Raw genomic sequence first — 57,671 nt, forward strand, 5'->3', positions numbered from 1 at the left:
CAGCGGCCGCGGCAGCAGCAGCTGCCGCTTCCGCCTGCCGCCGCTGCTCGGCTTCCCAGGCCTCACGAAGTTTCCGGTCGCGTTCCTCAATCTCGGCTGCAACGGCGTTCTGGCTCGCCTGGACGTTGGCGAGCTGCGACTGGATCCCGGGCTTGGCTGCCTGCAATTCCGCATCAAGCCGGGTGGTGTCGGCGATCAGCTGATCGACCTGTTCCTTTTTGGCGGCTGCTTCGTCACGGGCGGCCTTCTCCCGCTCCAAGGCGGCGTCAGCTTTGGCCTTCAGGTCCTTGATCTCAGCTTCCACTGCCTGCAGCCGGGCCTCGGAATTGACGTTGGTGGCGTTCTGCTGGGAGAGCTTGTCCATCGCCGCGTTCTGGCTCCGCATGGCCTGGTCCGCGAGGTCCATGGTCTCGGTCAGGCTTCCGCCGTTATTGGAGCCAAAGAACAGGGACAGGTTTGAGGGTACTCCCCCGGACTTGTACGCCTGGGTGGCGATCTGGCCGATCAGCTTCTTTGTATCGGCGATCTTCTGCTTGTCCGTCTCGAGCTGCTGCGTGATTTTTGCCTTGTTCTGCTGGGCCATGTCCACACGGGCGGAAAGCGCTTCAACTTCCTTGACAGCACCCGCTACACGGCCCTGAGCCTCCAGGAGGGCTTGCTGGGCGCCGGGCAGCTGGCCCTGGTAGATGACCAGGTCGCTGGCCGCCTTGGCGATACGGGAGTCTACGAATTCCAAGGACTGCTGGACCCTGGCTGCCTCTGCTTCAAGAGCTTTCTGCTTGTCTTCAAGCTCGCCGGCGTAAGCCACAGGAGCGGAGGAAGCCAGCCCGGCGGCGAGGACCACTGCGAGCACGGCGCTGATAACGCCGGTGCGCTGGGGCGACCTGCCCCGGCTGTTCTGCCGGTGCCGCGGGGAGTTTTGGTCCGAAAAATTCATGAGCATTCCTTGTTCGGTTTGCATACCTAGACGCGAAGGTATCTGCGCAAGGTCAAGAGAGACGAAATTCCCGCCAAGGATCCGCCAAGGATTATCAGTACGGGTACGAGGATCAGCGTCTGGCCGGACGAGATGAAGGCGGTATCCGGATACTGCTGGGACATGAACTCCCCGAGGAAGAAATGCGCAACCGCCCACAGTGTGGCGGAGGCCAGCGCGGCGCCGATGACTGCAGCTATGACGCCTTCGAGGATGAAGGGCAGCTGGATCACTGTCTTTGAAGCCCCCACCAGGCGCATGATGCCGGTTTCGCGGCGGCGGCTGAAGGCGGAAAGCCTGATGGTGGTTGCGATCAGCAGGATGGCGCATACGGTCATGACACCGGCGATGCTGACCGCCACCAGGGAGGCGCCGTTCATCACCGAGAAGAGGCGCTCAAGCAGCTGGCGCTGGTCGATGACCGTTTCCACTCCTGGCTGGGAGGAGAACGTCTCGCTGATGATCTGGTACTTTTCGGGATCCTTCATGTTGATCCGGAAGGAGGCCGGCAGTTGGTCCGGAGTCACCGAGTCCACGATGGGCGAATTCGAGAACTGGTCCTTGAAGTGGTTGTACGCTTCTTCCCTGGACTCAAACTGGAAGTCGTTGATGTACTGTGCCACGGCGGGAGATTCCAACAGTCCGGTGAGGCTCTCCTGCTGCTCGGGGGTGACCGGCCCGCCGGCGCAACCAGCCGCCGTCGACCCTTCACTGCACAGGAAGATGGCCACCTGGACTTTGTCGTACCAGTAGCCCTTCATCTGGTTAATCTGCATCTGCAGCATTCCTGCTGCGCCCACGAAGGTGAGCGAGACAAACGTGACCAGGATTACCGAGACCACCATGGACAGGTTGCGGCGAAGGCCGCTGCCGATCTCGCTGAGGATGAAGGCGAGCCTCATCGCTGTCCCTCCTCTTCCCGCGGCTGTCCGGTCTCCGGGTTTTCCCTGCCGCTGGCGTCTTTCAGCCTGCGCGACTGCCCCACGACCGGAATCATGGACGTGTACAGTGCCTTTGCCTCGTCGCGGATAACGACGCCGTTCTTAAGCTCCACTACGCGTTTGCGCATCTCATTGACGATGTCGTCGTCGTGGGTGGCCATCACCACGGTGGTTCCGTTTTGGTTGATTTTGTCCAGGATGCCCATGATGCCCATCGAGGTGGTGGGATCCAGGTTTCCAGTGGGCTCGTCCGCGAGGAGGATGCCAGGCCGGTTGACGACAGCCCGGGCAATGGCGACGCGCTGCTGCTCACCGCCGGAGAGCTCATGGGGCATGCGGTGTTCCTTGCCCTCCAGGCCGACGGTCTTAAGGACCTCGGGAACGGTGTCACGGATAACGCTGCGGCTCTTGCCGATGACCTGCATGGCGAACGCTACGTTCGCGAAGACGTTTTTTTGGGGCAGGAGCCGGAAGTCCTGAAAGACGACGCCGATGCCGCGGCGGAGCCGTGGGACGCGCCAGCTGGAAATCTTGGCGACGTTCTGGCCGGCTACGTAGACAGCGCCGGACGTTGCCCGGTCCTCCTTGAGGACCAGCCGGAGGAAGGTTGATTTGCCGGAGCCGGACGCGCCGACAAGGAAGGCGAATTCGCCGCGGTCAATCTCAAGGTTGACGGAGTCCAGCGCAGGCCGGGCCTTCTGGTCGTAGACCTTGGTGACATTTTCGAATCGGATCATGGCCCTAAGTACCCTGCAGGGCATGGCTGATTCTGATGCAGCCCAGTTCTGCAGCCGGCGCACGGGTTTCGTTTGGGGGAAGTAGGGCCCCGGCCCCTCGACTATACGCAGGAACTCCGGCGTATCAGGCGGGTTTCAAGGGGCGTGTCGCCGGATCCTGCTTTGCCCTGTAACCCGGGTGCCGCTCCTGCGCCCTATTTTTCGGCGTTGCGGTTGTCCGTGCGCCACCGGATACCGGCGTCGATGAAGTCGTCGATTTCGCCGTCGAACACTGCCGACGTGTTCCCGACTTCGTGCTCAGTCCGCAGGTCTTTGACCATTTGGTAAGGGTTCAGGACGTAGGAGCGCATCTGGTCACCCCAGGACGCCTTCACATCACCGGCGAACGCCTTCTTCTCCGCGTCCTCCTGCTCCTTTTTCAGGAGCAGGAGCCTGGATTGCAGGACGCGCATGGCCGCCGCCCGGTTTTGCAGCTGCGACTTTTCGTTCTGCATGGAAACCACGGTTCCGGTGGGGATGTGGGTCAGGCGGACCGCGGAGTCAGTGGTGTTAACTGACTGCCCGCCCGGGCCCGATGAGCGGAAGACATCGACGCGGATCTCGTTGTCCGGGATCTCGATGGAGTCCGTTTGCTCGATCAGCGGGATGACCTCGACGGCGGCGAAGGAAGTCTGGCGCCGCCCCTGGTTGTCGAAGGGGCTGATCCTCACGAGTCGATGGGTGCCGGCTTCGACACTGAGAGTCCCGAAGGCATAAGGGGCCTTCACCTCAAAGGTCGCGGACTTCAGGCCTGCTTCCTCAGCATAGGAGGTGTCCATGACAGTGGTGGGGTAACCGTGCCGCTCGGCCCAGCGGAGGTACATGCGCATCAGCATCTCGGCGAAGTCGGCAGCATCCACCCCGCCGGCTCCTGCGCGAATGGAGACAACCGCTTCACGCTCGTCGTACTCGCCTGACAGCAGTGTGACGACTTCGAGTTCCTTCAGGGCCTTCTTGATGGACTCCAGTTCAGCGGCAGCCTCGCCCATGGAGGCGGCGTCGTCCTCGTCCTGCCCGAGCTCCACCAGGACTTCGAGGTCATCGATCCTGGAGGCCAGGTTGTTGAGGCGCTCCAACTCCGACTGGCGGTGGGAAAGCCGCGAAGTGATTTTCTGCGCCGCTGCGGGGTCATCCCACAGGTCCGGTTCACCGGCACGCTCGCTGAGTTCGGCGATGTCTTCCTTCAGCGCTTCTACGTCGGAGACTCGCTCAATTGACTCGTAGGTGGCGCGAAGGGCGCGGATTTCAGCGGAAAAATCAATATTGGCCATGGTTGTTTAAGCCTACGCTATCCCGCTGAAGGCCCGGACCCTGCGGCCCTATGGGGCAGTTGCGGCGCCGGTAGGGCCGGGGGCAGTTGCGGCGCCGGTAGGGCCGGGGGCAGCTGCGGCGCGCTGAGCGGCATCAGCGGGTAAGCCGCGAGCGAGCGGTGGAAGCAGCCTCGATCTTTATGCCATCGGGCATCAGGAAGTTCACCACCGGCGGGTGTACAGCAGCAGTCAAAACTACGACGGCGGTTGAACCGTCAGGGCTGCCCGTTGCGTCCGTGACGGCGAGCTCATTAAAACGCTGTGACGCGGGGCTCCTGGAGACAAAGTCTGCCGCCACATTTCTCACCCTCGCAGGGCTCAAGACCGCAGAGGGGTTGCCACCTTGGGTTTCCACCTCCCCGAGGGTGTAGCTGTCGGCGGCGGCAAGAGACGCGCCGTCGGCCAAGGAAAGCAGCCGTTTGTGTTCGAGGTACACGGACGAAATGCCGATGACCACAGTTGTGACCAACAGAGCTAAAACGACGTAGCCAAGGATCATCACCATGATCTGACCGCTTTCATCGCGCGGCACTTCTCTCACCGAAACCTGCCTACCAGTTGCGTGGACGACGCCTCGACTTCGCTGGCGCTGAGGCGAAAATCATCGTTGAACGGCAGGAACGGGAGTGGCACTATCAGGCTCACGGTTACCGTGACTGTGCTGCCGGCCGCCTGGCAATCTGCGGGACTGCAGGACGTTGCTACCTGCGCCCCCTCAGGTTTGTGTCCGAAGTCGGCGAGCGCGATCGCCACCGCCTGTTCGGCTGCTGCCTGCGCAGTGGCTGGGTCTGGCTGCGCTATGTAGACCTTGGCGGCCTGGTCAGCCGCCCCGACGACAGCAAAGGAGCCGCCCTGGATCTGGCTCATGGTGATGATGAAGTATACGAGCGGCACCATCAGCAGGAGCGCCAGGAAGGTGAACTCAACCACCGCGCTCCCCCGTTCATGGTGGCCGTCGCGCGACGGCCGCTGGATGGATTTCTGCATGTGAACGTCTTCCCGTCGGCGCCTTCCTCCTTCGTGGCGCGCTAACCGGAGCAGGGCCAAGGGCTCCTGCTCTTCAGTGCCCGGTGCGAGGCAGAGGGCTACCATCAGCCGGATGCGGAGAGACTCGAGGCTTGGGTCACGGCTGAACAGCGGCATGCCCTTTCACCTCCAAAAGGTCCCGGGGTCCGATGAGACCTATTACGGGCATCGGAGCCCGTACGGTCACTTCCAGGGTCCGCAGGCCCTGGTACGTCACTTCGCGGGTGCTGACTTGTTGGGCAAAGCCCGCGTTCAAGGCGGAATGGATGAGGCTGCGTGTCCTTTCCTCCGCGTCCTCAGCACTCCGGTCCGCGAGAGTTCCGTACCGTGCACCCGATGCCGCTGCGTCAATCAGAGTGTTCCTCACGTGCAGGACCAGTGTCAGCTGAATGATCGCAAGGAAAAACAGTGTGAGGAGGCTGCCGACCAGGACGAAATCGACGACAGCAGACCCCTGCTCCCGGGAATCGGTTGCCCGATGCGAGATCGGCTTACCCGGGCGCGGGGCTTGGCGTCGCGTGTCCAGAGCGCGGTTTGTGTTTCTACCGCGGGTGGACGCTGCCATCTGTTAGCTTCCGACCTTGTCCATCGCCTGGTTGAACATGGCTTCGAGTGCCGGGCCGGCGAGCGCAAGCAGCGCTGCCACGAGGACGGCGGACATGAGCGTGATCATGACCCAGCCAGGGACATCACCCCGCTCAGGGTGGTCCTTCACTGGGTCCCTCCCTGACTGTGCCTTTCGGCCGACCGCCCCTGCCAGCAGTGTTGCCGCAATCGACAGGAACAGCATCATCGAGCGGATCCCCAATTTTTTCATTTTCCGTCCTATTCCTTTTTCCTGCTTCGAATTGGTCAGTGCGTACGTCCCGTTTGGCGTTCAAAATCCGAGATTTATTGCGGCAATGCCCGGGAAGACGGCAAAAACAACAGTCAAGGGCAGCACCCCAAATACGAGCGGCACCATCATGGCAATTTCCTTCTTGCCTGCGGTTTCCATCAGGTCACGCTTTGCCGTATCACGTACGTCCTGCGCTTGGGCACGGAGCACATCGGCTAAGGGAGTGCCCCTTTCTACTGCAACGACAATTCCGTCGACGAAACGGACGAGGGGTGCCAGGTCAGTCCGCGCGGAGAACTCCTGCAGTGCCTGGATCAAGGGCTTTCCTGCTCTCGTCTCAGTCAGGACCTTTGCGAACTCCTTCGTGAGCTCACCTTTGGCGCTACGGCAGACCCTGTCCAAGGCGCCAGTAGCGCTCTCCCCCGCGCTGACTGCCAACGCCATCAGTTCTGCGAGGCCGGGGAATTCCGCCATCATCTTCGACTCCCTTCGGCGGATCTGCGCACCGAGCCAGTAATCGCGGAAGATAAACCCTCCTATGCCACTCCCCAAGACAGCAACGGCAGCCAATACCGGGTTGAACCTTCCCCAGGCCGCACCGAGAACGATGAAGATGATGGATGCCGCGAACCCGGCGGCCGCCCACAGTAGTTGTTCCGCCCGAAAATCAACCGGTGACTTATCGATTCCGGCCTGGGCCAGTCGTCGGGCCGTAGCTTTCGACGCCGGGTTAAGCCGTGCGAGGGCTGCCAGGCTGTCCTGAAGTACGGGTCGAAGAATCCTTCCCAGCGGCCCGAAGGGTGTCGGGTTGTGTTCCCCGGCGCGCAGCAGCCTGGACTCAAGGTTCTGTGATTTCAGCTGCGGCTCGATGCGCTGGGACAGGGTGACGGCACGCATGAAAGGAGACCGGAAAATAACGAGCCACAGGCCGATGCCCATCAGCATTCCGCAGACAACAGCAGGAACTGAAATGTCCATTACCTGAGCACCCGCTCGTCCTGGGGAAGTGCACCAATCCGAAGCATTATGGAGTAGCAGACCAAGGAGACCACCAGACCGCCAAGCAAGACCGCGGCGCCCATTGGTGTGTTGTAGGCCTGTACCGCCTCCGGCCTTGTCGCAAGGAGCATCATGACGATCCAGGGTGCGGCAACGGCGAGCCGTGCTGCGTTGACCGTCCAGGACTGCCGCGCCTCCAACTCACTGCGTGTCCGGGCGTTTTCCCGCAAAAACTCAGCCAGCGTTCCGAGCAGTTTGCCCAGGTCGGAGCCCCCCACTTCCCTCGTCAGGCGCAACGCTTCGACAATCCGATCTGCAACAGGATCGGCAAGCCGGTGCTTGAGCCGGTTGAGTGAGGCTTCAAAGTTGCCGCCCGCGCGGTAGTCCGCTCCGAAGTCCCGGAAGACGTGCCGAAGTTCTTCGGGGCCTTTGTCGCCGAGTTGGATGAGTGCCTCCGGCAGAGGGAGCCCCGCCCGGATGGCAGAACGTAGATGGTCAACGACGTCGGGCCAGAGGGTGCGCAGCAAGGCACTCCGCTTCTTTGCCTTCCAGCGAAGGACCGTTATCGGAAGCCAGACCCCGAAGAGGCCGAAACAGATGGAGATCGGCCACGAGCGGGTTATGGCGAAAAAGACCAGAGCCACAGAAAGCCCCAGTCCGATGCAGGTTCCCACCAGTCCGGACGCAGACACTTTTTCGATGCCCGCCCCGGCAAGGAGGTCCGCGAGACGGCTGGTCCTTTCCTTTGGGCGCGTTGGTTTCGGCGACTCCCAAAAGGACCACCAGATCAGGAAGAACCCGGCCCCTGCGGTTACTCCCAAAAGCGCCGATATCATCGCGGCTCCAGCAGCGCGGCGACGTCATATCCGGCCCTGGAGAATTTCTCCTGCGCTGGCATGGAGGTAGGCCGTGGTTGCAGCAAGCCGTCCACCAGGCAGAACACCGGCGATGATTCGATAATGCCGTTCTCTACCCGGCGGCCGAGGGCCAGGATTTCGGTCACTTCCCGGCGCCCGTCGGCGCGACGGCTGCAGTGCACCACGAGGTCGATGCAGGACGCGACCGTGGGCACGACGAACTGGCTCGAGATGTTCTCTCCAGCGAGTAAAGGGAGTGTGCAGATTTTGGTGACGGCATCATGCGCGGAGTTTGCGTGGACAGTGCACATCCCCGGCAGGCCTGAATTTAGGGCGATCAGCATGTCCAGGCTTTCTGCTTCCCGCACTTCACCGACGACGAGTCTGTCCGGACGCATCCGGAGCGCTTCCTTCACCAGCCGGCGCATCGGTATCTCACCCTCGCCTTCAAGGTTCGGCTGACGGCATTGCAACCCAACAACGTCCCGAAGAGGGAATTGCAGCTCGAAAATTTCTTCGACGGTTATTACGCGTTCCCGGCTCCCGATACTGGCTGCAAGGCAGTTGAGCATTGTGGTTTTGCCTGCCTGCGTTGCTCCTGAGACGAGGATGTTGAGCCCGCTGGCAACGGCGGCACCAAGGAACCGGGCCGATTGCGGTGTCAGCGTGCCCAGCTCAACTAAATGTTCAAGCCGGCTCGCCTTGACGACGAACTTCCTGATGTTGACTGCCCAGTGCCTTCGGGTGACGTCGGGAATTACGACGTGGAGCCTGGACCCGTCGGGCAGCGCTGCGTCCACAAAGGGCGAAGACATATCCAGTCGGCGGCCGGAACTCTTAAGCATCCGCTCTACCAGGTCCCGCACCTGCTGCTCCGTCAAGGTAAGGGAGGTCAGCTCGGATTCGCCGTTCCTTGCTACGTAGATTTCGTTGGGAGTGTTGATCCAGACTTCTTCGATGGTTGGATCGTCCAAGAGTGGCTGCAGTACGCCGAATCCGGCGACGGCATCAAAAAGGAACTTGCGTGCCGCATCCAAGGGGCCAATAGGAGGCAGTGGACCCATTAGGGCCCGCTCGTCGTAGTCACTTACTGCAGCCTCTACAAGGCGACGGACTTCTCCTACCTGACGAAGCGGATCAAGTCCTCGACGACGGATAAGCTCGCGGACTTCGTCCTCGACAATTCCCAGCGCGTCCATATGTTCCCCAATACAACTGCCGCCCCCGGCGGAGACAGTGCAACTGGGTAAAGCCTAAAGAGCGCACAAGAGGCTGCCAAGTCATATTTTGGGCGCTGTGGATAATTATTCGGGGTGTGATGAGCATCTGCGCAGGGCGCGACGGGGAACTTGCAACTTACTTCAAGTTCCAGAAGTCTTTTGATCTTTGACACGGTGCAGTGACACGTGTGGCGTAGATACTCGATCGTTTCGTGGACGAGGTTAGTGCGGCCATTGAAACTTCCCGCATAATGAGTCGTCAGCCCCACTGGGCTGCCGATTCACGAATTGCAATGGGGAGAATAATGAAGAAGTTAAAGGCTAAATTGGCGATTGCAGCTGCGGCTGCGATCGTGCTTTCAGGCCTCGGTCCCGCAGCGGGAGCCTACGCGCCGGCAGTTGTTGGTGCAATCGGCGCAAAATATTCGTCCATCGGCGGGTCCTCATCACCGTTAGGGCTGCCGCTCTGGAACGAGTACCCAGTAACCGGAGGAGCCCAGCAGGATTTTCAAGGGGGGATCATCTTCTGGTCACCGGTGGGTGGAGCGCATCCACTGTGGGGCGCAATCGAAAATAAGTGGTACGCCGGCCATGAAGCGGGCTGGCCAATTCGAGACGAGGAGCCGTTAGGCGGCGGTGCCATCGCACAGCACTTCACGAACGGAACGATGTATTACACGCCTCAGATTGGTCTGCACTACATTGGAGCAGGCATCCGGGAGGCCTGGTGGAACAAGGGCGGCCAGACCGGGGTGGCCGGCTATCCGGTATCGGATGAGACTTATTGGTACGCAGGGGGCGCCGTCCAAGCTTTCCAGGGTGGAACGTTCTACTTCACACCTCAGTACGGAACCCGGCTGCTGCAAGGAGCCATTCGCTGGGAATACGAACGTGGCGGAAGCTACTTCTACATGGGCCGTCCCGTAACCGATGAATATTCAGTGAATGCGTCAACTCGTGCCCAGCGCTTCGAAGACGGCATAATTTATTGGTCCAACGGAAGAATCTGGACTGATCGGTACTAACCGTAGTCGTCGTTTACAGCATCGATTGGCCGCTCATCAGCGGCCAATCGTGCTAGCGTCGGCTGCCACCCACGCTCCCAGCCGGGCGGCCGCCGGTAACTCGGGGCAGCCAAGCGTAGGCGGACACTGTAGGGGCAACTGAAAAGTGCGCTCGTGACCCACCGCTGTTCGAGCAATCGGTAACGTTTCGCATGAAATCCTGCACGTAGCTCCCCAACCCTTGTTGGCGTGTAATCACATCAGCAACATCTGAACCACTAGTTACAGATGCAACACCAGTGCTATGGTTGGCGCGTTAATTGTCGATATACCACCTGCTTGGTGCATCCCTGGGGGGAATCATCCAAGCAGCAACCAAATGAGCGCTCGGCGGAGCGCCACATTGTCTCCGGAGCAAAAATGAAGCGGAACCTGTCTCAGTCCCGTCGCCCCGCATTGATGTCGTTGGGGATAGCGCTTCTGGCTGCCAGCCTGGCAGCGGGTCCAGGACTGGCGGGCATTGCGACCGCCGCCGAACCTGCCCCGACGCCTACCGCGGCCGGCACAAGTACTAGCTCCCCGACTGGTTCACCCTCCCCGACCATATCGACGGCGCCCCCAACCCCCGAGCAGATAGCACCAACAGCGACACAATCTGCCCCACCCACAGCAGAGGCTGCGCAGTCAATGGCGGAAGCAGTTGGAGTCGGCGGAGCCGAAATGGGACAGCGGTCCGCCCGCGTCACATCATCGGCTCCCTCCAATTCCGCTGGCCGGCTTAGCGCGGAGTCGTTGTCAACCGAAGGCACCTGGATGCCAACGTTTGGGGTCCAGGGTCTGGACGTCAGTGGACATCAGCCCAGCGTGGACTGGCAGCAGCAGTGGAACATGGGCTCAAGGTTCGCTTATGTAAAGGCCACGGAAGGAAACTACTACACCAACCCGTCCTACGGCTCGCAATACCAGGGCTCCCGCAACGTCGGGATGATCCGCGGTGCGTACCACTTCGCTATTCCCAACTGGTCCTCCGGAGCGGACCAGGCCCGTTACTTCGTGCGCAACGGAGGAGGCTGGTCGGCTGACGGATATACCATGCCGCCCGTCCTTGACTTCGAGTTCAACCCCTACGAAGGCCGGACCATCAACGGTTTCTACTTTGGCAACACGTGCTACAACATGTCGCCGGCCCAGCTCCAATCGTGGGTGAGGGACTTCGGCAACACCATGCAGTCGCTTACGGGTCGGCTGCCTGTTATCTACACCAACACGAGTTGGTGGAATCAATGCCTGGGTAATCCTGCCGGTTTTGGCGACTACCCCCTTTGGGTTGCTGCCTACCCAAGCTCCCCCACCAACAATGCAGGACCGGTTCCCACAGCCAGCTGGAGCACCTACAGCATCTGGCAGTACAGCAGCACGGGTCCTTTCGCGGGTGACTCGAATGTATGGAACGGAGATTACGCGTCACTCCAACGCTTTGCGCGATCCGGCGAAAACATCGAAGCCGCCTTCAGCCAGGAATACCAAGCCTCCAAGTCTTGGATTGGGAATCCTTGGGGGCCGATAGCGTGTGGATTGGTAAACAATGGTTGTTACCAGATCTTCCAAGGCGGATCGATTCAGTGGTCTCCGGCCACTGGCGCCCACGCAATACGGGACGGAGCAATCCGTGGCACTTACCAGCGGTCCGGATCCGAGAACGGGCCTTTGGGCTATCCAGTCGTGGGACCTGAAATATGTGGACTAAAAGGCGGCGGTTGCTACCAGATGTTTCAGGGAGGCGCCATTATCTGGACCGGCACAGGGATCCAGATCAGTCCTTCTGGTCCAATCCGGGACCGCTACGCCGCGATGGGCTTCGAAAACGGGGTCTTAGGTTACCCGACTTCGGGCCAGATTTGCGGATATACAGCTTCAGGATGCGTGCAGACGTTCCAAGGAGGTGACATCTACTGGTCGCCCTCATCTGGAGCCTACGCCGTCGCTGCAGGTGCAATCCGTGCGAGCTTCCAGCGCCTTGGTTCCGAGAATGGCCAGACCGGCTATCCCGTCAGCAATGAAGCATGTGGCCTGAAGAACGGCGGCTGCTACCAGTTCTTCCAGGGCGGCTCAATGATCTGGTCATCCGCCACTGGAGCCCACTTCAGCCCCTTCGGATCGATCCGGCACGTTTGGGCGAGTCAAAACTTCGAAAACGGCTGGCTCGGGTATCCCTACACTGACGAATACTGCAACTCTTCGCGGGAATGTCGGCAGGACTTCCAGGGAGGGTCACTGATCTGGACTCCGACAACTGGAGTGAGCGTCTACCGTCGCTGACAGTGCCGAGGATGGAAGTCGGGCGGAGGCGTCGCAGAGAAGTGACGTCCGAGTGAGATTCAGAGCATTCTGACAATTGGTTGTTGGTGGCTGCCGCTATGCAAAACCGTTGAATGAGCTCAATCCGCCACATCCTGGCTAGGGTGCATGGTGTCCTTCCATCTCCTGGATGGACGCCTGCAGCCTGAAGCTAGTCGTGACCCAAGACCAGCTGCAGGCGCTGACAGATTGCGTGGGAATGCCCCGCTACCCTTCTGGGTAGCGGGGCATTCCTCGGCTCCTCGCTTACGTGAGCAGTACCTCGGAGCCGCCGAAATGCTACGAGGAAGCCTGGACGCAGGCCTTACTTCGCCAACTCAACAGTGAGATTACCGGGGCGCCAGGTGATGCGGCCGCCTTGGTAATCCTGCGCGTAGCCTCCGCCACCGACTGCGTACTCGTTGGTGGTCGGGTAGCCCAAGCGCCCGCCTTCAGAGCCATGGCCAACCCAGGCGGCCCTGATGCCGCCGGTAACAACGCGGGCACCTGCTGCTGGAGACCAGATAACTTCCCCGCCCTGGAAGTACTGTTTTGCACCGCCCTGAACGAGTCCGCCGACTTCGTCCGAGGTTGGGTATCCAAGTGGGCTCTGCGGGCCGCCGATATTGATCCACGTAGCACCGATTCCGCCCTTGATGAAGCGGGAGCCAGTGGCAGGAGACCAGACAATTTGCCCGAACTGGAAGGCTTGAGTGACGCCTCCGTTGGCCGTGGCGTATTCATCTGTTGTGGGGTATCCAAGCCCACTGAGCGGGCCACCAACCTTGTCCCAGGTGACGCCGATGCCGCCTTTAGTGATTCTGGATCCCGTAACGGGGTTCCAGGAGATTTTGCCAAACTGGAAGTCTTGCATAACACCACCGGCCATCGGTGAGTACTCGTCTGACGTCGGGTAGCCGAGGTCACTGTTCTGGGCACCGATGCTGTTCCAGACCGTGTTGATTCCACCGACGACGGCAAAAGCTTCCGAAGCAGGGAGGTAGGCGATGGTTCCACGTTCAAACTTTTGGTAACCGCCACCAAACCGTTGGGCTGTGATTTCGTCCGCTATCGGATTGCCAACCAGGGAGGCGACAGTGGCGTGTTTGGCCGCGATGGAACCCTGGACAGCAAGGGGCTCTTGGCCGGCATCGATCTTGCCCTGGATCGCGAAACGGTCTGTCCGCAGAGTGCCTATACCGGGCCCTTCCACCTGGAAGAAGTTGTTCCCCGTAGGGCTTCCGACCACCGCATGCTCCACATCAGGGTCACCGACATAGCCCTCGGGTGCTCCCGAGGTCCAGCGCAGGAACGGACCGACGGTGCCGTTTGCTGCCCGCGCAAATCCTTGTTGACCGCATGGGGTATCAAAGCAGCCTTGATCAAGGGTGTAGTTGATGGTTCCGGTGGAGTCCGCGGTCTGGGTGACGGTACCGTATGGGTGCGTGATCGTGTAACTCGAATTCGCGGTTAGGCCGTCGATGCGAATACGGATTCGGCTAAAGGCCACTTGGTCACCGGCCACAACTGCTTCGTTTGCAAAAGCAGCTTCTTGCGCCATCACCAGCAAGGCACTCGTGTTCCCGGACTCAATGGACGCCTCTCCTGCCCACCAGAACGCCTCATCCGGGAAGTTGTCGGGGAAGGACAACGGTTGGTCTGGGTCGGGGCGAAAGTCAGTCGCCAGGCACAGCGGCCCGTCCAGGCACAGCTCGAGTTGCAGCGGACCCAGCCCCGCTGCAACGTTGCCTGCATCGGAATACCAGGCCGGAAAGCCATGGCTCGGGTCAATTGGCCCCGTGTCACTTAGTGCCGCTTCGCCGGGAACTGCCACGGTAGCGACCAGCATTGCCCCCGCCGCCATCCCGACAGTCGTTTTGCCCAGCCATCGCCGAGGAAGCCAGTGCCCATGACCTCCGCGATGGGACCCACTGCTCAATTTGGTCGGATACATCTGAAACCATCTCCTAATACTTGATCGGGAGCGCTTCCACCCGCGGCTTCCCGTGCCGCCAAGTATCCGGTTATGAGCTTGAGGAAACCCTTGGGTTAGTTAGGACCGGAGGTTGTGCTTCGAGCGCAGGGACTTAGTTGATATGGCCGTGCCGGCGCTGACGCGAAGAAAATGTTCAACAGGACAGCCCCGGCCGGCTTTCTTCAGTCAGGAACCCCTCGACCAGGAACAGCCGAATCAGGACCGAATGTGCGCCCTGCCGATGCCAGCCGCTTGCGTTCTCAATCCCTGCCGAATGACAACGATAAGAGGCGACCGGGGACTGAGCGTCAGTCCCGGAACGGACTCGTCTTCAGCCGCAGCCGAGGTCGCCGCCGCCGGCGCCGGCGCCGGCGCCGACCCACTGATCAGGATCCCAGTGGGTCCAGCAGGCCACCTAGAAGCGTGCGTAGGAATTAGCACCTGCACCGTAAGGTTCCTCGCACAGGGCTAGCCAAAACGACTTTCCGGAGCCCACGTGGTGCGTTCGCCGGGGCAGTAATAAGCGCAGAACCGCTGGTCCCTGGGCGAGCTATCGTTCGCCGGGAAGCTCCAGCCCATGAATGTATTCTTCCAAAGCTTTTTGCGCATCCCGCGGTGAGAAGCCCTGCGAAGCTAGTTTGCTGAGATCAAGTGTGCTGTTGAGAGGTCTCGGAGCAGCCGATTTATCTTTGAAATACTCTGCTGTGCTGACTCCAGTTACGGCCTGCCCGCCTACGCCGACCAGCTCATAGACCTCAGCGGCAATGTCAGCCCAAGTCTGCGGCACACCGTCGTTAGTCAAGTTGTAGGTTCCGTAAGCAGCGCCGGTTTCGAGGAGGTGCCTGATTCCTGAAGCTATGTCTGCAGTGAAACTCAATCGGCCGGTTTGATCATTGACAACGGATGGTTTGACGCCGCGCAAGGCCAGGTTCGCCATGGTCCGTACGAAGTTGTTACCGTCGCCAATTACCCAACTGGTCCGCACGATGTAATGCCGCGGCACCACGCTGACAATAGCGTCTCCGGCGGCCTTCGTCTGTCCGTAAACACCTAACGGAGTGAAGGGCTCGCTTTCGTCGTGAATACTGCGGCCGCCGTCGAACACATAGTCGGAAGAAACGTGTACCAGCGTAAGGTCATGGGCGACGGCGGTCTTCGCCAGGTATGACACCGCCGCAACGTTGACGGTCCAGGCCGCCGCCCGTCCTTCTGCGGTCTCGGCAGTGTCAACTGCTGTATAGGCTGCAGCGTTAATGATCGTGGAGTAGTTCTTCCAGTTCCGGGACTTGTAAGCGTCCTCGTTGCCCAGGTCAAATTCTGCACGCCCCGTGAACTCCACGGATACGTCACCGTTGTAGAGCTCCCGCAATGCCTTGCCGAGCTGCCCATCGGCGCCTACAACGAGGATCTTCTTCCCGGGCATGGGGACCACATCCGCCAGGCGTGGATGCGCTTTGTCCTTGTCGGACAGTTCGGCCCGTTCCAAGGCGATGGGCCACTGGATGGCCGCCGTCTCATCCGCGAGGTTAAGGAATGTGTACTGACCCTGGGCGTCCGCCGACCAGTGGTCGTTGACCAGGTAGGTGTAGGCCGTATTGTCTTCCAGGGTCTGAAAGGCGTTGCCGACGCCGCGCGGGATGAAAATTGCCTGGCTCGCGTCCATCTCCGTGGTAAATACTGCGCCAAAGGACGGGCCTTCACGGAGGTCAACCCAAGCGCCAAAAATGCGCCCCGTAGCCACCGAGATGAACTTGTCCCACGGCTCGGCGTGGATACCGCGGGTAGTGCCGGCCTTCTCGTTGAAAGAGATGTTGTTCTGGACTGGACGGAAGTCCGGCAACCCGAGGGCTACCATTTTTTCCCGCTGCCAGTTTTCCTTGAACCAGCCACGATTGTCGCCATGGACCGGCAAGTCATACACGACGACGCCGGGGATCGGCGTCTCGTGTGCGGTCAGCTTTTTCGAGAACTCGATCGACATCGTCTACTGGCCCTGTTCCTTGTACTTGGCTTCGGTCTGCGCCTTCTGCGGGCGCCACCAGTCCTCGTTGTCCCGGTACCAGGCGATGGTGTCCTCGATACCGGCATCGAAGTTGGAGAACTGCGGTTCCCAGCCGAGCTCGTCACGGAGCTTGGTGGAGTCGATGGCGTAGCGCAGGTCGTGGCCCGGGCGGTCCACCACATGGTCGTACGCATCCGGGGCCTGGCCCATGTGCTTCAGGATCAGCTCAACAACATCCTTGTTGTTCTTCTCCCCGTCGGCTCCGATCAGGTACGTCTCACCGATCCTGCCCTTGGCAATGATGGCCAGCACCGCCGAGGAGTGGTCGTTGGCGTGGATCCAGTCACGGACGTTCTCTCCCTTGCCGTAGAGCTTGGGCCGGATCCCGTCGATCACATTGGTGATCTGGCGCGGGATGAACTTCTCCACGTGCTGGTAGGGCCCGTAGTTGTTGGAGCAGTTGCTGATGGTCGCCTGCAGGCCAAAGGAACGGACCCAGGCGCGGACCAGCAGGTCAGAGCCGGCCTTCGTGGAGGAATACGGGCTCGAGGGGTTGTACGGGGTCTGCTCGGTGAACCGCTCCGGGTCATCCAGTTCCAGATCGCCGTAGACCTCGTCGGTGGAAATGTGGTGAAACCGCTTGTCGTGCTTCCGCGCAGCCTCAATCAGCGTGTAGGTACCAATGATGTTGGTGTCCAGGAAGGGGCGCGGATCATGCAGCGAATTGTCATTGTGTGACTCCGCCGCGTAATGGACAACAACGTCGGTCTCCACCACCAGGCGGTCCACCAACTCCGCATCAGCGATATCGCCGCGGACGAACTCAAAACGGTCTTCCGGCAGTCCCCGCAGCGACTCCAGGTTCCCTGCGTATGTCAGATTGTCCAGCACGGTGACCTGGTCATCCGTATTTTCCAAAACGTAGTGGACAAAATTTGAGCCTATGAACCCGGCACCGCCGGTTACGAGGAGTCGCGACATATTCATAGGTTACCGGCTGGCTGTTGGTCCCTTGTCATCCATCCGGGTGTCCAGGCCCTATCGGCCTTGGCTCAATAACTGGGCGCCGGCGGGTATCCGTAGTACTGCTCGAGGGTGGCGATGCCACGGCGGTGCATGTCCATGGCTATGTCCTTGCCGACGTACCTTAGATGCCATGGTTCATAGGCATACCCTGTCCAGTAGCTCATTCCTGCGGGGTACCGGACGATAAAGCCGAACTCATGGGCACGATTTGCGGCGAATTGCCCGGCGGCCGTTTGGGCAAAACAGTCCTGGAGCCCACAGGCTCCACCAGGGTTCCCGATGTCAACGGCCAGCCCGCTTTGGTGCTCGGAAAATCCGGGCCGGGCCGAGATTGTGTCAGCGCGTTCCTGCCCATACATAGCCACATAGCTGTTGTAGAGCGTCGCCTGGGTGGCGTAGCTCCGGAAGCCGCTGATCACGGTCACCGGCACGCCTGAGGCATTTGCAGCATCGGCAAGCTGCCAGAAGCCCAAAGCTGCCTGATAACGCAAAGGGTGCCCGCCGACATTCACCATGTCGGAAGGCGCATAGTCAATGGGCGAGAGGGGATTGCGCTTATTGATGACCCGCTGGTACTCCCCCGGCTGGTAGTAATTGACGGTAACGCCTGTAGATGGGTGCCACGTCAGGGTGCCGCCCTGGAAATTCTGGGTGCAGCCGGCATTACCGGCGCAGACCTCCTCGGTCAAGGGGTAGCCCAAGCGCCCGTTCTCCCATCCGAGGGTTCCCCAGACGTAATCAATGGAACCTCCGGTGGCATATGCGCCTATGCCCGGCGCCCAATGGACCTGACCTCCCTGGAAGGACTGATAGCAGCCACCTGCCCTAAGACCGCATCGTTCGGCGGCCGCCGGATAGCCCAGCGGACCGGACTCGAAGCCTCCGACCGCCCATCTGTTCCTGATGGCCCCCCAGAGCGTCTGCTGCGCACCACTGGCAGGCGACCAATGGATTTGCCCGCCCTGAAAACTCTGATAGCAGCCCGACCGGACAAGCCCGCAGACTTCATCCGCAACCGCATACCCAAGCCGGCCTTGTTCCCACCCCTGCTGCTGCCAGAGTGCGCCGACCGCACCCCACGTGGCGCGGGCTCCGGTCGCGGGCGTCCAGTGTATTTGGCCGCGTTGATAGTCTTGATAGCAGCCTCCCCCGGCCAGCCCGCATTTTTCTCCGCCGATAGCGGCACCAAGATTGCCAGCCGGTCCCCCGAGCGCCTGATATTTGGCCTGGATCGGGGACGCTGCCCAAGCGGGGGTGCCGACCAAGAGTCCGGCCAGTAGACACAGGACGGTTAGGACCGTTGATAGAGCTGGAACCCGAATGTACTTCATGTTCACCTGACTGCTTGGTGGAAGTGAAAATTTCCATATGGACGCAACGCCGGGCAGGTTTATCACTGGCTCGTGCAGGTGATTCTATATGCCCCGAAGCACTACGGAACCGTGGACGTTTGCAACCTTTTCTCGAGAACGGGCGCTAAGGCCGAAGCAAGAGCCTTACCGTAAGATCGAAAGGCGCCTGGGAAAGCCAGGTATCGCGTCGCCACGGAAAGCCCTCAATGAATTTGCCTTGGAAAAAGCCCACCTCTGCGCAGCCGGAGGAGGAGCCTGACGCTGCCAGTGACCGGACCATCAGCTCCAGAAGTGCGTCGGGCGTGGGCGCTGCCTCCATCGTCTCCGCAGCTGCAGGTTTCATCATCCTGGTGATTGCCGGAAACCACCTCCGCCCCGAGGAATATGCACAGTTCAGCGTGTTTTGGGGCGCACTGTTTGGTATCTTCGGCGTGTTGTCCGGCATCCAAAGCGAGACCACCCGCGCTGTTCGATCGGCGGAAACCCTGGGCGGAGCCCCCGGCGGCGCACAACGGCACCCCTCGGTATTGGCAAACGGCGTTCTGGTGGGGGCAATCCTGGCCGTCCTTGTCCTGGCATCCTCATGGCTGTGGGCGCCGTCCGTGCTCGGCATTAACACCCCCTGGCTTTTGCCCACCCTGGCTGCCGCCGCAATGGCCTATTCCGGCCATTCCGCCCTGGCAGGCGCCTCAGCAGGAACCCAGGATTGGAATTTGTACTCCAGACTAATGAGCGCTGAGGCAATGTTCCGCCTGGCGACCGTAGGCACCGTGGCGCTGCTCGGCGTCGGACTCCTGGGTCTCGAACTCGCCTGCGCACTGGCTGCGGTCCTTTGGCTGGTTTTCCTCCTGGTCTCACCAGCTGCACGCCACGCCGCAGTTGCCCGCGCCGATGTGCCCCGCACGGCGTACATGAAGCAGACCGGCCACGCCATGCTCTCCTCAAGCGCCACGGCTGCCCTCATCGTAGGCTTCCCTGTGATCCTGAGTTTCACCAGCAGCGCGCAGGAACTGACCGCGGCCGGCGGGCTCCTCCTCGCCATCCAACTCACGAGGGCGCCGATCATGGTTCCGCTCCAGGCGTTTCAGGGTGTGGCCATCGCCGCGTTCGTGAACCAGCGCGATCGCGGCGTCCACGCGCTGATCAAACCCGCTGCCCTCTTCCTCGCGGTGGGTGTGGCAGGCGGGATCGCAGCTGCTCTGCTGGGTCCCTGGCTCATGGAACTGCTGTTTCCCGGCAAATACGATGTACCGGCCTGGCTCTTGGCCGCGCTGACATTCGACGCCGCGCTCATGGCTGTCCTGACGCTTACCGGAACAGCAGCCCTGGCGGTGGGCATGCACCGCGGCTATTCCGCAGGCTGGGTCAGTGGCACGGTGGTCAGCGTGCTCTGCCTCCTGTTGCCGCTGCCGCTGCCCATCCGGACGGCTGTGGCCCTTGCGGCAGGACCCGTCGTAGGCGCGGCTATCCACGTTGCTTCGATCGTGCGCCTCGGCAGATCAGCCGCTGCTGCGACCACGTGATCCGACACCACCTTCCCCTGCCGACCTCATCAACGAAGGAAGACCTGTGACGAACAATTCCGACAGTCCGCGGACCACGGTGATTCTGCCCGCATACAACGCCGCCCGCTTCCTGGAACGGGCGGTGCGGAGTGTCATGGCCCAGACGGACCCAGACTTCGAACTGGTCATAGTGGATGACCACTCCACAGACGGAACGCTGGACTTGGCCAGGAGGCTCGAAGAGGAGTTCGGAAATCTGACAGTTATCGCTTTGCCCTCCAATGCGGGAGTGTCGGCCGCGCGGAACGCCGGCCTGGATGCGGCCCGGGGATCCTGGATCAGCTTCATTGACAGCGATGACCAGTACCTGCCCGTATTCCTCGAAACCATGCACGCAGCCACCGCACCCGATGTGGACCTTGTGGTCGGCGGCCGGATCGTGGTGCAGCCCAACGGCACGGAAACGCGCAATGGCTCGCGCGCGCTCGGCGACTTCGACGGCGCAGAAGCCTGCCGGTTGGCCATGTGCGACCAGCTCACTCCGTTCCCATGGGACAAGCTGTATCGGCGGGAACTGTTCAGCCAGGTCCGGTTCGCCGAAGGTGCCGCACGGTTCGAGGACATGGCTGTCAACGTCATTTTGCACTCGCTGTCCCGCAGGGTTCGATCTATCGATACTCCGGTTTACCGGTACTACATCATGGATGCTTCCCTTACCTGGGGCAGGGTTCCCACGGTGGCGGACACCACGGTGGCCATGAACCACCTGAACGAACACCTGGACCAACGGTTCAAGGAGGGCAAGTACGGCGCCGCCTATGACTGCATGCGCTCGCTGGTAATCCTGCTGGTGGCCCAAAGCGCGATTGCCCGCGGCACCGGTTCACCCGCCGCTGCAGCCACGGTGGCCGAGTGCCGCAAAGACCTTGGCTGGCGGATGCTTTCCCGGACCCTCGCTGTGCACAAAATCATCGGCGCCGGCGCCGTGTTGCTCAAGCTGACGCCTTCCCTGTACGCCTTTCTCTACCTCCGCCACATCCGCGCTGCATATGGCGTGGGAAAGCCCCAAACGCCCTCGTCGGAGATGCCTGCAGCCGCGCCACCCGCCACTCCCGCCAGCGGTTCTGGTATAGATTAGTACCTATGTCAATCCCCCCCTACACCCGCGCCCTCGTCATTATGCCGGCGTGGAACGAAGCGGAGTCCGTTGGCAAGACAGTCCGCGAAGTGCTGGCGCTGCGTGAGACATATGACGTTCTGGTTGTGAACGACGGTTCCCAGGACAGCACGGCTGCCGTAGCTCGAGAGGCAGGGGCCGTAGTCCTGGACCTCCCCTTCAACCTTGGCGTAGGCGGGGCCATGCGCGCCGGCTTCAAGTACGCAAAGCGGAACGGATACGACGCCGTCATCCAAGTCGACGCGGACGGCCAGCATGATCCCAAGGAAATCTCCCGGGTGCTGGCTGCCTTGGCGGAGGCGGACATTGCCATCGGCGCCCGCTTCGCGGACCGCGGCACCTACAAGGTCACCGGTCCACGGCGCTGGGCCATGGTCCTGCTCGCCAAGGTCATCTCCGGCCTGGCGCATACCCGCCTGACGGACGTCACCTCTGGGTTCAAGGCAGCCAACCGGCGTGGCATCGATCAGTTCATCGACCACTACCCGGCTGAGTACTTGGGCGACACCATCGATTCGCTGGTTGTAGCCATCAGGTCCGGCTGTGTGATCACCCAGGTTCCCGTGGAGATGCGGGCGCGCCAAGGCGGAACGCCCAGCCACAATCCGCTGAAATCTGCCATCTACCTAGGCCGGTCGGTGTTTGCCCTGCTCTTCGCCCTGACACGGCGACGCTCGCAGATCCAAACAGCTTCCCCACAACTCGAAAGTGCATGATCTTGCCCGTTCTGGCTGCTTTCATACTTGCCCTCGTCATCGTCGTCCTCGTGGTCGAGATGCTCCGCCGGAAGAAGCTCCGCGAGAAGTATGCGGCGCTCTGGCTGGTGGTCGGCTTAGCCACACTGGTCCTTGCGGCGTTCCCGCAGCTTTTGGCTCAGACAGCCCGGCTTCTCGGCGTCCAGGTCCCTTCCAACCTCCTGTTCTCTATGACCATATTGTTGGCGCTGGGCGTCTGCCTGCACCTCTCGTGGGAAATCTCTGTGGTGGAAGATGAGACCCGTACACTGGCCGAGGAAGCAGCAATCCTGCGAACGCACATCGAACGGCTGGAAGCCAGGCTGGACGCCGAATTGGCTGAGCCTTCCCGGACCCCACCAGCAAACGAGCCCGCTCCCCTTGACCGCGGCTAAAGCCGCACTGCCCCAAACGCATTGGATCCCTTATGCCACTTGATATTTTCATTCCTTACTGGGGCGACCCGGACTATATGAAGCAGACGGTCCGCAGCGTCCTCGAACAGGACTCTGACGACTGGCTCCTAACCGTGGTTGACGACGCTTACCCTGACCACGAGATCCAGCGGTACATGACCGGGATCGACGACCCCCGCGTCAAGTACATCCGCAAGGAACACAACGCTGGAATTACTGAGAACTACAAGACCTGCGTCGCCCTCGCTACCGAGGAGGTCATGGTCATTCTGGGCTGTGACGACATCCTGTTGCCTAACTACGTGCGGGTTATCAACGCCGCCCACCAGCGGTTTCCCGAAGCCGCCATCATCCAACCCGGCGTCCGTGTCATCGACGGGGACGGCACCGTAGTGCGAACCCTGGTGGACATAACCAAGCAGCACCTTGTCCGGCCCCGAACCCAAGGGCCGCGTCTCCTGTCCGGCGAGTCCCTGGCGGTTAACCTGATGCACGGCGACTGGCTCTACTGGCCTTCACTCGCCTTCCGGACTGACAAGATTCGTGCCGTCGAATTCCGCTCCGGCTTCCCCATCATTCAAGACCTCGCCCTGGTGATGGACATGGTCTACCGGGGAGACCAGCTTCTCCTCGAGCCCACAGTGTGTTTTTCATACCGCCGTCACTCGGAAAGTGCCTCGTCCACCAAGTTGGTTGACGGCTCCCGCTTTGCCGGCGAACGCGAGTACTTCGCGGTATCGGCAGAACAGGCCAAACTCAACGGTTGGACCAAGGCCTCACGGGCGGCAAATTTGCGCCTGACGTCCCGCGCCCACGCACTCGCCCTCTTGCCGAAGGCTGTGGGCAGGAGGAACTTCCCGGCCGCGAAGGTCCTCCTTGGCCACACATTCGGTAACTAGATGTCAGCTTCAGAAAGGCCCATCATGACAACAATCAACCCCGAAGCCGAGTCCCAGGGAACGGTCCTGGTTACCGGCGGCGCCGGCTTCATCGGGTGCGCAATCTCAAGCGACCTCGTGGCCAACTTCGGCCGCGTAGTAGTGGTGGACAACCTGCACCCTCAGATCCATGCCTCCGGCGAGCGGCCCGGCGGGCTTCACGAAGGTGCCGAATTGGTGGTTGCTGACATCACCGAGGCACAGACCTGGGACCAGGTCCTCGCAGACGTCGCTCCCGACGTCGTCATCCACCTCGCTGCCGAAACCGGGACGGGGCAGTCGCTGGAGGAATCCACGCGGCATGCGCACGTCAATGTGGTGGGTACCTCGCAGATGCTTGACGGACTGAACCGTCACGGCAGGCTCCCCCGGCGGATTGTCCTGTCCTCCAGCCGCGCGGTCTATGGCGAAGGCCCCTGGGACGATGCTGAGGGCCGCCGGTTTTACCCCGGGCAGCGCACCAGCGCCACTCTGGACAAGGCCCAGTGGGACTTCCCCAACGCCACGCCTGCAGCCATGAAGGCCGCCGAGACCTTCCCCGCTCCGGTCAGCGTCTACGGCGCCACAAAGCTTGCCCAGGAAAACATCCTTCAGGCATGGGCAAAGTCCTACGGTGTTGAGACTGTTATCCTGCGCCTCCAGAATGTCTACGGGCCAGGCCAGTCCCTCATCAATCCCTATACCGGGATTATGAGTTTGTTCTGCCGCATGGCTATGGGCGGCAAATCCATTCCGCTGTACGAGGACGGCGAGGTCCGCCGTGACTTCGTCCTCATCGACGACGTAGCCTCGGCTATTGTGGCTGGCGCACTTTCCCCTACCGTTCAGGGAGAACCGATGGACATTGGCTCCGGGGAGTTTCAAACCATCGGTACCGCCGCCAGGATCATCGCTGCCCGCTACGGCGCACCCGATCCGCACGTCACCGGCCAGTACCGTCAGGGCGATGTGCGGCATGCCTGGGCTGACGTCGAAGCTGCGAAGGCAACGCTGGGCTGGAAGCCTCAGTACAACCTGGAGCAGGGCATTGAACGGCTCAGCGCATGGATTGACGCGCAGCCGGACGTTCAGCCCTACTAAGGCCTCACCGGCAGGACTGCAGGCGACGGCGGTACCGGAAGGTGCCGCCGTCGTTCGCGTTTAACGCCTATTTCAAAGGAAACCCCGGGCTGACGAAGGGCTGCCCTTGCTCACCCGTCCAGGGTTGCCAGGATGTGATTGAGCGCTGCCTGATTTTCAGGATCTACGATGATCAGGGCTGACGGGTCCGCCTTCATGATTTTGTTGACCACAGGGCGGAGGTTGTCCACGCCCCCGCTGAGCTCGAACATATTTAGCGAAAGCTCCCAGCCTCTTTCGGTGTAGGTTGCGGTGAGGCCGTCATACCACTGCTTCGCCAGGATGGCATCAATGTCGGTGGGCCTTGTGGTGACATAAACCGCTGGCTGGCCCTGGCGGCCCCTAGTGGCCGCCATCAGCATATCCACGGAACGCGGCACCTCTTCGAGTACCTCCAACTCCTTGGCCATCGCCACAGCCGAGGGGGACGAGGGCGGCAGGCCTTCCTTTGACAGTGGGAAAATGAAGCCGAAGGCCTGCGTTGCTGCAACAGTCGCCAGCACCGAAGCCGCGAGGGGTCCTGTTCCGCTGAGCCGCCTAGGGTCCCGTGGGGAGGCAGCAGACGCTCCGTTTCCCCCCGCTCCATCCACGGCTGCCCGGGACCTCGTACGGACGGTTTCCAGAAGGGCGGCCAGCATCAGTGCGAACGTCACGAGCCCAGCGAGGAACAGGGCAATCCCCAGCTTGTGGGAGTAGTACGTCAGCGTCCCGCCCTTGATCAGCTGGGCGACTGCCATGCAGATCGCTAGTACCATCGCTGCAGCAAGGCCTGTAAAGGACCAACGCAGTCGTTGCAAGGTGCCGCCTGAGCGCTGGGCAGACCCTGAGAATACAAGAACCGCCAAGGCTGAGGTGCCAGTGATGATTACGGCCAACTGACCCAGGTCCGGTATTGGCACGCCGCCCACACCGTACAGGACGGCATCCGTGGAAACCCCTGCAAGTTGGCCGAGCGCCAGACCAATGCCGGTGACGCCCACCAGCGCAGTCCCAACCGCGAAAACGTAACCCCCGCGGGTGGCACGCCACCGCCTCAGGTCCCAAGGCAGCAGCACCATTACTGCCGCACCCAGCACCAGCACCTCAAGGAGTACCCAGTTGTGGGCCACGCCCACCACGCACGCCACGAGGGACAGCAGTATTGGAGAGCGCAGCGGTCGGCCCATATCGGCTGCCAGCACGATCGCCACAGCTGCGAGCCCTACCGCAAGGAAAAAATTCGGGAAGCCGTGGAGCGAAGCCGAGGATCCGGGTCCGAAGATCCAGCCTGCTGCCACCACCATCAAAGCAGGAAAGCCAATGAGCGGCTGGCGGCGGAAGGCAGGTACCGACGCGAGCGCGGCAAGGACCATCGCTGCCACCAACACGGAGACAAGGGCGCTCCCGTTGGCGTAATTCACCAGTTCCTCCGCGGGCGTCCCCGCTGGCTTGGCAAACTTAAGTTCCGCAAAAATGGCTACCACACCGTGAAAACCCTGCGGGTAATCCTTGAAGGACCAGTCACTGCCATCAGGCGAGGCGCCCAAGAGGGGTACAACCCGACCATAGAGCCGCTGCATGTGGAAAATGTCGAAGTGGGAAGCATTGTCCCAATTCAAGGTGAGCAGGCTCAGAGCCTTCTCGTAGGCACGTACCGAGAGCAGGTTGAAGTGGACCCAGACGGACAGCGCTGCGGCGGTGACAGGCAGGCAGTCGAGCAATGAAAACCGGGGCACCAGCCGGCGTGCGCCCGCCTTGACGCCGCCACCGACCACCACGAAGGCCACAGCGCCCACCGCTCCGGCCAGCACAAGCGTTCCCCGCCCCAACGGGCCCAGTCCTGAAGGAACCCACCAAAGCAGAGGAACCAGTCCCAGCAGGAGGCTGAGCGACAGGGCAATGCGCGCAGAAAATGTCCGGGCTGTAGGGAGTGCCAACAGGCAGGCCAACAGCAGGCCGATAGTCCAGCCACCTGTCAGGAAATCTGTAAGGCGCAGGGCAATCACGACTGCGGCCGCGGCGACAAATGCGACGGATCCCCTTAGCAGGGCGCCCGGTTTAGCTCCGCGCGGAGCCTGGAGGGACCAGCCGTCCCGGCCAGGCACGGCGCGGTGAGTATCGCGACGCTGGGCCCCGCGACGGGTTTGCCCAGCGGTCACGAGGACGTACGTACGGACTCGGCCCTTGTGGCCGCTTGTTCAGTAGGCGCGGCAGCTACCATTCTCTCCACCGGTATGGCTTTGGGCCGGTGATCCTTGCTGCGGACCCTGCGCATCACTGGCCGCTCAATCCAAACCCAGCTCGCGATCGCCGTGGGGATGGTGAGGGCCATGGCAGCCAAGGAAAACAGGACAAGGCCCCACTCGTGGCCCCCGAAGACTGCCAGCAGTTGCTGGAACGCAAAGGCATAGATGTAAACGCCGTAGGAGACGTCATTCTTTGCGATGAGGCTGGGCTGCGGAAGCCAGGTTGAAATCCACAGGGTGCCGTAAGCAATCAGAACCCCGGACGCCTGACCGCCCCACAGCGGAAAAGCGGAAACCATAAGCAGCGACACGATGAGGCTGGCGACGGCCGGAGCCCAGTGGATTCCGATCCGGGACTTCCAAACGAAGAGGACAGCACCGCCGAGGAAGAACGGCAGCAGCTTCAACAACAGCACTACATCAAAGTTTCCATTGGTGTAGCGGTTGATGACGTCAATATTTGCCTGCGCTACGACGGAAACGGCAAAAATCAAGGTAAGGAACCAAGGAGACTTCCGGAAAATCGCGAAGCACCCAAGCGCGGCCACTACGAGATAGCACAAAAATTCATAGTAAAGACTCCACAGCGAGCCGTTCCACGCCCCGGCGTAGGGGACATTGAGCGGCGTTCCAGCGATGTCGTAATGGTTCATTTTCAAGGTCAGGTTGGAAATGAAGAAATTCAACGGCGAGGTGGCCGTGCTGAAATAACCCGACAGGCTTCCCCGAGCCACGAAGTAACCGATAGGTGCGAAGAAGGCCACCATTGTCAGCAGACAGACGATAAACGCTGGCATGATCCGGGCCACGCGGTGTACCAGGTAGTCACCTAGTCCGTGGCTGAATCTGCTGCCGGTGATGAGGTAGCCGCTGATCACAAAGAAGCCAGAAACCGCCCATCCGCCCAGCGTCTCCCCGGCGAAGACCGGCTCGTTAGCGGAACCAGTCAGCGGCCAGCTGTGATGAACCAACACGGCTAGGGCCAGGATCAGCCGGATGAGGTTGAGGCTGTTGTTCCGGGGATCGAGTGGCTTGCCCAGTAGGAGTCCTGCAGGGGCTTTTTCTGATGACACGCAGACTCCGGGTTCGGCTCATGGGGAATGACACTGACACGCAATTCTACCGTGCCGCGCTTAGCCCCCGGTTTGCCCCGCGCCAAAGCTAAGGCAATGATGGACTAATGCGCGGAATCATCCTTGCCGGAGGCACCGGATCCAGGCTCCATCCCATCACTCTTGGCATCAGCAAGCAACTGGTCCCGGTGTACGACAAGCCGATGATTTACTACCCCCTGTCCACGTTGATTCTTGCGGGCATCCGGGACATTCTCATCATTACCACGCCCCAGGACTCGGACCAGTTTCAGCGCCTTCTGGGAGACGGTTCGCAGTTCGGCGTGAACCTCTCCTACGTCCAGCAGCCCAGCCCGGATGGCCTGGCACAGGCGTTTATCCTTGGGGCCGATCACATAGGCGACGACACCGTTGCTCTGGTTCTGGGAGACAACATCTTCTACGGCCAAGGCATGGGCACCCAACTGCGCCGGCACGCGAACATCAAGGGGGGCGCCGTCTTCGGCTACTGGGTCAAAGATCCGTCAGCCTACGGCGTGGTGGAATTCGACGGGGAAGGCAAGGCACTGTCCCTTGAGGAGAAACCAACCACCCCCCGTAGCCACTATGCCGTCCCCGGCCTCTATTTCTACGACAACGACGTCATCGACATCGCAAAGGGCCTCAAGCCCTCGGCACGCGGCGAGTTGGAAATCACCGACGTCAACAAGGTGTATCTGGAGCGCGGCGATCTGCAAGTAGAAATTCTGCCTCGTGGAACCGCTTGGCTGGATACCGGGACCTTTAATGACCTCAGCGACGCATCGAACTTCATTCGGACAGTGGAAAACCGTCAGGGCCAGAAGATTGGCGCTCCGGAGGAAATAGCCTGGCGTTTGGGCTTCCTCACCGACGACGACCTGCGCCGCCGCGCGGAGCCGCTGGTGAAGAGCGGTTACGGCGCCTACCTTCTGGAACTCCTGGAGGAGTGACGCTTCGTCCTCCCCTAAACGGCGCTGCCGGCAGGGGTGGGACCGCACGAGCCGTGACCGGCCGGGCAACCTTGGTAACTGCGGTAACGAAGATTGCCGCCGGCACTATCAGCAGATCAGATCCACTATCGCGAAGGCTGCACTAGCCAAGGAGCATCATGCGAACGCCACTCAAAGTAATACTCTCCATAGTTGCTGCCGGTACGGTCCTCAGCTCATGCAGTATTGCCGATGGGCCCCCCAAGAACTCGCCCACACCCACGCTTCAACCGACCCAGACCACCAGCCCTACGTACCCTCCGTCAGCCGGGGAACCGAACGTGCGGCTGACGGTGACCACCCTGAGCGGAAATGCCGGGCAACAGTCGACACACCGTCTTGTTTGCGTTGGAACTTCCGCCGTAGAAGGAACAGATCTTCCGGACGGGGACGAGGCCTGCAAGGTTTTGGCCCGGCAACCGAACCTCCTGGAGTACGAGCCCGCCGAAACCAGTGAAGATTGCGAAGGTGTTGGCCAGCCGAACATTGCGGACGTTTTCGGCGAGATCAATGGCACGTCAGTCAGGACAAGCTTCCGCCGCGACAACGAATGCAACGTTAAAACTTGGAAGAAGCTGGAATCACTGCTCGGAACGGTTCAGGAGAAGTAGGCCGCCCGGTCCTGAAAATCAACTGGATATTTTTCGGCCGTGCGCCAGCCCTATCTGCAGGTAGGCGAGATGTACGTCTCACTGCCGGTCCAGCATGCGGCGCCATTATCCCTACCAGCACGCAACCACTTTGAACAGCCGAGCGTCTGATCCTTCCGAATCGACGAGCTCCAAGCTTGCATTCTCCTCAAGATCCATCACACCGCCATAACCGGCAAGGGTTCCCGTGACGGTCCTGGTGCCAAAGTCCAAAACATATCGGACGTTAAGGCGTCGAACAGACTCACAGACCGCCGGGAACTCAGCAGCGTCCTTCAGGCCGGCATTTACAACATCGATATCAGACCCGTGAGTTGTCAGGATATGGGGCTGTATGACAGTGCGGCCGGCCAACGCGTAGGCCAGAGCCGTCCCGCTGCTTGGCAGACCCGCGATATTGGCACCTGGCTCAGTTGTTTCAGGAAGGCGCTCCAACAGTCTCCTTTCCTCCGGGGACAGCAGCGCAGAATTGGCGTCGCTGCGGTATTGCCAGTGCGCTTGGTAAGCGGCAAAATTAGCCGGCATCAGTTGAGGTGCTATGGGCACAAGGGCAACGGCGTAGACCGCCGAAGCCAGGACTGCTTGCCGTGTGGGACCTGGTTTACCCGGTAGCCTGGTCTTCCCAAGGACGGACCCGTCAGCCGCCCTGATCTTTTCCCTCACAAGATCTATAAGGAACAGGGCGCCAATCACCGCTGGTCCTAAAACGACAACCGGCAGCAATGCCGCCAAGCGGTAGCTGTCGAAGTACCAGACACCGGTAATAAACTGCCGAATCGGCGCGTTGTATCCTGCGGCAAAGAAAAACAGGGCCGCTCCGATGAGATAGGTTCCGATTAACCAGCGTCGGGACTTCGTGGTCCAAAGATGGATTATGCCCGCAAGAAGGCAAACACTCAGTATTTCTTGGGACGGACGCCCCAAGGGAGCGTTAAACAGGAGTTCGCCTATTGCCTGGGGAGGAGTCTCGACAACCCTCCAGTTCGCTGCATCCGACGGTGGCCGGAGGAAGTACCAAACGACTGTCAGCAGAGCCAGTCCACCGAGCAGCGCAGCGGTCAGAAGCCACGCCTGGCGGCTCGAGTCCTTCGTTCGCGGCGGCCATAGAAGCCGAATCCGGAAGTAGTAGACCGCCAGTGCACCTGGAAGAGCGAACGCCAAAAACGCCATCAGCGTACTAGGGTGCGCGAGTGCGACTCCCGCGACGGCAACACTCAGGCTCAACCAGGCGATCAGCGCCGGCGGACGGTCGTGGTAACCCAGCCCCAGCGCAGTAAAGGCAAGCCCCAGCGCAGCAGGCAGGACAGAGATCGAAAGCAGGTTTGGATACAGCACGCCCCAATCGATCATCAGTATCGGAAATGTCGCAAAACCGGCGGAGAAAACGAATGTTGCGATCGCCGTCGCCTTGCGATACCCGGCGACGGCGAAGGTGAGGAAGAGAGCGCTAAGCGGCCAGGCTACTGCACCGATGGCAATGCTCGTGGAATTCACGAGGACAGGTATCGTAGCACCCGTAAGCTCCCCGACGATTGCCACAATTGCGTGCCAGCCGGCGGGGTAGGCACTGATCCCGGTAAAGGCTCCCAGGTTCAGAGGCGACGAATTTCTTGACTCCATGGCCCAACGGACTGCATTCAAATGGAAAACATTGTCGTAGGTCTGCGAGATGGAGTCGGGGTGGATCATTGCAGTTGCCATTTGCAGACCCACGACCAAAGCCGTGACGACGCTTCCGACTCCCACTACCAAGGATAAATGGACAGTACTTGGACGCCTTGCTGGACGGGTCCACCCGGAGCCCCAAGTCCTGGACACAAAGAACGCCACAGCGGAGACAACCGCGCAACCAACGAGTACCGGCACTGGCGCCCACGGGATTCCGGCAAATGGAAATATCAGAGCGAGGAAACCAAAGGTTCCCACGCTGAAGGCTGGTGCAATCAGCACAGCAGGAATTCCGCGCATGCGTACAGCCAACGAAGTGGCCAAGCCAGGCAGCAGTAGCAGCAGCACTGCTGTGAGGATTATTGGCAAGGATTGCCACCAGGACACGGAACACCACTCTCGGGAGGTTGGGGACAGATACTGATACTGAGGTGCCGGCCAGGAAACCTGGTAACGCTAATTCACCGGCTTCTGTTGCTAGGTCTCGGTGAGTGACCGGCGGCGCAGTTCCGAAACCACGTCGTGTACATCCCCGTCCATAATGACTTGGCCGTGCTCCAGGAGGACGCCTCGTTCACAGACAGTTGCGACCAGGTCCAGATCATGGCTGACCACAAACAGGGTCTTGCCCAAATCGGCCAGTTCCTTGATTTTTGCGATGCACTTCCGTTGGAAGGGTTCGTCGCCGACAGCAAGAATTTCGTCGATCAGGAACACTTCCGGATCGGTGTGTACTGCAATTGAGAAAGCGAGGCGGAGATACATTCCAGACGAATAGAACTTGACTTCCGTGTCGATGAACTCGCCAATCTCCGAGAATTCGACTATCGAATCAAACATGCTATCGATCTGTTTCTCAGTCATCCCAAGAATGGCGCCATTGAGGTACACGTTGTCCCGCCCACTGAGGTCGTGATGGAACCCTGCACCCACTTCAATCAGTCCGGCCACCCGGCCCCGCGTCCGGACTGTCCCGCCGTCGGGCTGTAAAACACCGGAAATGAGCTTCAACAGTGTCGACTTTCCAGAGCCGTTCAGGCCCATAAGCGCCACAGTCTCCCCCTGTTTCACTTCAAGGGAGACATCTTTAAGGGCTAGGAACTTCTTTGACAGGTCCCCCTTGCGGCCCTTAACAAGCCACACAAGGGCTTCCTTCAACGACCGCGTATGGCGAAGAACAAACTGCTTCCTGAGGCCCACACAACTGATGGCCACGTTGCCGTGGGAAGTCATCTCAAAGCTCCTGTGCAAAATGGATGGCAAGGCGGCGGAACGTCAACTGGCCCAGGAACAGCACTGCCAAAGTCACCAGCATTGCTACGGGCAGCCAGACCGTCAGCAGATCGGGCGGCATTGTGTCGGCGACCAGCTGATCCGCTTTCAAGGTCGGTTCCCAAAACGCCCAGTGGAAGACTTCGACGGCTACTGTCATGGGGTTCAGCTGATAGACCCAGAACCACGGTCCCATCACCCGTTCGACCATCGACCAGACGTACAGCACGGGAGAGGCCCAGGTCACGACCATCACGATCATATCCACAATGTTTTCGGAATCGCGGAAATATACGTTGACAGCACCGAACATCAGGCCCAACCCGGTGGCAAGAACAGCGACCATCCCGAAAATCAGGACCACGGCCGCCAGTTGCAGGATCGACGGCGTCCAGCCCACAACAAGACAGGCGCCAATCAGCACCAGAAGCTGCGGCAGGAAATGAGCAGCCGAAACCCACACAGTTGACACGGGAAACAGTTCCCGAGGGAGGTAGATCTTCCGAATCAGATCACGATTGTCCACGATTGAACGGGTTGCATTGGACAGCGACTCTGTGAAGAAGTTCACCAGGACAATGCCGGCAAAGAGATAAATAGCGTAGTTGGGAGTGCCGCGCTGGAGGTTTAGGAAGATGCCCAGTGCAATGAAATAGATGAGGAACTGCACCAGCGGCTTGACGTAGGACCATAAAAGGCCCAATACCGAACCGCGGTAACGTACTTTGATTTCCTTGCGCACCAGCAGCTTGAGCAGGAACCTGTCCCCGTAGACGTCGAGAAGCCCTCGTCCGCTTCCAGGTTTTATCAGCTGGTCGGTTTGACCGGCCATCTAGGCGTCGTCCTTCGCATTCGCTTCAAACGTTTTTTTCCAGGCTTCGAAGGAGCTAATTTCCGGTACAGCCCGCCGATACTGGTCGGCGAGCTTGTCCCACTCGCGCAGTAGCTTGGCATGCAGCAGTGTTGCTTCGGCGAGCATTGATTTGAGCTTCTTCGGGTCCCGCTGGTACCAGGAAGCACCTGTTCCTTCGGCGTTAGACACCACAACGCTGTCGTAGTGGGCCACCCGGAACCATCGGTTATCCCGGTGGGCCAGATATCCTTGAGGGCGCTCGGCGCTCTCCGGCCCGGGAGCTTTGATCAGCTGCCGGGCAACCGTCTTTATCCCCCAAGGAATTAGTTCCTTCTTGCTGGGCATCCCCACGACGGTACCCCCCATTGGTCCTCGGCCGATCTTCGGCGCAGGGAAGTCGTCCACGTCGTCCTTCAACTGAGCGTCCGGATACTCGGACTTCACCATGTTGATCTCCGGCAGCTTTGTGGCGAGGACTTTGTGAAGGCCTTCGGGCCCCTTGAGGAGGTCCCGGAGCGCTTCGATCCGCCCGTGCTCGGTGAAGTACTGCATGGACACAAGATGCTTCACATCGGCCTGAACTGACTCCCGCAAAACACGGCCACCCTTTGGATATGGACTGTGTATCAGCGTGGTGATCAGCCGGTTCCTCGCGTGGAAGTAGGCCTGCCAGCCCACCAGGTCATCCTTGTCAATCCAGGAAACGTGCCAAACGGCAGCACCTGGGAGGGACACGGTAGCAAACCCGGCCTCCCTCGCACGAAGTCCATACTCGGCATCGTCCCACTTAATGAAGAGCGGAAGGGATAGGCCGATTTCCTTAATTACGGTTGTTGGGATCAGACACATCCACCACCCGTTGTAGTCCACATCCACGCGGCGGTGCAGCCAAGGGGTCTGGCGAAGATTCGTGACGCTGAAGTCGTGTCTGGTCTCCATATCCGCGTGCGGAAGCGCTGGCACGATTCGGAACGGATCCACAACCTCTCCGAAGGTATGCAGGACACTACGGTTATAGAGGTCGAACATATGGCCACCGACGATGGTCGGTTTACGGCAGTGGTCAGCGAAGGTCAACAGCCGGACAATGCTCTCAGGCTCAACGACGATGTCGTCATCGAGCAGAAGTACGTAGTCGCTGCCGTTTTCCACCGACTCATACATCCCGCGCGCGAATCCGCCTGATCCCCCGAGGTTGGCTTGGTTTATCACCCTTAGCTTGCCGCCCAGTGATTCCCTAACAGCTTCGAAGTGCTCCTGCTGTTCGACCTTCGTCGTTCCCTGGTCCACAATCAGAATCTCTTTGACGTTGTCCAACACGTCAAGGTTTTCCGCGAGGATTCGGGCGTTATTCAGGCAGAATTCAGGTTTATTCATGGTGGTGATCTGCAGCGTCACCTGGCCCTTCGGCCGGGAGCGGTCCAAGGCTTCCCAATGCCCGTGCTCCAGAACGAGATCGCCGGAACTTGCCGCCAAGTCAAACCAGTACCAGCCGCCGTCCCCGAACGGCTTCAGCGTCAGTTCGAAAATTGAGGTGGCGGTGCCGTCGACGTGTTTGCCATCAACGCGCTGCACAGAGCCGCGGGCGTTGGACTTGTAGACAGTAACGGTCCCGGTTCCTTTTGTCTGAACTACGAGGCGAACGTCGCGCACCGAGGTCCAGCGCCGCCAGTAACTTGCCGGGAACGCGTTGAAGTAAGTGCCAAAGGAGATCTGTTCACCTGAGCGGACACGCATCGAGTGACGGGACAAAAGGTCTTCGAAGTGCGCCTCGCGGCTCTCCGAGCTGGACATCTGCAGCTTGTCTTCAAGCAACTTGGGTGTACGGGCAAACTCATCGTTTTCACGAAGCCGGATTCCACTGGCGGATCCGGCATCCACATAGAGGGACACAGTGTCCGGCTGGTCGGGCGAAGGCAGGATGATGCGCTGAATTGGTGCCCAGCGGGTGCTTTCTTCTTGCTCGCTCATGCGTCCACTCCTCCACTTTCAAGTTTCTCGCCGGCTTCGAAGTGCGGCCTGATTTTGTTGTCGAACATGCTGAGTGCAGAACCGATGGCCATATGCATATCCAGGTATTTGTACGTGCCCAGGCGGCCGCCGAAGAGGACATTCTTCTCGGTAGCAGCCAGATCGCGGTACTTGAGTAGACGTTCCCGGTCGGCGGACGTGTTGACCGGATAGTAGGGCTCGTCGCCCTTCTCTGCGAAGCGTGAGAATTCACGCATGATGACGGTCTTCTCCGTCTGGTAGTCGCGCTCCGGGTGGAAGTGGCGGGGTTCAATGACCCGGGTGTAGGGGACGTCGTCGTCGTTGTAATTCACAACTGACGTGCCCTGGAAGTCCTCGATATCGAGCACTTCTTCCTCGAAGTCAATGGTGCGCCACGAGAGGTCACCCTCTGCGTAGTCGAAGTAGCGGTCAACCGGACCGGTGTACACGACAGGGATAGTGCCCACGACCTTGTTCTTGCTGTACTCGTGCGATTCGTCAAAGAAATCGGTATTCAGCCGAACTTCGATATTCGGGTGTTCTGCCATCTTTTCGATCCATGCTGTGTAACCGTTGGTTGGCAGGCCCTCGTACTTGTCGTTGAAGTACCGGTTGTCGTAGTTGTAGCGCACGGGGAGCCGGGAGATGATGCCGGCGGGCAGGTCCTTGGGATCCGTCTGCCACTGCTTGCCCGTGTAGTGCTTGATAAAAGCTTCGTACAGCGGGCGGCCAATGAGTTGGATGCCCTTGTCGTTGAGGTTCTGCGGGTCGGTTCCGGCAAGCTCGCCAGCCTGTTCCTGGATGAGGTCGCGGGCCTGGCCTGGTGTGAGGTTGGCCCTGAAAAACTGGTTGATGGTGGCCAGATTAATCGGCAGGGAGTAGACCTCGCCCTTGTGCACGCCGTATACCTTGTGAACGTAGTTGGTGAAGGTAGTGAACCGGTTGACGTACTCCCACACACGCTCGTTGGACGTGTGGAACAGGTGGGCACCATAGCGGTGCACCTCGATACCTGTCTGTTCTTCCTTTTCGCTGTAAGCATTGCCGCCGATGTGGTGGCGGCGGTCGATGACGACGACCTTCAAGCCGAGCTCGGTAGCGGCCTGTTCTGCGATTGTCAGGCCAAAAAAGCCGGACCCTACGATGACGAGGTCAGCGGTCACAAAATCTCCAGTGTCGTATGCGGGCAGCACATTGTCGTCCAAAGTCTGCTGCTCTAGCCTACCCGAGGCACTGCGGCGCCCGTCGAATCAAGCGTTCATCCAGCCCGCCAGGAGGTTGCCAGGACCGCAATTGGCGCCGCAGTTTGTAGCGTTCCTCACTGCGAGCGCGCACCGCGTTGTCCACATACGGAAACTCGTTCAACCGGCGCGGCGTTCCGCTCACTAGCGTGGGTTGAAAGGCCGTGAGGATCTGTACCGATGAAACTCCATTGCACGCTCGTCCGCAGCCCGGGGTCCGGGCTGCAGGAATCACCACTCGAACTCACCATCAATGCGCCCGAAGGGACCACCGGCGAGGACATTCATGTCCAACTGATCCAGAATTTCGGGACAGGTCCGATCTCCATCCAGGGCAAAGACATCGATTCCATGAGCGTGGGAACTGCCCCACTGGTGAACGGTGCCGTCCTTGTGGATGGGGCTTGCCAACGCCACGCCCGGAAGGCACGACGACGGATGCCTGGTGAAGACGCCCAGCTCGCCCTGGCGGTGCACACGGGCGTCGGTGCGGGCACCGTGGTGCCCCTGCAACGAGGCTCCTACACCATCGGGCGGAGCGGAACCCGCATCGTGATCCCCGACCCCGAACTGTCCCGCGAGCACGCCCGCCTCGTTGTCGCCGAGACGGACATCATGATCATTGACCTCGACAGCGCCAACGGCATCCACGTCGACGGCAAACGGATCCGCAGCGCGGTCGTCTCCACTAAGTCAAGCATCCGGTGCGGCAACACGAGGATGTCGTTGGTTTTTATGGACCTGACTGACAAAACGCTGGCCGACGCCGGGACTCCCACCCAGCAGCCCCTCACCGTCCCGGGCCGCACGGATACGGCCAACAGGGCTTGGCTCCTGTTGACGGCAGTTCTTCCCCTGCTGATCGGAATAGGACTCGCCGTGCTCACCGGCTTGTGGATGTTCCTCGCCTTTGCCGCCGTATCGGCGGTGTCTGTCCTTGTCCCTCTCGCCTCAGATCGGCGGCAGCGTCGCGAGCTTGGAAAAGCCATCGCAGCCGCCGTGGAAGTAGACCGGGAACGACGACGACGGTCCGGCCCGTCCCTGGCGCTCCTGGCCATGGCTGTCAGTCAAAACCAGGGCACCACCGCTGTTTCCCCCGGCGAGGACGGGGTTTGGCTGCGCCTGGGGGAGGCTCCGCAGCCAGCCAATGTGAAAGTAGAGCCCGCCGCTTCGTTGGTGGGCCTTCCCTGCCTGGACGCGGTTCCCGTGACCTTGGACCCGGCAATGCCCACATCATTCCGCGGCTCTGACCATGTGGCTGACGGCATCATCCGATCCTTCCTGATGCAGTTGGCCGGCTACCCCAGGGGCCACGGCACACGAATCGTTCTTTGCGGCGAAGCAGCCCGCCTTCCTTTGGCTGCCCGGTACCTGCCGAGCGTCACTCTCACCACTTCTGCGGCCGACATACTGCCCATTCTTAGGGAGGGCTTCGGACGTGACTACCAACACGGCGTAATCCTGCTGCTGGCAACTTCCAACGCAGACGCAGAGGACGACCTCGGCACTATTGCCGAAAGTGCGGCGGCACTCGGTTGGCAGGTCCTCCGGTTTTCGACTGAAGAAAGCACCGGGACCTGCGATGTGGAACTTACCGAGCGAACATCACTCCTGCGGCTCGCGGCCGGCGACGTTGCATTCGTCCCGGATTTGGCACGCGAAGACGTATTCCTGAGTTTCTGCCGACAGCTCGCCGTCCATCCGGAGCGGCGGGATAACAAGGAGGCGGCTGTCCCCCGAGCGTGTTCCCTCCCGGAGGTGCTGTCGCTCTCTCCGCACCACACTGCTGCCCGATGGAAAGCCAGCACCCGAAACCACGGCCTGCACATTCCGCTAGGGCTCAGCGCCACGGGAGTGCGTACCCTGGACCTTCAGGCCGACGGCCCCCACCTCCTGGTTGCCGGCACAACCGGCTCCGGAAAGTCTGAATTACTCCGGACCCTTACCTTGGCTTTGGCCCTCAGCCACCCGCCCGACCGGGTAAATTTCCTATTTGTCGATTTCAAAGGCGGCTCCGGGCTCGGTCCCCTCACGGAACTGGTCCACTGCGTCGGGTTGCTGACTGACTTGTCCACGCACGAACTCGAACGCACCCTTACTTCCCTTCGCACGGAAATCCGGCTGCGCGAGGAGGCTCTCGCTTCTGCGCGGGTCCCGGATCTCGCTGCCTACCGGTCCACCGGCGTTTCGCAGAACTTCCCCCTCCCCCATCTGGTCATCGTCATCGATGAGTTCCGCATGCTCGTGGATGATGCCCCGGAAGTGCTCCGCGAACTGCTGCGGATCGCGGCGATCGGGCGCTCCCTTGGAATTCATCTGGTCATGGCCACCCAACGGCCGCAGGGGGCACTCACGGCGGATATCCGGGCGAACGTCACCTCAAGCATTGCCCTGAGGGTGCAATCGGAGATGGAGTCCACAGACATTATCAGTTCCAAAGCGGCCGCCGGCATCAGCATTGACGCGCCGGGACGGGCCTTCCTGGCTCGCGGCATGGAGGCTCCCCAGGAATTCCAGACCGCATCCCTAGGTCCAATCCCTAGTGGTAGTTCCCGCCCTGCGGGTGCCGTTAAGGTGGAGCTCGCCGTAGACTGCCTTGCTTCAGCCGAGAGGGGCGGGCCTGGAAGTCGCCTCCCGGCCAGGCAAACACCTGCGCAGGCAGCAGCCCCACTGGTGAGTCTGGTCCGGGACCTGTGGTGTGAGCGGAAGGGACGGGCCCCGAGGCTGCCGGTTGCCCCTCCCCTCCCTTCGAACCTGCCAGCCCCTCCCGAGACCACTTCGGCATCTCCAGCAGGCAGCCACAGGAGCGCGCAATGGTCTCTTGAGCTCGGACTGGTGGACCTGCCGGAACAGCAAAGACTGGCGCCCCTTGTGTGGAATCCGCCCGCAGACGGTCACTTGGCCCTTATCGGCGCTCCGTCTTCCGGTGCCACCGAAGCACTCGAACTGGCTGTGATGCAGTTGCTCCTCAACCCGGTCGAAGCACACGGCTACATCCTGGATGCGGGGGGTACTTTCCTGGCTTTGGCCACACACCCCGCCATTGGCGCACATGCCGGCCTGCATGAGCTGCGACGGGCCGTCCGCGTACTCGAGCGCCTCAAGCAGGAGTTGGCACGCCGGTTGGGCCAAGGTGGCGGGCATGGTGAGGTGCCCTTGGTACTCGTCATCTCCGGATGGGGTTCTTGGGTTTCGGCATTCCGGGCCGGGCCTTTGGCCTGGGCCGAAGATCTCGTCCAGGACCTGGTCCGTGATGGCGGGCAGGCAGGGATTATCGTGATGGCCGCCGGCGATCGTGAACTCGTCAGCTCCAGGGCACTGTCCGCATTTCCCAACCGGTTCTACTTCCCCACCGGTTCCAACGCGGACAGTCGAATTGCGTGGCCCCGAATGCCGGCCACTGCGGAGCTTAAGGGGCGCGCGGTGGTGTTCGGTCCGATGTCCGGAGCAGTGCCTGCCGTTTGCCAGCTGTACAACCACCAGCACTTGGATTCAAGGGCGGCGGCCTGCGTCCCTGAGACGGTTAAGGGGGTGAACGGCCCGGAAGGCATTGAGGGGGTGAACGCCCCGGAGAGCGGAGGGAGGTCGGAGATCCGGCTTTCCAAACTCCCCTTCCGCATCGATCAACTTCCCGCGTTGGTGCCAGCCTTGAAGATACGGGAAATGACAACTTCCGGTCTAAGCGCACACGACTTGACGGAGCGGCGCAAACCACCACGCGCTCTGGGCAGCGCCACGATGCAGGACATCCTCATTGGCATTGGCGGTGACGAACTTGAGCCAACCTCCTGCCGGCTTCAGGCGGCAGCGGTGTTCACTGTCCTGGGGGGACCGGGCACCGGGAAAAGCAACTTCTTACGCGCCCTGCCGCTCATGAATTTCAAAGGCCGCCCGTGGCTCTATCCCAGAGATGGCACGGACCTCCGCCGCTTCTGGGGGCGATCGCTCGCCACAGCGGCAGCAGATGAAACACGAAAGGGTACGGTGGCACTGGTCGATGACGCCGACCTTCTCCCCGCCGAAGCCATCCGGGACTTGTCGGAATTCAATGCCCTGGGGCACCCAGTGGTCCTCACTGCGACCTACAGCCCTATGCTCCTTCAACGCGTCCCGCTGGTCATGTCCTCCCGTTCGGCGGGCACCGGACTCCTGCTTGCACCCCGTTCCCTGTCTGACGGTGATCTCTTCGGAGTCCGGTTCGAGGTGGAAGCCAGTGCACCACCGGGCAGGGGAATCCTCATCTCGCAAGGCCTCGCGCGGAGCATCCAGGTGGGCTGGGCCGGGCCCGGGCCTGGAGCAGGAGCCGGGCCGGGAACCGAGGCCGAGGCCTGATGAGCCGGAGCAACTACAGCCGGCAGCTGCGGCGAACCGAGGTCAAGTGGAATTGAGGAGCAGTGGCCAGACCAGAAAAAGGTACCCGGCGCGGCATTCAGAGAGCCGGTGTCGCGCTTCCGGTGCGGGATGCGAAACTGATGACTTTGTTGTGGAACAGCAGCACGATGGCGGTGGCCGCAGGGACCAGCATCACCGTTCCAGCCAGAAGAAGACCACCAGTCAGCGTAGGAAATCCGATGGTCAAAACGAACAACTGAGCCACCAGCGCGGCAGCCCTGGTCCACCGGTAACCCCGGCAAAGAAACACTGCCACCGAATAGAGCCAGGCCGAAAAAGCCAGGAGCAGCGCAAGGGTGAACACTGCCCCCCAGAAGGAAAGAACCGGGCTGCCCGCTGCCAACTGGTAGCCGTACCAGGCAGCGGCCGTCAGCAGGGCTGTCGCCTCCGCCGCCACAATAAGCGCCACCACGAAGACAGCTGCCGGCCGTGCCGGGCGGGTGCCTCCCGCCGGCTGCTCCTCGTTTGGGCCTTCTGACGGGTTCGGCGGGTCAATGGGGTTCACAGGGGGTCTTGACACACTGGCACCCTACCGGACATAGTCGGACAGTGGTGAGGGCCAGTACCGCCACTGTGACGTATCGCTCAGCGTTCCCGGGATTTCAAGCCTTATTACCCCTTGTTTACACAGCGTTAACATGACAGGCTTGACTCAGATGACCAACGGGGCCCTGCCGGGCCCCTTTCCTTTGTAGCTACTAGTGAATAATTTCACAAGGAGCTCTTCCCAGAAATGGAGCAACTGATCAGCATGGATTGGCGTAACCGCGCAGCGTGCCTCGAAAAGGACCCGGAACTGTTCTTCCCCGTAGGGAACACAGGCCCGGCGCTCCTGCAGATTGAGGAAGCGAAAAGCGTCTGCCGTCGGTGCCCGGTAGTGGACACCTGCCTGCAGTGGGCCCTCGAGTCCGGCCAGGATGCCGGTGTCTGGGGCGGCATGAGCGAGGACGAGCGCCGTGCCCTGAAGCGCCGGGCAGCGCGCGCCCGCCGGGCTTCCTGATTCCACTAGGCACGTAGGCATAAGCTAAAACACCCAAAGGCCCTGGCCGCAACCTGCAAGGTTGCCGCCAGGGCCTTTTTGGTGCCCTACTTGGCGGCCAGGCTGAGCCGGATCTGAACGGCGGTACCGCCGCCCTCGCGCGGCTGCCACTGGATGGTGCCGCCGAGTTCGCTGGTCACCAGGGTGCGCACGATCTGCAGCCCCAGGCCCTCAACGTGGGGCGTGTCGGGCAGGCCCACACCGTCGTCGGCAATGGTGACGGTGAGCTCTTCGCCGTCGTCCCCTTCGGAGCGGTCAGCCAGCAGCCATACGGTGCCGGTACGCCCCTCAAGGCCATGCTCAACGGCGTTTGTGACCAGTTCATTGATGACCAGCGCCAGCGGAGTGGCGAAGTCGCTGGGCAGTTCGCCGAACAAACCGGAGCGCTCGGTCCTGACCTGCTGCGATGGCGAGGCTACTTCTGCGGACAGCCGGAACTGCCGCCCAATCAGCTCGTCGAAGTCCACGCTCTGCGTCAGGCCCTGGGACAGGGTTTCGTGGACCAGCGCGATGGTGGCCACGCGCCGCATCGCCTGCTCGAGTCCCTGTTTCGCCTCGTCGCTGACCATGCGCCGGGATTGCATGCGCAACAGCGCTGCAACGGTCTGCAAATTGTTTTTGACCCGATGGTGGATTTCGCGGATGGTGGCGTCCTTGGTCACGAGCTCCATCTCGCGCCGCCGCAGTTCGGACACATCGCGGCAAAGGACCAGCGCGCCGAAGCGCTGCTGCTCATCACGCAGCGGGATCGCCCGCAGGGACAGGCTCACCCCACGGGATTCAATCTCGCTGCGCCAGGGCATACGGCCCGTGACCACCAGGGGCAAGGTCTCGTCCACCATGCGGCGGTCCTTGAGCAGGCTCGCAGTAACCTCGGCCAGCGAGCGGCCCTCCAGGGATTCCCCGTCGCCGAGGCGCCGGAAAGCCGAGACTCCGTTGGGGCTGGCGTACTGGACGATGCCCTCGGCGTCAAGCCTGATCAAGCCGTCCCCCACACGGGGGGCGCCGCGGCGGGACCCCGTGGGAGAGGCGAAGTCAGGCCACAACCCAAGGGTGCCCATCCGCAGAAGGTCATAAGCGCACTGCCGGTACGTAAGCTCCAGCCGGGACGGCATCCGCGAGCTCGACAGGTCCATGTGCGTAGTAACAACGGCCAGGGTTCGGCCGTTCCGGACCATCGGTACCGCCTCGACCCGCAACGCCATGTCACTGCTCCAGTTGGTTTCGCTGGAACGCTCGATGGAGCGGCTGTTCCAGGCCTTGTCCACGAGGGGCTGAAGATCCGAGCGGATAGGTTCGCCCACGAAGTCACCGTGGAACACCGTATGCGTGGTGGAGGGCCGGACATGCGCCAGCGCCACGTACCCGTGGTCCGGGTGGGGGAACCAGAGCGCCAGGTCCGCGAACGCCAGGTCCGCGACCATTTGCCAGTCCCCCACCAGGAGGTGCAGCCATTCGGCATCCCCCGGCCCGAAATCAGCATGTTCCCTGATAGGGTCCGTAAAGATTGCCACTGCACCTCCATTTGCGACGCCGGACTCGCTAGCGTCGAACGATTGACCTCAAGAGCCTCAATGCTACCGACAGTGAGGCCATGTCGTCGGCCTCGAGGGCATTGACCTCATCAAACATGCTCTTCGCCCTGCCCAACTGCTCGGCGTTCCGGGCCTCCCAATCCTTCAGCCGCGCCTCCGGCGAGTCCGCAGCATCGGTAGCGTCCAGCACCGCCGTCGTCATGTCGGAGATGGTGGAATACAGGTCATCGCGCAGCGCCGCCCTGGCCAGTGCCTGCCACCGGTCCTGCCGCGGCAGGCTGCTGATGCGCTCCAGCAGGGAGTCCGCGTGGAACCGGTTGAAGACGGTGTAGTAGACGGCCGCAATTTCCTCTACGGGATCCTTCCGGACGCGGGCGATCTTTGCGATGTCCAGCAGGACAAAGCTCTCGAAGAGCTCCGCCCACCGCAGTGCCAGTCCTTCCGGCAGCTCCCAGTCGCGCGCTTTCTCCAGCCAGCCGGCAACCCTGTCCCGGTCATCGCCGCGCAGGTAGTCGAGCAGGCGGGCCCGCATGGGATCCATGAGTGGCTTGAATTCAGCCACGACGTCGGCAATCGGCCGGGAGACGCTGCCCTGCCCCAGCAGCCAGCGGACAGCCCGGTCGAGCAACCGCCGGATGTCAAGGTGGACAGTGCTCCAGTGCTCGGTGGGGAACGACGCCGGCAGGCTGTTCAGTTCCTCGACCATCACGTCGAGTTCGTAAACCTCCCTAAGGGCAACGAACGCTTTGGCGACAGCGACTTCCGAGGCGGACGTTTCTTCCATGGTCCGGAAAGCGAACGTAATGCCGCCCATGTTGATCATGTCGTTAGCCACAATGGTTGCGATGATTTCGCGCCGCAGCGGATGGGTGTCCAGCTCCGCGTCAAACCGTTCACGCAGCTGCTCAGGGAAGTAGGCCCGCAGCGTCTTCCTGAACCAGGGGTCGTCAGCGAGGTCGCTGTCGCGCAGTGCGGACGTCAGCTCGATCTTGGCGTAGGCCGCCAGAACGGACAGCTCCGGGGAAGTCAGGCCCTGGCCCTGCTGCAGCCGCTCCCTCAGCACCTCCGTGGTGGGAAGCGCCTCCAGATCACGGTTCAGGTCAGCCTTCTTTTCCAGCCAGTCCATCAGCCGTTCATAGCTCGGGCTCCACTCGGCCACGCGGGTCCGGTCATTCAGCAGCAGGATGTTCTGGTCGATGTTGTCTTCGAGCACCAGCCGGCCCACCTCATCGGTCATCGATGCAAGGAATCCTGCGCGCTCTTCGGCACTCAGCTTCCCGGCCGCAACCATCCGGTCCACAAAGATCTTGATGTTGACTTCGTGGTCGGAGCAGTCAACTCCGGCAGAGTTGTCGATGGCATCGGTGTTGAGGATAACCCCCTGCAAAGCAGCTTCGATGCGGCCGCGCTGCGTCATGCCCAGGTTTCCGCCCTCGCCCACCACCTTGACGCGCAGGTCCCTGCCGTCAACGCGGATGGCGTCGTTGGCTTTGTCCCCCACGGAAGCGTTGGACTCGGTGCTCGCCTTGACGTAGGTTCCGATGCCGCCGTTGTAGAGGAGGTCTGCCGGAGCCAACAGGATTGCACGCAGGAGTTCCGGCGGGCTGAGTTCCGTTGTTTCGGCGGGCAGCCCCAGGGCGGCGCGTACCTGGGCGGAAACGGGTATCGATTTTGCCTGGCGGGGGAAGACTCCGCCGCCTTCGCTGATGAGGGACTTGTTGTAGTCGTCCCACGATGACCTCGGCAGCTCGAACAACCGCTGCCGCTCCACGAAGGAGGTTTCTTCGTCCGGGTTGGGGTCCAGGAAGATGTGGCGGTGATCGAAGGCTGCGAGAAGCCGGATGTGGCGCGAGAGGAGCATGCCGTTGCCGAACACGTCGCCGGACATATCACCCACTCCCACCACAGTGAACGGCTCGGTCTGCGTGTCCAAGTCAAGCTCGCTGAAGTGACGCTTCACGGATTCCCAGGCGCCCCGGGCGGTGATGCCCATCGCCTTGTGGTCGTACCCCACGGACCCGCCGGAAGCGAACGCGTCACCCAGCCAGAACCCATATTCCTTGGCCAGCCCGTTCGCGATGTCGGAGAAAGTCGCGGTTCCCTTGTCGGCCGCCACCACGAGGTAGGAATCGTCGTCGTCGTGCCTTATAACGTCCGACGGCGGGACCAGCCTTTCGCCGTCACCCTCCGTGACGAGGTTGTCAGTGATGTCAAGGAGGCCGCGGATAAAGGTCTTGTAGCTTTCGACGCCTTCAGCCATCCAGGCGGACCGGTCAACTGTGGGGTCGGGAAGCTGCTTGGCGAAGAAGCCGCCCTTGGCCCCGGTGGGCACGATGACGGCGTTCTTTACAGTCTGTGCTTTCACCAGGCCCAGGACTTCGGTGCGGAAATCCTCGCGGCGGTCGGACCAGCGCAGCCCGCCGCGGGCAACCTTGCCGAAGCGGAGGTGGACACCCTCGACGCGGGGTGCATAAACCCAGATTTCGAACATGGGACGGGGGAAAGGCAGCCCCTCAATCCGGGCCGGATCGAGTTTGAGGCTGAGGTGTGGCTTGTCCTGGTAGAAGTTGGTCCGGAGCGTGGACTCGATCAGGTTCAGGAAGGTCCGCAGTACCCTGTCGGCGTCGAGCGTGGCCACCTTTTCGATGGCCGCTGCAAGTTCTTCACGCACGGAAGTTTGCGCCTCCAGGCGAGCTTCAACGTTGAGGGAAGGATCAAAGCGGGCGGCGAAGAGCGCACTCAGTCCCTTGGTCACTTCCGGATTCGCCAGCAGGGTGTCCGCCATAAAACCGAAGGAGTTGGCATTGCCCATCTGGCGCATGTAGCGCGCGTAGGCGCGCAGCACAGTAATCTGGCGCCACTGCAGACCCTCGCGCAAAACCAGCCGGTCAAAGGCATCCGATTCAGCGGCACCGGTAACAGCAGCGGAGAAGGAATCAGCCAGCAACTGGCCCGTTGACACAGGATCAACTCCCGCCGGGTACTTCAACCCCAGGTCGTAGAGGAAGAAATCCCTTCGATCGGCAGTTTCGATCTCGAACGGCCGCTCGTCCAGCACCTCCAGGCCAAGGTTATGGAAGAAGGGCAGGATCTGGCTCAGGCTCTTGGGCTCCAGCATGTAGAGCTTGACGCGGGCGTCTTCCTCCAGCGTTGCCCCCGCCCCCTCCGGGAGGTAGACATGCACGCCTGGCCGTTCCTGCTTGGCGCCGGCAGTGCGCTCCGCCGCCGCACCGTATTTCTCGAAGCGGGCGATGTCTTCAAGGGCATCCTCAACTTCGTAATCCACGCGGTAGCTCGCCGGGAAGGCCTCCGACCAGATGGCTGCGAGCTCCTTGGCCTCTGCAACGTCCCGCCCTTCACGCAGGACTTCCGCGATGCCTTCGCTCCACGAGCGGGCGGCACGCACCAGCCGTTTTTCCAATTCCTCGGCGTTGACGTTGCTGACGTCGGCACCCTTGGGCAGGCGGATACGGAAGAACAGCCGGGCGAGCGCCGACTCGGTCATGCGTGCCTCATAGTCGATGGACACTGCCTGGAACGTCTCGCGCAGTTCCTGCTCGATGCGGAGCCGGACGTTGGTGGTGTACCTGTCCCTGGGAAGGTAGACGACGGCGGACATAAACCGGCCGTAGATGTCAGGCCGCAGGAAGAGTCTGGTGCGCCTACGCTCCTGCAGCTTTTGGATGCCAAGTGCGGTGGCAGCGAGGTCCGCAACCTCAATTTGGAAGAGTTCATCCCTCGGATAGGTCTCCAGGATGCCGAGCAGGTCCTTTCCGGAGTGGGAATCCGGCGGGAAACCCGCGCTGCTCAGGACCGCGTCGACCTTTTCCCGGACGATGGGGATGTTACGGACGGAACCGGTGTACGCGCTGGTGGCAAAGAGGCCGATGAAGCGCCGCTCCCCATTGACGTTGCCTGCTGAGTCGAAACTCTTGATCCCGATGTAGTCGAGGTAGGCCGACCGGTGGACGGTGGAGCGGGAGTTCGCCTTGGTAATGACGAGGGCGCGCTTTTCGCGTGCTTTTTTCCGGCCTGTGTCCGTGAGGTGCTGGATGTGCGGGGAGTCGGCGGCTGCGCGCAGCAGTCCCAGGCCGCTGTCTTCACGCAGTTCCAGGACATCTTCCCCGCCCACGTTGACCAGGTCGTATTCGCGGTAGCCGAGGAAGGTGAAGTTTCCGTCGTCAAGCCAGTGAAGGAGGTCTTGAGCCTGCCTGAGCTCAGCGATCTGCGCCGGGTTTGCGACCTTGTCCAGGCTCTCGGCGATCTGTAGCGCCTTTTGGCGCATATGGGGCCAGTCTTCAACCGCAGCCCGGACGTCGCTCAGTACCCGCTGCAGGCCTTCCAGAAGTGCTGCTTTGGCTTCGTCGGATACGCGGTTTATTTCGACGGCGATCCATGACTCCATATGCGAGGAGTTTTCGCCCTGGGCTATGAGTTGGGACAGGTTGGGCATGGCAGCGGTGTCGCCGCTGGAGATGCCGAGGTGGGAAGGGACCTTGTTGACCTTTACCAGGGCCCCGGTTTCCTTGTTGCGGGTGGCCACAAAAAGGGGGTGGACCACCAGCCTGATGGCTGCGTGCTGCCGGACCAGTTCAGCGTTGACAGAGTCAACGAGGAAGGGCATGTCGTCGGTAACCACGAAGACCACGCTGCTGTCTTCCTCATCGACGATGGAAATGTTTGCATGGCCCGGTTTCCGCACCGACGCGACGTCCCGGTGCGCTTCCGCTCGTGCGGTCAGTACGTCTCCCGGATAACTCCGCGCGTCCTCTTCGGCTAGGTGCTGATAGTAGTCCCCGATAAAGCCCTCATGGCCTTCGATCGAAAGGGGCTGATCCTCCACGCTGGATCCAGACGACATCGACACACGCCTCCATCACAAAAGTCTCGCTGCTTCCTTGCAGCTCTTACGGCGAGCCTAGTCTTTTAGTTTGCGCCCTGCTGTGGAAGAAAACACAGAGGTTTTCAGTTTTTGCTGGACGGGTGCACAAACAAGTCCTGCAATGGCTCTGCGGAGGGGCGAATCGGGTGCCACTTCCAGCAGGAGGGACCCTCCCAGCAGTGCTGCGTCTGCCGCCTCACTGTCCTCCGGAAGGAAAGCCTTAAGTTCCGACGCCGGCCCGAACCTTTCCCACGCGTCCCGCAACTGCCGTTCGGGACCCCTGCCGACAGAGGAGGCCCGGACTCTGTTCATCACCACGATGGGTGCCGCCTGTGGAACGGCTGTCTCGAGCTCGGCTAAGCCCCGTACGAGCCTTGGCACTCCGACAGGATCCGCGGCACCGACAGCGTAAACAGTGTCAGCGAGTTCCAGGGAGCGCAGCGTGGCCGCGTTTCTGCGGGGGGCCATGGTGTCAAAGCTCAGCTCCTCGTCAGCCTCAAGGCAGAATCCGGCGTCCACGACAACCACCTCGGCAATCTGTTTCGCTCGTTCCAGGACGATGGAAAGGGCGGATGCCCGGAGCTCCGTCCACCGGTCTGCGCGGGTGATTCCGGTGAGGACGCGGAAAGAACCGAGCTTTGCGGCGATCGGTGTGGCCACCCTCCTCAGCGCGTCCGCGTCCAGCAGCCCCTGGTCAGCTAGCCTGCACGCCTGTGCCAGGCCGGCAGACTCATCCATCAGGCCCAGCACAGCGGCTATGCTCGCACCATAACTGTCTGCGTCCACGAGGATAACGGACTTTCCTTCGGCGGCCAGTTCGCCGGCGATGTTCGCCGCAACGACAGTCCGTCCCGGCGCCCCGGCAGGGCCCCACACCGCGATGATCCGCCCCGGCCCTGGCTCCGCGTGGCTGTGGAGTGGTTCCGCCGGTACTGGGCTAAGGGCAGCGCCAGTGTCAGCGGCACTGCTCGAGTGGGCGCCCCGGGGTCTGCCATCGGTCACTTGGGCCACTGCCTCCGCAATCCTGTCTGACAGAACCGCCGATTCCACGCCGGTCAGGGCGGAAGCCACTCCTATCCTCTGCAGTCTTGCGGCTTCATCAGCCGAATCGGTCAACGCAATGACGGCCACACCAACCGCTCCAAGCCGGTCAACCAGTGAAGAGGTCAGGCCCTCGGAGCCCTCGGCAACAACCGCGGCCCTCGCCAGTCCACTTTGGCACGCGGCCAGCAATTCGGGCAGTTCCGCGCATCTTCGGACCACTGTGACAGGTCCGTGCAGGCGCTCCAGCCCGCCGACCAGATCCTCACGGCTCTGCCCGACCGTGACGACGGGAATACTCATCGGGCACCGCCACCGGGATTCCAAACTACCGAGATCCTGGCTTCATTCGCTTGTGCTCCAAGCAAGCCGGGCATCTGGTTATCCTCCACCAGCACCATCAACACCGTGTTCCGGGACGACCCCAGGGCTGTGGAGCCGGCCGTTACTTCCGCGATTTCAGCGCCCGGGAGGAGAAGTTTCGGTTCGCTGAAGCCGTTGCGGGCATCTGGCTGGGCAACCCATACATCGACCCTGGCGCCTGCCACGGCCTGCGCGGGAAGGGGCTCCCCGATGGTTAAGGCAACTGGCTTGCGGTCCAGTTCGTCCACTGCGCCGAGGCTTGCCCTGGGAACGAGTTGGTCCTTGCCGATCCTTTGTACTGCAACCACGTTCTCCGGCAGTCCTGACTCGGCGGTAATGTATTGCGCTTCCGTCTCGCCTAGCCTGACCTTGGCCCGGACGACGTTCTCCGGCGTGAGCTTTTCGCCCACCGCTATGCCGTCGCGGGCCGCGTAGACCTCCGTGGTCCGGTCGGCACTCCCCACCAGGAAGACGACGCCAGCCACGGATGCCAGTACAAGGAGAACACCCATCAGCAAGCGCGGGTCCTTCCATGAAGGCCGTTTCAGCCTTGCCGCCGTGGCAGATGACTCAGGAACCATTACCGTTTCTCCCCCTATACGGACCGGGACTGCCTGCTGTGTCCCGACTCCTCCTCATTGTTGCGGCACTGACGCAGGAACAAAAGCCAAAAGTCCAAATAGGGCCAAATTGTGGATAACAGCAGCAAAGTGCCAATACCGGTGGCAAAATGGATATATGCCCAGATTTCTTACACTCGCAGACGTCGCCGAGCAGCTTCAGATTAATTCTCCCGCTGCCTACGCGCTGGTCCGGAGCGGTGAGCTCAAGGCTATCCAGGTTGGCGGCCGGGGCCAGTGGCGGGTGGAAGAAAAGATGCTTGAGCAGTACATCGAGGAACGGTACGCCGAAGCAAGCCGCATGATCCAGGAATCCAAGTCGAAGTCAGTCTGACCTCTCCCCCTCACTCGGCTCTCCGGCTTCACGTGCCGCTCCAGCCTGGGGCGCCAGCCTCTAGAGCTCAGTGGTCCGCCGTGACCTGATCGCAGCCAGTGCAGTGAAGGGAATGGTTGCGATCTGATTCACGTGCTGGCCTCGGCGCACCTCGCCTGGAGTAAGGACAGCAAGGTCGACGTAGTCCTTTCCCACCCGGTCGATGACTCCTGCAAGCCGGACCACTCCGCCGGCGTTCCCAATGATGACCGACAGTTCGGCGCGGTCCCGGGCCAGCCCGCGCAGAGCATGAGCCAGCCCGATCCCCCGGCGCACAGAGGACGTTTCAGCCAGTGACAGCCGGCCCAGGCCAACATAGCGCACCGCTGACGCGTACGGAATGAGTAGCTGGTGCTGTCCTTCATCCAGCACCAACGCCTCCCCGCCGACGTGTGAGAGCGTGCCGGAAAAAGATTCCCCCGCGGCCAGGTAGACCGTTAGCCTGCAGCCCAGAACTGCCCGCAACCGGTCGGTCAGTTCCAGACCCACCATTTCCGCCCGCGCCCGCTCATTGACTTCGGCGTCAAGGGCCAGCCGGTCCGCCTCCGCAAATTGGCTTTCGAGGTCAGTAAAGAGTGCATCCCAGCGCATCCGGCCAGCGTAGGGCCTGGGCCGTACGAGGTCAACGAATGAGGATTTTTCTCTCCACCGTCTGGACAAAGCGGGATAGCCCCCTCAAACTGACTGTATAAATATCAAACAGCATCAAACTGCATCAAAAGGAAGCAAATGACCCAGCCAGCAGAATCCGGGCGAGCCACCGACGCCATCACCGCGACAGCTGTGCTGCTGCTGGGCGTCGTTCTTTATGCTGCGGGTTCCGGGATTCTGGAGCAATGGCAGCACTCCGCCGCGCGGCAGCAGGGGCTCCACCCGGAGCACCTGCTTGGCGCAGGCGCGGCGGCCGGCGGAGCCGTCCTGGTTGGCTGGTGGTGCCTTGCATTTGTCTTCGCGGGAGCCACCGCTCTTCTGGAGCGCAACGGCAGGACCCGCGCGGCAGCAGTGACGCGGAAGCTGTCCCCGGCACTAATGCAGCGGCTCGTTCTTGCTGCGCTTTCGGTTCAGCTGATGTCCGGTCCGGCTGCACATGCAAACACGATGCTGCCCGGACCGGAGTGGACTCCCACGCAGGACCGGGTTGCAGCCGCTGCAAGCGCCGAACCGCTGTCAGTGACGCTACGTTCGGAGAACCCCGCAACTCCCCCATCGGACATCGACCCAGGCTGGCAGCCGGCTGCTCCGGTGGCCAGCCCGGGGCTACTGGCTGCTCCCGCAGTACGCGCAGTCGAGGAGGCGAAAGCCGAAACCGGCGCCGTGGCTGTCCTGGCGGGAGACACACTGTGGGACATCGCCGCGCAGGCGATGGGACCAGGAGCCTCGGACGTGGAAATCGCCATGCAGTGGCCTCGGTGGTACGAGGCCAACCGCACCATCATCGGGCAGAATCCCGACGTGCTGCTCCCGGGACAAATACTTCAGCCGCCCTCCGCAGCCTAGCGCCGGACCGCCTTCAAGCAATCCATAACTTCAGCCACCAGCAAGGGGAAAGCAATGACCGCAGCGATACCTATTCGAGCCGTCGAAACGCCAGGAAGGGCGGGGAATCCGACAATCCGGCAGATTCCACCACAGGCTCCGCCCAGGATTTCCCCACCCGGCCAGGCCGCGACGCCTCCAGTCTTGCGCCCGGCCGATGAGTTGTCGGAGGTGCGCGCGGTCACCCGCGGCACAGTCCAGGCTGCCATGGAAGTACTCGCGGGTATCCGCCCCGTCCACCAGCTGGCACGGCGGCTTGATCCCCGCTGCCTCGCAGCCTTGCAGCACCGCGCCTGCCTGATCCGGCGCGAAATCACCCGGACGGGCAACCCCGCCCTGGCTCGGCTGCATCGGAATTCCATCGTCCGCTCGGTCCGCGTTTGCGAAGTGGCGGAAGGCATTTATGAAGCCAGCGCCGTTGTGGTGGATGATGTCCGCGCCCGGGCTGTGGCCATCCGGCTAGAGCGTGGCAAGCAGGTATGGCGGGTGACTGAGCTTGTCATCGGTTGAGGGGCTTACAGCAAAGAGCCGGGGGGTATCGTGCTCATGAAAATTGATGCCAAACGCGACCAGGGCCGGGAAACGATGTCCCGGCCCTGCCCTTCATTCAACTACCAGTTTCTCGCGACGAGAGTCAGCGCTTTTTCTTTTTCGCAGATCGCTTTGCTGCATCCTGGGCCGCAGCCTTGGCGGGATTTCCTGAGCGGCCGGAGGACCGGGTTTCCACCCGGGTCTGGGTGCCGCCATCCTCGCGGGGAGCAGTGTACTGCAGCTGGGCAGGTTGGGCCGGCGCTTCCAGCCCGGCGGCCCGCACCTGTGGCTCAACGTGCTCGGTGTGTCCACCTTCATCGTCAGCCACTACGACATCCTGGGCAGGAGTGACTTCCACTTCGAGGTTGTAAAGGAAGCCCACGCTTTCCTCCCGGATGGCCTCCATCATGCTTTGGAACAGGGTAAAGCCCTCACGCTGGTACTCGACAAGAGGGTCACGCTGGGCCATCGCGCGCAGGCCGATCCCCTCCTTGAGGTAGTCCATCTCGTAAAGGTGTTCCTGCCACTTGCGTCCAATCACTGACAGGACAACGCGGCGTTCCAGCTCGCGCATGCTTTCGGAACCGATAGCCTCTTCCCTCGCCTGGTAGACCAGCCGGGCATCAGACAGCAGCTCCTCTTTCAGGAACTCAACCGTAAGCCTGGACTTGCCACCGGCTTCCTCGATGATCTCGTCGGCCGTGACGCTGACCGGGTACAACGTCTTGAGGTTGGTCCAGAGCAGGTTGAAGTCCCAGTCGTCGCCGTTGCCCTCCGCTGTGGCAGCATCAATGAGCGCTGTGATGGTGTCCTCAATAAAGAACTGCACCTTTTCGTGCAGGTCATCGCCTTCAAGGATCCGGCGCCGGTCACCATAGATGGCCTCGCGCTGGCGGTTGAGGACATCGTCGTACTTCAGGACGTTCTTGCGCTGTTCGGCGTTGCGGCCCTCCACCTGGCCCTGCGCCGAAGCGATGGCACGGGAGACGAGCTTTGATTCCAGCGCGACATCGTCCGGGACCGAACTGTTCATCAGGCGCTCCGCGGCACCGGAGTTGAAGAGCCGCATGAGGTCGTCAGTCAGTGAAAGGTAGAAACGGGACTCGCCGGGGTCGCCCTGGCGGCCGGAACGGCCGCGCAGCTGGTTGTCGATGCGGCGCGATTCGTGCCGTTCGGTACCCAGCACGTATAGGCCGCCCAGGTTCAGAACTTCCTCGTGCTCGTCCTTGACGGACTGCTTGGCAGCTTCAAGCGCGGCAGGCCAGGCGGATTCGTATTCCTCGGAGTTCTCTTCCGGATCAAGACCCCGCTTCGCCAGCTCCGCCACAGCAGTGAATTCAGCATTGCCGCCGAGCATGATGTCCGTACCGCGGCCGGCCATGTTGGTTGCCACGGTGACGGCACCCTTCCGGCCGGCCTGCGCCACGATGGCTGCTTCCCGTGCGTGGTTCTTCGCGTTCAGGACTTCGTGGCGGATTCCTTCCTTGGCAAGGAGCCGGGACAGGTATTCGCTCTTTTCCACGCTCGTGGTGCCCACCAGGACCGGCTGGCCCTTTTCGTGCCGTTCGGCAATATCCTTCACGACGGCGTCGAACTTGACCGCCTCGTTCTTGAAGACCAGGTCCGACTGGTCGATCCGCTGCATGTCGCGGTTGGTGGGAATGGCAACCACACCGAGCTTGTAGGTCCCCATGAATTCCGCTGCCTCGGTCTCGGCAGTTCCGGTCATGCCTGAGAGTTTGCCGTACATACGGAAGTAGTTCTGCAGCGTTACGGTGGCCAGGGTCTGGTTCTCCGCCTTGATCTCCACGCCTTCTTTGGCCTCGATGGCCTGGTGCATGCCTTCGTTGTAGCGGCGGCCGGCAAGGATACGGCCGGTGTGCTCATCGACGATCAGGACCTCGCCGTCGAGAATGACGTAGTCCTTGTCCCGCTTGAACAGTTCCTTGGCCTTGATCGCGTTGTTGAGGAACCCGATAAGGGGCGTGTTCGCGGATTCGTAAAGGTTCTGGATGCCGAGGTAGTCCTCGACCTTTTCGATGCCGCTTTCCAGGACACCGACGGTGCGCTTCTTTTCGTCGACTTCGTAGTCCTTCTCAGGCTGGAGCCGCAGGACCACCTTGGCGAATTCGCTGTACCAGCGGTTGGTGTCACCCTGGGCGGGACCGGAAATGATAAGCGGGGTACGGGCTTCATCGATAAGGATGGAGTCCACTTCGTCAACGATGGCGAAGTTGTGCCCGCGCTGGACCAGTTCCGATTTGTCCCAGGCCATGTTGTCGCGGAGGTAGTCGAAGCCGAACTCGTTGTTGGTGCCGTAGGTGATGTCCGAGGCGTACTGGTGGCGCCGCACTGCCGGATCCTGGTTGGCGAGGATACAGCCGCTGGTCAGGCCGAGGAAACGGTAGACGCGGCCCATGAGGTCGGACTGGTATTCGGCCAGGTAGTCGTTGACGGTGATAACGTGAACGCCTCTGCCGGTGAGCGCATTGAGGTAGGCAGGAGCAGTTGCCACCAGGGTCTTGCCTTCACCGGTCTTCATTTCCGCGATGTTGCCCAGGTGCAGGGCTGCGCCGCCCATCAGCTGAACGTCGAAGTGGCGCATGCCCAAGGTCCGTGAGGCCGCTTCCCGGACCGCGGCAAAGGCCTCGGGAAGCAGGTCATCAAGCTTCTCCCCATCCTGGTGGCGTTCGCGCAGCCGGTCCGTTTCCTCACGGAGTTCGGCATCCGTGAAAGTCTTGAACGAATCTTCCAGGGCGTTGATGGAGTCGGCATAGTTCCGCAGTTGCCGGAGCGTTTTCTTGTCACCGGTGCGGAGAAGTTTTTCGATAAGTGATGCCACGTGAAGATGCTCCCAGTCTTATGCCGCCGATTCTGGCGTTTTTAGTCTACGGGAGAGACACCGCCCCGGGGCCCGTTTGTTCCCTCAGAGCGGATACGGGCTACAAGCCGGCAACGGCCTTCGCGAGCGCCCCGGACAGGTCGCCGCGGCAACCCACCTCCACGTCGGGAAGTCCCAGCCAGTCCGCCATCAAGCGGAGCTCGGCGGCGAGTTCGACGGCGGTGTCCCCCGGGGCGCCGGGCTCGGCGAACGCGGACCTGGCCAGGAGTTTCCCGCCTGAGCGGTCAGCTTTGAGGTCCACCCGCGCGACAATCCGGTCCCTTAGGAGGAAGGGAAGCACGTAATACCCATAACGCCTTTTGTGCTCCGGAGTGTAGATCTCGATCCGGTAGTGGAAGCCGAACAGTTCTTCCAGCCGGCGGCGTTCAAAAACCAAGGAATCAAAGGGACTCAACAGGGCCCGGCCGGCGGCTTTGCGTGGAAGCGTGGCCTCCACGTGCCGGAACACGTCGCGGTTCCAGCCCGCCACCGTCACCCGCTCCAGCCTCCCGCAATCCACCAAATGCTCCACGGAGGCCGCCGCGGCCTTGAGCGGGGTGCGGAAGTAGTCAGCAAAGCACCGCACGGTTCCGATGCCGTGGGCCTGGGCCGCGGCATCGATAAGGCGGTACAGCGCAGGCGTGCGATCGAGTTCCCGCTGCCCTGGAAGGGGAACGCCCGGCAGCACCCTGGAGGTCAGGGTGTACTTGCGCTCAAACTGCTCAGTCCTGGAAGCCGCCGAAACCAGGCCCTCCTCAAACAGGTGTTCCAGTACACGCTTGACCGCACTCCAGTTCCAACCCCAATTGACTGCCTGCTTTTCCTCGACGTGGCCGATCCTCGCCGCGATCTCGGCAGCGGTCATCGGGCGTGCGGACGCGAGCGTTTCGAGGATCCTGGCAGAGATGGTAGCCCGCACACCGGGGTCCATGCCGGCGGCGCCCACCCATGCCCTTTTCTGCCAGAGGCGGAGGTCGGCAAAATGCTCCGGGCGGATATAGCTGGCCTCATGAGCCCAGTACTCCACCATCCGCCGCGGATGGGTGCCGGACATCCGCTGGAGGATGCTGCGGTCGTAGTTTCCCAGCCGGGAGAAAAAGGGGAGGAAGTGGCTCCGGGCGAGAACATTGACGGAATCTATCTGGACGAGCTGGAGCCGGGCAAAGGTGCGGCCCACCGTCCGTGATGTCACGGGGCCGGTGGGCCGTCCTTTGTCGAGTCCCTGTGCTGCCAGAGCGATCCGCCGGGCCTGGTCCAGGCTCAGCGTCGCTGGCACATCAGTCCTCTCTGTGGATGGTGTTCACCACCCTAGGCCTTTGCTGCTGCATCGTCCGAACGGTACGCAATGATTTTTTCTTCGACCACGGTGTCACCAGGTTCGCATTCGTGGTCCAGGGTGATAACCCCATAGGTCCAGCCGCGGCGCCGGTACACGACGGACGGCGTATTCGTAGCCTTGTCCACGAAAAGGTAGAAGTCATGCCCGACGAGTTCCATGTTGTCCACGGCATCATCGAGGGAAAGCGAGGCGGCCGGGAAGACCTTGCGCCGGATTAGGACCGGGGAATCGCCGGCAGGGATGTCGTTGTCAACATCATAGGGAGACTTCTCTGTGGGAGCCTCCGCCGTTTCGTTCCGGTGGCTCGCCTCGACGTAGATCGGTTCGTGGGCGCTGGCGGGCTCCAGCGTGGCGGTTGCTTCGCGGACAGCCTTGGGTGTGTGCCGTCCATGATGGACCTTCTTGCGGTCCTTGGCGCGGCGGAGACGCTCAAGCAACTTGTTGTACGCGAGGTCGAATGCCGCGAACTTGTCAGCGGCGCTTGCTTCGGCACGGATCACCGGTCCCCTGCCCAGAACTGTCACCTCAACGGTCAGCTGGTCGCCGGTCTGCCGGGAACTGGTCTCCTTGGAAACCTTCGCATCAACACGCTGGACTTTGTCCCCCAGCGACTCGATCTTTGAGATC

The 57,671-nt window shown here is 61.5% G+C and carries 45 protein-coding genes and 2 pseudogenes (1 of these 47 running past the window's edge); 15 read left to right on the plus strand and 32 right to left on the minus strand.

The genetic code is table 11. The annotated features are described in order from the left end of the window. From AC5RV1_RS05405 to AC5RV1_RS05455, 11 genes and pseudogenes are all read right to left on the minus strand, one after another. Positions 1–937, minus strand: a pseudogene (locus AC5RV1_RS05405) (peptidase M23); the annotation flags it as partial. A gap of 26 nt (positions 938–963) precedes the next feature. After that, the gene (gene ftsX / locus AC5RV1_RS05410; protein WP_493993806.1) at positions 964–1,878 is read right to left on the minus strand and encodes a permease-like cell division protein FtsX; all 915 of its coding nucleotides are present in this window, start codon (positions 1,876–1,878) and stop codon (positions 964–966) included. Continuing rightward, entirely contained in the window at positions 1,875–2,654 is a 780-nt protein-coding gene (gene ftsE / locus AC5RV1_RS05415) for a cell division ATP-binding protein FtsE (RefSeq protein WP_493946592.1), read from the minus strand. The genes ftsX and ftsE overlap by 4 nt, the downstream gene beginning before the upstream one ends. A gap of 194 nt (positions 2,655–2,848) precedes the next feature. Next, entirely contained in the window at positions 2,849–3,964 is a 1,116-nt protein-coding gene (gene prfB, locus AC5RV1_RS05420; RefSeq protein WP_163162388.1) for a peptide chain release factor 2, read from the minus strand. Positions 3,965–4,097: 133 nt separating this feature from the next. Further along, a complete protein-coding gene (locus tag AC5RV1_RS05425) occupies positions 4,098–4,544 on the minus strand; it encodes a Tad domain-containing protein (protein ID WP_493946593.1) in 447 nt (148 codons plus the stop codon). After that, positions 4,541–4,990 (minus strand): TadE/TadG family type IV pilus assembly protein, encoded by a 450-nt coding sequence (locus AC5RV1_RS05430; RefSeq protein ID WP_493993807.1) that lies wholly within the window; start codon positions 4,988–4,990, stop codon positions 4,541–4,543. The genes AC5RV1_RS05425 and AC5RV1_RS05430 overlap by 4 nt, the downstream gene beginning before the upstream one ends. Positions 4,991–5,126: 136 nt before the next feature. Next, positions 5,127–5,555, minus strand: coding sequence for a TadE/TadG family type IV pilus assembly protein (locus AC5RV1_RS05435; protein ID WP_493947175.1), 429 nt, complete (start codon positions 5,553–5,555; stop codon positions 5,127–5,129). A 42-nt stretch (positions 5,556–5,597) separates the two neighbouring features. Further along, a complete protein-coding gene (locus AC5RV1_RS05440) occupies positions 5,598–5,846 on the minus strand; it encodes a hypothetical protein (protein ID WP_493993808.1) in 249 nt (82 codons plus the stop codon). Positions 5,847–5,906: 60 nt separating this feature from the next. Beyond that, the gene (locus AC5RV1_RS05445) at positions 5,907–6,845 is read right to left on the minus strand and encodes a type II secretion system F family protein (RefSeq protein WP_493993809.1); all 939 of its coding nucleotides are present in this window, start codon (positions 6,843–6,845) and stop codon (positions 5,907–5,909) included. After that, entirely contained in the window at positions 6,845–7,702 is an 858-nt protein-coding gene (locus AC5RV1_RS05450; RefSeq protein ID WP_493993810.1) for a type II secretion system F family protein, read from the minus strand. Before AC5RV1_RS05450 ends, AC5RV1_RS05445 begins: the two co-directional genes overlap by 1 nt. Further along, positions 7,699–8,922: a TadA family conjugal transfer-associated ATPase gene (locus AC5RV1_RS05455; protein WP_493993811.1), complete on the minus strand. Its 1,224-nt coding sequence runs from the start codon at positions 8,920–8,922 to the stop codon at positions 7,699–7,701. Before AC5RV1_RS05455 ends, AC5RV1_RS05450 begins: the two co-directional genes overlap by 4 nt. Before the next feature lie 326 nt (positions 8,923–9,248). On the opposite strand from AC5RV1_RS05455, the gene AC5RV1_RS05460 reads away from it, so the two are divergent. Further along, on the plus strand, positions 9,249–9,968 hold the full coding sequence (locus tag AC5RV1_RS05460) for an LGFP repeat-containing protein (RefSeq protein ID WP_493946598.1): 720 nt from the start codon (positions 9,249–9,251) through the stop codon (positions 9,966–9,968). A gap of 399 nt (positions 9,969–10,367) precedes the next feature. Next, positions 10,368–12,266, plus strand: a complete 1,899-nt coding sequence (locus AC5RV1_RS05465; protein WP_493993812.1) for a GH25 family lysozyme — start codon at positions 10,368–10,370, stop codon at positions 12,264–12,266. A 343-nt stretch (positions 12,267–12,609) separates the two neighbouring features. Here the strand turns inward: AC5RV1_RS05465 and AC5RV1_RS05470 are convergent, their stop codons facing one another. The 5 genes and pseudogenes from AC5RV1_RS05470 to AC5RV1_RS05490 form a co-directional block, all read right to left on the minus strand. Beyond that, positions 12,610–14,148 (minus strand): LGFP repeat-containing protein, encoded by a 1,539-nt coding sequence (locus tag AC5RV1_RS05470; RefSeq protein WP_493993813.1) that lies wholly within the window; start codon positions 14,146–14,148, stop codon positions 12,610–12,612. A gap of 661 nt (positions 14,149–14,809) precedes the next feature. Next, positions 14,810–16,240, minus strand: coding sequence for a sugar nucleotide-binding protein (locus tag AC5RV1_RS05475; RefSeq protein WP_493993814.1), 1,431 nt, complete (start codon positions 16,238–16,240; stop codon positions 14,810–14,812). 3 nt (positions 16,241–16,243) lie between these two features. Continuing rightward, positions 16,244–17,242 carry a dTDP-glucose 4,6-dehydratase gene (rfbB, locus tag AC5RV1_RS05480; RefSeq protein WP_493993815.1) on the minus strand — a complete coding sequence of 333 codons (999 nt, stop codon included), beginning with the start codon at positions 17,240–17,242 and terminating at the stop codon, positions 16,244–16,246. A gap of 71 nt (positions 17,243–17,313) precedes the next feature. Then, positions 17,314–17,988: a D-alanyl-D-alanine carboxypeptidase family protein gene (locus tag AC5RV1_RS05485; protein ID WP_493993871.1), complete on the minus strand. Its 675-nt coding sequence runs from the start codon at positions 17,986–17,988 to the stop codon at positions 17,314–17,316. 15 nt (positions 17,989–18,003) lie between these two features. Then, positions 18,004–18,618: pseudogene (locus tag AC5RV1_RS05490) on the minus strand (LGFP repeat-containing protein); the annotation flags it as partial. A 227-nt stretch (positions 18,619–18,845) separates the two neighbouring features. Between AC5RV1_RS05490 and AC5RV1_RS05495 the strand changes: the two are divergent. The 6 genes from AC5RV1_RS05495 to AC5RV1_RS05520 are packed head-to-tail and all read left to right on the plus strand — an operon-like array spanning position 18,846 to position 24,489. Further along, the gene (locus AC5RV1_RS05495) at positions 18,846–20,162 is read left to right on the plus strand and encodes a lipopolysaccharide biosynthesis protein (protein ID WP_493993816.1); all 1,317 of its coding nucleotides are present in this window, start codon (positions 18,846–18,848) and stop codon (positions 20,160–20,162) included. Positions 20,163–20,208: 46 nt separating this feature from the next. After that, complete coding sequence (locus AC5RV1_RS05500) at positions 20,209–21,282, plus strand: glycosyltransferase family 2 protein (RefSeq protein ID WP_493946604.1); 1,074 nt, start codon at positions 20,209–20,211, stop codon at positions 21,280–21,282. 5 nt (positions 21,283–21,287) lie between these two features. Next, on the plus strand, positions 21,288–22,037 hold the full coding sequence (locus AC5RV1_RS05505; protein ID WP_493993817.1) for a glycosyltransferase family 2 protein: 750 nt from the start codon (positions 21,288–21,290) through the stop codon (positions 22,035–22,037). After that, positions 22,034–22,450: a DUF2304 domain-containing protein gene (locus AC5RV1_RS05510; RefSeq protein WP_205484205.1), complete on the plus strand. Its 417-nt coding sequence runs from the start codon at positions 22,034–22,036 to the stop codon at positions 22,448–22,450. Before AC5RV1_RS05505 ends, AC5RV1_RS05510 begins: the two co-directional genes overlap by 4 nt. Before the next feature lie 32 nt (positions 22,451–22,482). Next, positions 22,483–23,370 carry a glycosyltransferase family 2 protein gene (locus AC5RV1_RS05515; RefSeq protein WP_493993818.1) on the plus strand — a complete coding sequence of 296 codons (888 nt, stop codon included), beginning with the start codon at positions 22,483–22,485 and terminating at the stop codon, positions 23,368–23,370. Positions 23,371–23,394: 24 nt separating this feature from the next. Beyond that, a complete protein-coding gene (locus AC5RV1_RS05520; protein WP_493993819.1) occupies positions 23,395–24,489 on the plus strand; it encodes an NAD-dependent epimerase/dehydratase family protein in 1,095 nt (364 codons plus the stop codon). Positions 24,490–24,599: 110 nt separating this feature from the next. Here the strand turns inward: AC5RV1_RS05520 and AC5RV1_RS05525 are convergent, their stop codons facing one another. Then, a complete protein-coding gene (locus tag AC5RV1_RS05525; protein WP_493993820.1) occupies positions 24,600–26,612 on the minus strand; it encodes a hypothetical protein in 2,013 nt (670 codons plus the stop codon). A gap of 50 nt (positions 26,613–26,662) precedes the next feature. Beyond that, a complete protein-coding gene (locus AC5RV1_RS05530; RefSeq protein WP_493993821.1) occupies positions 26,663–27,826 on the minus strand; it encodes an acyltransferase family protein in 1,164 nt (387 codons plus the stop codon). 107 nt (positions 27,827–27,933) lie between these two features. On the opposite strand from AC5RV1_RS05530, the gene rfbA reads away from it, so the two are divergent. Next, positions 27,934–28,797, plus strand: coding sequence for a glucose-1-phosphate thymidylyltransferase RfbA (gene rfbA, locus AC5RV1_RS05535; RefSeq protein ID WP_163162345.1), 864 nt, complete (start codon positions 27,934–27,936; stop codon positions 28,795–28,797). Between the two features lie 446 nt (positions 28,798–29,243). Beyond that, positions 29,244–29,447, plus strand: coding sequence for a hypothetical protein (locus AC5RV1_RS05540; protein ID WP_493993822.1), 204 nt, complete (start codon positions 29,244–29,246; stop codon positions 29,445–29,447). A gap of 111 nt (positions 29,448–29,558) precedes the next feature. On the opposite strand, the gene AC5RV1_RS05545 is transcribed toward AC5RV1_RS05540, so the two are convergent. From AC5RV1_RS05545 to glf, 5 genes are all read right to left on the minus strand, one after another. Beyond that, complete coding sequence (locus AC5RV1_RS05545) at positions 29,559–31,541, minus strand: DUF6541 family protein (protein ID WP_493993823.1); 1,983 nt, start codon at positions 31,539–31,541, stop codon at positions 29,559–29,561. 90 nt (positions 31,542–31,631) lie between these two features. Next, positions 31,632–32,387 (minus strand): ABC transporter ATP-binding protein, encoded by a 756-nt coding sequence (locus AC5RV1_RS05550; protein ID WP_493993824.1) that lies wholly within the window; start codon positions 32,385–32,387, stop codon positions 31,632–31,634. 1 nt (position 32,388) lies between these two features. After that, on the minus strand, positions 32,389–33,258 hold the full coding sequence (locus AC5RV1_RS05555) for an ABC transporter permease (RefSeq protein ID WP_493946613.1): 870 nt from the start codon (positions 33,256–33,258) through the stop codon (positions 32,389–32,391). Further along, complete coding sequence (locus tag AC5RV1_RS05560) at positions 33,259–35,250, minus strand: glycosyltransferase (protein WP_493946614.1); 1,992 nt, start codon at positions 35,248–35,250, stop codon at positions 33,259–33,261. Further along, positions 35,247–36,434: a UDP-galactopyranose mutase gene (gene glf / locus AC5RV1_RS05565; RefSeq protein WP_493946615.1), complete on the minus strand. Its 1,188-nt coding sequence runs from the start codon at positions 36,432–36,434 to the stop codon at positions 35,247–35,249. The genes AC5RV1_RS05560 and glf overlap by 4 nt, the downstream gene beginning before the upstream one ends. A gap of 258 nt (positions 36,435–36,692) precedes the next feature. Between glf and AC5RV1_RS05570 the strand changes: the two genes are divergently transcribed. Beyond that, entirely contained in the window at positions 36,693–40,844 is a 4,152-nt protein-coding gene (locus tag AC5RV1_RS05570; protein WP_493993825.1) for a type VII secretion EssC family protein, read from the plus strand. Between the two features lie 97 nt (positions 40,845–40,941). Here the strand turns inward: AC5RV1_RS05570 and AC5RV1_RS05575 are convergent, their stop codons facing one another. After that, complete coding sequence (locus tag AC5RV1_RS05575) at positions 40,942–41,316, minus strand: hypothetical protein (RefSeq protein ID WP_493993872.1); 375 nt, start codon at positions 41,314–41,316, stop codon at positions 40,942–40,944. Positions 41,317–41,655: 339 nt separating this feature from the next. On the opposite strand from AC5RV1_RS05575, the gene AC5RV1_RS05580 reads away from it, so the two are divergent. Continuing rightward, complete coding sequence (locus AC5RV1_RS05580; RefSeq protein ID WP_015937605.1) at positions 41,656–41,904, plus strand: WhiB family transcriptional regulator; 249 nt, start codon at positions 41,656–41,658, stop codon at positions 41,902–41,904. 86 nt (positions 41,905–41,990) lie between these two features. On the opposite strand, the gene AC5RV1_RS05585 is transcribed toward AC5RV1_RS05580, so the two are convergent. The 4 genes from AC5RV1_RS05585 to AC5RV1_RS05600 are packed head-to-tail and all read right to left on the minus strand — an operon-like array spanning position 41,991 to position 50,345. Beyond that, the gene (locus AC5RV1_RS05585; protein WP_163162323.1) at positions 41,991–43,457 is read right to left on the minus strand and encodes a sensor histidine kinase; all 1,467 of its coding nucleotides are present in this window, start codon (positions 43,455–43,457) and stop codon (positions 41,991–41,993) included. Between the two features lie 28 nt (positions 43,458–43,485). After that, positions 43,486–48,339 (minus strand): NAD-glutamate dehydrogenase, encoded by a 4,854-nt coding sequence (locus AC5RV1_RS05590; RefSeq protein ID WP_493993826.1) that lies wholly within the window; start codon positions 48,337–48,339, stop codon positions 43,486–43,488. Between the two features lie 57 nt (positions 48,340–48,396). Beyond that, positions 48,397–49,704: a CpaE/TadZ family protein gene (locus AC5RV1_RS05595; RefSeq protein ID WP_493993827.1), complete on the minus strand. Its 1,308-nt coding sequence runs from the start codon at positions 49,702–49,704 to the stop codon at positions 48,397–48,399. Then, positions 49,701–50,345 (minus strand): hypothetical protein, encoded by a 645-nt coding sequence (locus AC5RV1_RS05600; protein ID WP_493993828.1) that lies wholly within the window; start codon positions 50,343–50,345, stop codon positions 49,701–49,703. The genes AC5RV1_RS05595 and AC5RV1_RS05600 overlap by 4 nt, the downstream gene beginning before the upstream one ends. A 157-nt stretch (positions 50,346–50,502) precedes the next feature. Here AC5RV1_RS05600 and AC5RV1_RS05605 point away from each other — a divergent pair, with 157 nt between their 5' ends. After that, entirely contained in the window at positions 50,503–50,718 is a 216-nt protein-coding gene (locus AC5RV1_RS05605) for a helix-turn-helix domain-containing protein (protein ID WP_045729765.1), read from the plus strand. Positions 50,719–50,778: 60 nt separating this feature from the next. Here AC5RV1_RS05605 and AC5RV1_RS05610 read toward each other — a convergent pair whose 3' ends face one another. Further along, positions 50,779–51,348, minus strand: a complete 570-nt coding sequence (locus AC5RV1_RS05610; RefSeq protein WP_493993829.1) for a hypothetical protein — start codon at positions 51,346–51,348, stop codon at positions 50,779–50,781. Positions 51,349–51,486: 138 nt separating this feature from the next. Here AC5RV1_RS05610 and AC5RV1_RS05615 point away from each other — a divergent pair, with 138 nt between their 5' ends. Together AC5RV1_RS05615 and AC5RV1_RS05620 are read left to right on the plus strand one after the other, a co-directional pair. Then, the gene (locus AC5RV1_RS05615; protein ID WP_493993830.1) at positions 51,487–52,254 is read left to right on the plus strand and encodes a LysM peptidoglycan-binding domain-containing protein; all 768 of its coding nucleotides are present in this window, start codon (positions 51,487–51,489) and stop codon (positions 52,252–52,254) included. A gap of 183 nt (positions 52,255–52,437) precedes the next feature. Further along, positions 52,438–52,803 carry an Rv3235 family protein gene (locus tag AC5RV1_RS05620; protein ID WP_493946622.1) on the plus strand — a complete coding sequence of 122 codons (366 nt, stop codon included), beginning with the start codon at positions 52,438–52,440 and terminating at the stop codon, positions 52,801–52,803. Between the two features lie 124 nt (positions 52,804–52,927). On the opposite strand, the gene secA is transcribed toward AC5RV1_RS05620, so the two are convergent. From secA to hpf, 3 genes are all read right to left on the minus strand, one after another. After that, on the minus strand, positions 52,928–55,666 hold the full coding sequence (gene secA / locus AC5RV1_RS05625) for a preprotein translocase subunit SecA (RefSeq protein WP_493993831.1): 2,739 nt from the start codon (positions 55,664–55,666) through the stop codon (positions 52,928–52,930). 100 nt (positions 55,667–55,766) lie between these two features. Beyond that, a complete protein-coding gene (locus tag AC5RV1_RS05630; RefSeq protein ID WP_493993832.1) occupies positions 55,767–56,981 on the minus strand; it encodes a winged helix-turn-helix domain-containing protein in 1,215 nt (404 codons plus the stop codon). A gap of 32 nt (positions 56,982–57,013) precedes the next feature. Then, on the minus strand, positions 57,014–57,671 hold the 3' portion of the coding sequence (gene hpf, locus AC5RV1_RS05635) for a ribosome hibernation-promoting factor, HPF/YfiA family (RefSeq protein WP_493946625.1). Its footprint extends 68 nt past the window's final position; only the last 658 of its 726 coding nucleotides appear in the window; the start codon falls outside the window, past its right edge — the gene reads right to left on this strand; it ends in the stop codon at positions 57,014–57,016.

The organism is Arthrobacter sp. Hb9-2, assembly GCF_059091165.1.

Excerpts from the sequence above, each read along its gene's own strand:
- AC5RV1_RS05555 (WP_493946613.1), bottom strand. The coding sequence starts at position 33,258 with ATGGCCGGTCAAACCGACCAGCTGATAAAACCTGGAAGCGGACGAGGG.
- AC5RV1_RS05515 (WP_493993818.1), top strand. The coding sequence starts at position 22,483 with ATGCCACTTGATATTTTCATTCCTTACTGGGGCGACCCGGACTATATG.
- AC5RV1_RS05510 (WP_205484205.1), top strand. The coding sequence starts at position 22,034 with ATGATCTTGCCCGTTCTGGCTGCTTTCATACTTGCCCTCGTCATCGTC.
- AC5RV1_RS05610 (WP_493993829.1), bottom strand. The coding sequence starts at position 51,348 with ATGCGCTGGGATGCACTCTTTACTGACCTCGAAAGCCAATTTGCGGAG.
- ftsX (WP_493993806.1), bottom strand. The coding sequence starts at position 1,878 with ATGAGGCTCGCCTTCATCCTCAGCGAGATCGGCAGCGGCCTTCGCCGC.
- rfbB (WP_493993815.1), bottom strand. The coding sequence starts at position 17,242 with ATGTCGCGACTCCTCGTAACCGGCGGTGCCGGGTTCATAGGCTCAAAT.
- AC5RV1_RS05570 (WP_493993825.1), top strand. The coding sequence starts at position 36,693 with ATGAAACTCCATTGCACGCTCGTCCGCAGCCCGGGGTCCGGGCTGCAG.
- AC5RV1_RS05475 (WP_493993814.1), bottom strand. The coding sequence starts at position 16,240 with ATGTCGATCGAGTTCTCGAAAAAGCTGACCGCACACGAGACGCCGATC.
- AC5RV1_RS05440 (WP_493993808.1), bottom strand. The coding sequence starts at position 5,846 with ATGAAAAAATTGGGGATCCGCTCGATGATGCTGTTCCTGTCGATTGCG.
- AC5RV1_RS05590 (WP_493993826.1), bottom strand. The coding sequence starts at position 48,339 with ATGTCGTCTGGATCCAGCGTGGAGGATCAGCCCCTTTCGATCGAAGGC.
- AC5RV1_RS05495 (WP_493993816.1), top strand. The coding sequence starts at position 18,846 with ATGAATTTGCCTTGGAAAAAGCCCACCTCTGCGCAGCCGGAGGAGGAG.
- AC5RV1_RS05600 (WP_493993828.1), bottom strand. The coding sequence starts at position 50,345 with ATGGTTCCTGAGTCATCTGCCACGGCGGCAAGGCTGAAACGGCCTTCA.
- AC5RV1_RS05505 (WP_493993817.1), top strand. The coding sequence starts at position 21,288 with ATGTCAATCCCCCCCTACACCCGCGCCCTCGTCATTATGCCGGCGTGG.
- AC5RV1_RS05520 (WP_493993819.1), top strand. The coding sequence starts at position 23,395 with ATGACAACAATCAACCCCGAAGCCGAGTCCCAGGGAACGGTCCTGGTT.
- AC5RV1_RS05460 (WP_493946598.1), top strand. The coding sequence starts at position 9,249 with ATGAAGAAGTTAAAGGCTAAATTGGCGATTGCAGCTGCGGCTGCGATC.
- AC5RV1_RS05550 (WP_493993824.1), bottom strand. The coding sequence starts at position 32,387 with ATGACTTCCCACGGCAACGTGGCCATCAGTTGTGTGGGCCTCAGGAAG.
- AC5RV1_RS05445 (WP_493993809.1), bottom strand. The coding sequence starts at position 6,845 with ATGGACATTTCAGTTCCTGCTGTTGTCTGCGGAATGCTGATGGGCATC.
- AC5RV1_RS05465 (WP_493993812.1), top strand. The coding sequence starts at position 10,368 with ATGAAGCGGAACCTGTCTCAGTCCCGTCGCCCCGCATTGATGTCGTTG.
- AC5RV1_RS05580 (WP_015937605.1), top strand. The coding sequence starts at position 41,656 with ATGGATTGGCGTAACCGCGCAGCGTGCCTCGAAAAGGACCCGGAACTG.
- AC5RV1_RS05450 (WP_493993810.1), bottom strand. The coding sequence starts at position 7,702 with ATGATATCGGCGCTTTTGGGAGTAACCGCAGGGGCCGGGTTCTTCCTG.
- prfB (WP_163162388.1), bottom strand. The coding sequence starts at position 3,964 with ATGGCCAATATTGATTTTTCCGCTGAAATCCGCGCCCTTCGCGCCACC.
- AC5RV1_RS05430 (WP_493993807.1), bottom strand. The coding sequence starts at position 4,990 with ATGCAGAAATCCATCCAGCGGCCGTCGCGCGACGGCCACCATGAACGG.
- AC5RV1_RS05605 (WP_045729765.1), top strand. The coding sequence starts at position 50,503 with ATGCCCAGATTTCTTACACTCGCAGACGTCGCCGAGCAGCTTCAGATT.
- AC5RV1_RS05560 (WP_493946614.1), bottom strand. The coding sequence starts at position 35,250 with ATGAGCGAGCAAGAAGAAAGCACCCGCTGGGCACCAATTCAGCGCATC.
- AC5RV1_RS05595 (WP_493993827.1), bottom strand. The coding sequence starts at position 49,704 with ATGAGTATTCCCGTCGTCACGGTCGGGCAGAGCCGTGAGGATCTGGTC.
- AC5RV1_RS05470 (WP_493993813.1), bottom strand. The coding sequence starts at position 14,148 with ATGGCGGCGGGGGCAATGCTGGTCGCTACCGTGGCAGTTCCCGGCGAA.
- AC5RV1_RS05615 (WP_493993830.1), top strand. The coding sequence starts at position 51,487 with ATGACCCAGCCAGCAGAATCCGGGCGAGCCACCGACGCCATCACCGCG.
- rfbA (WP_163162345.1), top strand. The coding sequence starts at position 27,934 with ATGCGCGGAATCATCCTTGCCGGAGGCACCGGATCCAGGCTCCATCCC.
- AC5RV1_RS05455 (WP_493993811.1), bottom strand. The coding sequence starts at position 8,922 with ATGGACGCGCTGGGAATTGTCGAGGACGAAGTCCGCGAGCTTATCCGT.
- ftsE (WP_493946592.1), bottom strand. The coding sequence starts at position 2,654 with ATGATCCGATTCGAAAATGTCACCAAGGTCTACGACCAGAAGGCCCGG.